The following is a 56,719-nucleotide window of genomic DNA, read 5'->3' as shown; positions in this document are numbered from 1 at the left end:
AAAGCTCCAGCTGTCAGTAAACGGAAACTCAGATCAAGATCATCTGTGACCGTATTTTCATTGAATCCCCCACAAGCCTCCAGCGTGGAGCGTTGAATCAACTGGCCATTTCCACGCAGCTCTACCACGCCTCCCCCCGCTAAGCGTCCTTGTTGAATCAAGGCATCCATAGCCATCTCCATCGCCTGAACCCTGGTGAGCAGATTGTGCTGAGAGTTGATCACCGCCTTACGCAACTGCACAGCAGACCACCCACCCTGTTGGGCAAATAACACAAGACGCTGGAGCAGGTCATCCTGCAACTGGGCATCAGCATCAAGAATCAAGAGCCATTCCCCCTGAAGCTGCTGGAGTGCTGCATTAAGAGCTCCAGACTTTCCGCCGCCTGCTCCAGAAGGACGATGAATCACGTTTAAAGAAGGAAACTGCTGCTGCAACTCATCCAGTAGAGCTGGCGTTCGGTCCTGACTACCATCATCAATAATCCAAGTAGACAGCTTGCCCTTGGGATAGTTCAGACCGGCAAGACGTTCCACCAACCGATCAACCACAGCTTCCTCATCCCTGGCAGCGACCAAAACATCAACGCTGGGCCAGACAAACTCAGCAGAGGGCTCAAGCCCTATTTCATTGGCATTGGCAAACGAGTGCTGCCGATCGCGCAAAACCGTGCGCAGGCCATACCCTCCCAAGACAAAAGCCAGCGTAATTGCAGGCAAAAGACTTCTACTTGCTTCCAACCAAAGGTGGGGTGCGGCACCAGCCCAACCGCAAGCAATCAAAAACAGGGCTGTCTTGCCGCGTCGATGATCCCCAATGACAGCGGCGGCGGCCATGCATAGACCCGAAGTCCAGCGACTCTAAGGGGCATCCTTCATCTCAGGCAAAGGTCCATAGATCGTTCCTGGGTAGTAATGACTAAGAATCTGTTCAGTTGTCCAGCCTCGACGGGCCAGATCAACTGCTCCGGCTTGTGAAAGCCCAGCCCCATGGCCAAAACCACCGCCAGAAAGCTGCCAAACTCCGACACCAACTTCCTCAACCACGAAGAGAGTGCTTGGTAACTGACGCAAATGACGCCGAATACCGTCTAATCGAAGCACCACAGGGGACTGATGGCCTTCATCAAGTATCTCCAAAGACAAGACCCGACCACTTGGACCCCGTTCAAGAACAGTCAATCGCTGAGGCATTGACAAGCTAGGCGCCACCAAAAGCAAAGCTTGTTGCAACTGTTCAGCAGTCAAAGTACGGGTCCAACGAAAACGGGGATGACCCTGGCCATAAGCACCATCGGCATTATCCAGCAATGACTTCACGACAACTCGTTCTGTGAGTGGCAAAAGGAAGCGATCTACCCATCCAACGGATCCATCCAACTGAGCCCTTAGGTATGGAACAGACTCCATGGACCAAGCTTCAGAACCAGCGGCCATCACACCACCATTGCTGGCGTGATACACAGCATTGATCGGTTGCTCCTTCCAGCTCAACACCTTGCCAGCAGTGCTCGCAATCGCCTGGCGGACACCAAAACTGGCCTGCCTTGGATCGCTGTAAACCTGGCACTGAGTGTCACTGCACAGATGGTATCCATCAAGGGCAAACCGATGGCTATTGGCAAGCGCCCATGTCCTAGCCAACACCGTCTGAGCAGCTAAGGCTGCTGATGGAGCGCCCGCTCCAATCTCATGGGGCACCACTCCTTCCAGATACCTCTCCAGGGGAACATGTTCCACCAAAGTCCAGCTTCCGTAGGCATCAACCTGCAGTTGAAACGGCCCCAAATACACCCCACCCTTCCAACTGAGGCCATCCGGAGCATCAATCTGAATCGGACCCACCAAGCTGCGATCACCACTGTCCCCCTGAATCACAGGCTGCACAGCTGTAGAAACGATGCCCTGCCAAAGACGAATGTCCACTCCTGGGAGAGGTTGTACCCCTTGCGGTGCCCACACTTCCCATTCGCTTGGATGAGCCACCACGGCCGCAACGCCCAGCTCTCGCCACTGCGATGCAACCTGCTCCGCCGACTCGAAACTGGCGAATGGACCAGCCACCTGACGTGACAACTGCAGGGGCTCCTCGAGAGCTACCAACCGCCAGGTGATTGTGATGACTGGAGCCCGCTGCACATCACCGCGCGCATCTTTGAGCAATAAGGGCTGATGCCCAGCACTGATCAAACGTAATGATGGAGCTGAGCGACTAGACGTCGTGCCCTGCCCTAAATAAGGCTGCAAAGCCACCCACAACAAAGACCTACCTGAACTAGGAACCGGCGGAGCTTGTACCGCCTGATGAGTAGGCATACCAACAGAACCAACTGGTGGAACCACCTCTTGGGCGTCACAGCCCACCGTGCACACACCAAGCAAGACCAGGGCGCCACTCATGACTTGCTTTGAGCGAATCAGCGAACGATGAAAAGTCTTGGCCAATGCTGCCCCCTCGGCAAACACCCATCATGCGAAATTTGGCTTCTGGCAGGTCTTGATCGTATGGTTATCGTTTGTGCGCAGACCGTCAGAGATGCCTAAGCTCAAGACCCGCAAAGCTGCTGCCAAGCGGTTCAAGGCAACTGTCACTGGCAAATTCATGCGCCGTCGTGCATTCCGCAATCACCTGCTGGACCACAAAAGCCCGAAATTAAAGCGCCATCTCGCCACCAAAGCCGTTGTAGATGAACGCGATGCGGAGAATGTGCGTCTGATGCTCCCTTACGCCTAAAGACCAAGCTCAAGCTCAACTAACAGGTCTTATACAAGCTCTGATCTGATTTCTTTCCCTTCTTGATTTCTTAAACCATGGCCCGCGTCAAAAGAGGCAACGTTGCCCGCAAACGCCGCAACAAAATCCTGCGCCTAGCCCGCGGCTTTCAAGGCAGCAATGGAAGCCTCTTCCGCACAGCCAATCAGCGGGTCATGAAGGCTCTTTGCAATGCCTATCGCGATCGGCGGCGGCGCAAACGTGATTTTCGTCGTCTCTGGATTGCTCGCATTAATGCAGCCGCTCGGATCAACGGAGTCAGCTACAGCCGCCTGATTGGTGGCCTTAAAAAAGCCGACGTACGCATCAATCGGAAAATGTTGGCCCAACTGGCAGTAATGGATCCAAAAAGTTTCACTAGCGTGGTTACCTCCGCCAAGAGCTGATTCACTTTTTGGCTTATCAACACACATAGTCAACAGAAACTCCAATCTGAAGATCTTTCAGGATGCCTAGCCAAAAAACTTTCATCTCTGTTTGATGAACAGAGCATCTTGAACTCTTGATAGGGCTTGTTTTTCTCTAGCGTCTATTGCTTTTGAGAAGAGTCCAATCCATCAAAGCTAAAAAATCAGTTCTGGCTTGATAGCTGAGCAAGCCTTAAACCTGACTCCAAGGCTTGTCGTTGCGCTGACGGTTCCAAGCCAATGTTGGCAGTACACCTGTACGCACGAGAGCGCGGTCTTCGCTGATCGGCTTGCTCCGGCTTTGCCTTCGCAGCCGATGAACCAAAAAATTGACTGATTTCAACAACGGAGACCTTCAACCCACAAGCTCAGGCAAAATCTCAATGGCCTACCCACACTTCAGACATACAGCCACTAAGACTGTCATCACGCTGCTGAACTGAGCAAGCCTGTTCAGAAGCACTGGACTTCCAAAAAGCAGAGAACAACCATGAATGTGCCGGTGATGGAAGGTACTGCAACAGGGGCTAGAAGTCGGCTGATGTTCTGAAGCCAAGGGATTTGCAGCGATGGGTCCACAACAAACAAGCAGGACTAAGACCCTCCGCTACGTCTCTCTCATGCTCGAGAGCAATGAATCTGACGTGCTGATGCGCGCAAAACGTCCTATACCTGATCTGCTATTCCAGCAAAGACTCGTTCTCGTCTGAGAAGATATCAAACCATCAAATGGTGGAAGCTACTTTGAAAAGATGGTTGGAAGCCTCTAACCCCTCAGTGCTGATCTCTAACGAAGCGCAAATTTCCCGCAAGTGCCTGAACTCAATATCGATGAACCTCCAGAGCAAACTCTTTGAGCCATTGAACAAATGGTTTTTCAACGAGAAAAGCAGATGTTAAAAGTTCAAAGTCAATTCGACTACTTCCTCGATTTGACTGCAAATGCCAACTCATCACTAAGAACTGCCCCTAAACCATGAGCGCCTTCCTGCCAGAAACGCAAACCTACCTAATTGGCCTAATCGGTTTGCTCGCAATCGTGGCTGTCATCGTGGGCAGTCAAGTTTTCAAGACTCAACGCGACGAACGGGCACTGATCCGACTTGAAAAAAGTGGAGCGGGCTCTTCCAAAGAGGCATCCAAACTCTATGAACTGGCATCTGTACAGCTGCGTAAAAGGCTCTATCCCCAGGCCATAGCATCCCTGCGCAAAGCCTTGAAGCAACTGACTGGTGAACCAGATGAAGCCAAAGCTCTGATCGAAAATGCCCTTGGGTTTGCACTCGCAGCTCAAGCAGATTATTCATCTGCAGTGAGTCACTACCAGTCAGCCCTAAAAGCCAAGGCTGACTACCCCGTAGCACTCAACAACCTTGCCTTTGCTAAAGAGCGCCTTGAGCAAGATGCTGAGGCCTACGAGCTTTATCAAAAGGTGCTCAGCCTGGATCCCAAGAACAAGACAGCGCGCAAAAACCTCAAGCGATTGGCAAAAACACAACCAACAAACTCACCAGAGCCCGCGGATGGGCAAGGGTTCTGATAAGGGTTCTGATGCCTGTACTGAACAGGAGCTGTTTAAGTCGAGCATGCCTCCCGTATTGGTAAGACGAGGTGCCTGCCAACCCACCATTGTTAACTCCTGAAGGCCGATAAAAAAACCACCTGGCTCCACTCCAGGAATCAACTGATCTGAAAGGGGTAGCAACTCCAGCTGATCTGACTTGGCATTCAAGTTTCCCTGCACAGGAGTTGTAACGCTGCCAAGACGCATCTCTCCACGCAGATCAATGATCTGACCAATCGGTGTGAGCTTGGACAGATCCAAGTTCACATCAACATTGGAGCCATCTCCAAAAGACTTGTAAGTGCCACACCACTGGCGTGGCATTGTCTCAGCAAGATCAACGGCGCGCGCTACCGGATCAAATCTCTGAACAGAGCCCTCCACGACCAGCGGCACAGCCAATTGAGAGGAATCCAAGGGCATAGTGAGCTCGAAGGGAACCTGACTGTCAATCGAGAGATCCATGGCGAGCAGGATGGGCATGGAAAAACATGATGATGGGCACAAGCTAAGGCCAATCGGCTCAACCGGGACACTCCGCGATGACGTTCCAACAACCTCAACAGCGCCAATGGTTCTGACGCACTCCTCACCTGACCTACTCACAATCGGCAAACGCAACTTCCACAGCCGACTTTTTGCAGGCACAGGGAAGTACCCAAGCCTAAAAGTGATGCAAGAGAGTCTGCGCTCTTCAGGATGCGAAATGGTGACGGTTGCAGTCCGCCGTGTACAGACAATGGCATCAGGCCACGCCGGCCTGATAGAAGCCATCGACTGGTCAAAAATATGGATGCTGCCCAACACCGCTGGCTGTGCAACTGCAGAGGAAGCCATTCGTGTAGCCCGACTCGGCCGCGAACTCGCCAAACTGGCAGGCCAGGAGGACAACAAGTTCGTCAAGCTCGAAGTCATCCCCGACAGCCGCCACCTCCTACCTGACCCTTTCGGCACCCTTGAGGCCGCTGAACAATTGGTAAAAGAAGGCTTCGAGGTCTTGCCATACATCAATGCCGATCCCCTCTTGGCTAAGCGCCTTGAAGAGGTGGGCTGTGCGACGGTCATGCCACTGGGCTCACCGATTGGATCAGGTCAAGGTCTGAGGAATGCCGCCAACATCTCCCTAATCATTGAAAACGCCCGAGTGCCAGTCGTTGTGGATGCTGGCATCGGTGTCCCCAGTGAAGCTGCACAGGCCTTGGAAATGGGTGCCGACGCAGTGCTGGTTAACAGCGCAATTGCCTTAGCCGGAGATCCAATCACCATGGCCGAAGCAATGCGTTGGGCGATTCAGGCCGGTAGGCAGGCTTACAGATCAGGTCGCCTACCCGAACGCGCCGCAGCCTCGCCAAGCTCACCGACAACAGGGATTATTACGGAAGCCAAGACTAAATAATTATGAAGGAACGTAACGGAAAAGTTCCTGCAAGCAATCCTGTCCATAGGGTCCGCCGAGTTGTAAGTGTTACATGCAAGTCACCGAGGAAGAGGGTGGTCGACTCAACGCCTTTGCAAGAGAACCCCGTATGGAAGTGATAGCTGAAAAAGGCAGCAGCAACGCCAACACTCGCCTGCTCCTCATCGGTGGAGCCCTGCTTGTGACATCCCTAATCATCGTCAGGATCGTCATCAGCTGAAAAACCTTGTAGTAGCTTGCCCTGACTGAGCGAATTGCTCGTTCCTGCAGGAGTTTGAGTTGAAAGTTTTCGTTCTCGGCGGCGACGGCTTCTGCGGATGGCCTTGTGCAGTGAACCTTGCTGATAGGGGTCACGACGTGTTGATCGTCGACAATCTCAGCCGCCGCAAGATCGATATCGATCTTGAAGTCGAGTCACTGACACCAATCACCAGCATTGGTGACCGCCTTAAGGCCTGGCGAGAAATCGGAGGCAAGCCAATTCGTTTTGAGCACCTAGACATCGCCCATCAGTACGACCGATTGGTGACAATGCTCAAAACTGAACGACCCGATGCGGTGGTTCACTTTGCCGAGCAGCGTGCAGCTCCCTACTCGATGAAGAGCAGCTCCACCAAGCGCTATACCGTCGATAACAACGTCAACGGCACTCACAATCTGCTCGCGGCCATCGTTGAAAGCGGCCTCGACATCCACATCGTGCACCTGGGAACGATGGGGGTGTACGGCTACGGCTCGCACCGCGGAGCCACCATTCCTGAGGGATACCTCAAAGTGGAAGTGCCCCAGCCCGATGGCAGCCGTTTCGAGGAAGAAATTCTTCACCCAGCCAGCCCTGGAAGCGTCTATCACATGACCAAGACGCTCGATCAACTGCTTTTCCTCTACTACAACAAGAATGACCAAATCAGGATCACCGATCTTCACCAAGGCATCGTCTGGGGTACCAACACTGAAGCAACCGCTAGGGATCCACGCCTAACCAACCGCTTTGATTACGACGGTGACTACGGCACAGTTCTCAACCGCTTCCTGATGCAGGCAGCAATCGGTTATCCGCTCACTGTCCATGGAACAGGAGGTCAAACCCGTGCCTTCATCCACATCTGCGATTCTGTGAAGTGCGTACAACTGGCTCTTGAAAACCCACCGGCCAAAGGCGAACGAGTCAAGATTTTCAACCAAATGACCGAGAGCCACCAAGTGGGTGAACTTGCCAAGAAGGTAGCTGCCCTAACCGGCGCCGAACTAAACCATCTTCCAAACCCACGCAACGAAGCAGTGGAGAATGATCTGATTGTGGATAACCGCTGCTTCATCGAACTTGGACTCAAACCAACCACCCTCGACGATGGCCTACTTGCTGAAGTAGTCGATGTGGCAAAACGCTGGGCAGACCGCTGCGACCGCAGTCGTATCCCATGTGTATCGGCCTGGACTTCGACCCAGGCTGAGGCCATCAAGCACCCCTGCTAAACAGCCTGCCCACACCACCCGCTGAACCAGTGAAGATCGCCTTTTTCACAGAGACCTTCCTCCCAAAAGTGGATGGAATCGTGACACGACTCACCAAAACGGTGGAGCACCTGGTTGAAGCCGGTGATGAAGTGATGGTGTTCTGCCCGGAAGGCTGTCCTAGTGAATACATGGGAGCCGAATTGATAGGAGTGCCAGCGATGCCACTGCCGCTCTATCCGGAACTGAAGCTTGCCCTGCCCAGACCAGCCGTTGCCGAAGCCCTAGAAACCTTCGAGCCTGATCTCGTACACGTTGTCAATCCAGCTGTACTAGGCCTTGGGGGAATTTGGCTAGCCAAAACCAACGGAATCCCTCTAATCGCTAGCTACCACACCCACCTCCCGAAATACCTAGAGCATTACGGCATGGGCATGCTGGAGCCCTTGCTCTGGGAACTTCTCAAAGCAGCCCACAATCAAGCAATACTCAATCTCTGCACCTCAACAGCAATGGTGTCTGAATTGAGCGAGAAAGGGATCCAAAACACCGCCCTGTGGCAACGCGGCGTGGATACCGAACTCTTTCGACCGGAACTGCGCAACGAAACCATGCGCTTACGCCTTTTGAACACAAGCGACGATCAAGGTGCCCTGCTTCTCTACGTAGGGCGGCTCTCTGCCGAAAAGCAAATCGAACGCATCAAACCTGTTCTCGATCGCATACCCGAGGCACGATTGGCCCTAGTAGGCGATGGACCTCACCGCCAGCAACTGGAAAAGGCATTTGAAGGCACTGCTACAACATTTGTGGGCTATCTCGAAGGGGAAGAACTAGCCAGTGCATACGCAAGCGGGGATGCCTTTCTATTCCCCTCAAGCACCGAAACCCTTGGGCTCGTTTTACTGGAAGCAATGGCAGCAGGTTGTCCTGTAGTGGGAGCCAATCGTGGCGGAATTCCAGACATCATTACCGACGGAGTCAACGGCTGTCTCTACGAGCCGGATGGAGTGGATGGAGGGTCCACCAGCCTCATCAATGCAACCCGACGACTGCTCGGCAACGATCTCGAGCGTCAAGGTCTGCGCAAAGCAGCCCGTCAAGAAGCCGAACGCTGGGGATGGGCCAGTGCCACGCAACAACTGCGGAGCTACTACAGAACAATCCTCGGCCAACCCCTCAACCTGGCCGCCTGAGACCAAACATCAGTGTTTTCTGAGAGTCAGTGAGTTCAACTAGAGCGTGTGCGATTCCAAGCCTGAAGCACCTGCCGTGCCATAGGCAACGCATGGACCGAACCGCCACCAGGAGTGTTCTGGGCAAAAGCAACAACGACGATTTCTGCTGACTGATATGGCGCAAAACATGCAAACCATGCGTGATCAGAGCCACCGGTACTGTCCTCGGCAGTGCCCGTCTTGCCGGCCACTTGCGGAAAGTTGGGCAAATTGAGACCTGAACCAGTCCCATCCTGCACAACCTTTCGCAAACCACGCCTAATCGTCGCCAATGTGGATGGCTTGATATCGACCTTGATGCGTCGCAGTGATGAAGTCCAGTCGATCGCACCATCTGCCAGATGAGGAGTGACCAAAAACCCCCCATTGGCAAATACTGCATAAGCGCGAGCAAGTTGCAAAGGAGTGATCTGAACTACAGATTGACCAATCGAGGCGCTGGCCATGTCCTCGGGAATCCAAGGAGTCGTTCCAGCTTCAGCCCAACCCCGACCTTTAGCCGCCCAGGCCTGATGGCCCACCAAACCCTTGCTTTCCTCATAGCCAATCTCAATCCCAGTACGGGCATCGAAACCAAGCTTGATGGCGGCCTCATAAAGCGCCTTAGAACCCACACCCACACCCACCTGATAAAAGAAGGTATTGCTGGAGAAGCGCAACGCATCCTCATAACCGATCGTGCCAAATCCGGCACCGTTGTGGTCAGGAAAACAATGCCCCCCATAAGTGATGCATGCCGCCGTCTTTAAACGAACATCAGGCAGAAACTTGCCACTCTCCATGCCCGCCATACTTGTAACAGGTTTCCAAGTACTCCCCGGGTCATAGGCATTCATGGCCCGACTGAGCAATGGCTTGCTCGACGAAGCAAAAAGCTTGTCGTACTCCTTCTGCGTGGTGAAGAGTTTTGAGAAAAAGTTGGGATCAAAGGCAGGGCGACTAGCCATGGCGCGAATAGCACCGTTACGAGGATCGAGTGCTACAACTGCACCGCCAGGCTTATCTTCAAGAGCCTTTTCAGCAGCCAACTGCAAATCAAGGTCAAGTGTGAGGAGGAGATCTTTACCCGCCTGTGAAGGCTTGTCACCAAGACTGCGCTGCACCTCTCCCATAGCGTTGACTTCAAGCATCTGACCACCCCACTTCCCTCGTAAATGAGGCTCATAGGCCGCCTCCACTCCAATTCGGCCAATGCGATCTCTAATCTCATAACCCTGATCAGCGAGAGTCTTAAACTCATTTTCAGTAATTGGCTGGGTATAACCCAAGACATGGGCGGCCAAAGTGCCGTGCGGGTAGTGACGTAGTACATCCACATCGACCTGGGCCGCTTCAAAACTGCGAGCCTGCTCTCGAAAACGCAGCACCTGCTCAGGTTTCAAATCAGTTGCCAAAGTGATGCGATAGCCATCCGTGCCAACCCCCTGTCGCCTGCGTTGATCTAAATCCTGCTTAGGAAGATTGAGCAACTGAGAAAGACTGTCACGAAGCCCAGGCCAATTACCATCACTAAGCAATCGAGGCTGCAAATAAAGGTTGTAGCTGAGCTTGCTTGAGGCAAGTACACGTCCTTGACGATCGAGCAGCCGACCACGAATCGGTGAACGGGGTACCAAGCGAATCCGATTTTCATCTGCCAACTCTCGGTATCGAGCCCCTTCCAACAGCTGTAACCAGGTCAACCGCGCCACCATGGCGCCACAAAACAAAAGCACCAGAGCAAGCAAGACCTTGGGCTGCTGGCCTAAACCACTGTGCCGCTGATTGGCACGTCCCAAAGGCCGCGATCCAATCATCAACGTCAGCTTTGTTCCACGCCTGATGTTGGCGATAAATCGCCAACATCTGTCTGCAGGTGAAGCTGAAGAGCATCAAGCCGTCCCTCAATCCTGGCCAGCACCTCCAGCAAAATCTGCTGATCCTGAGGGTCTGGGGAATTCACAACGACATCATCAACGGCCACATTCACTGCCATCACAGGATTCCCCAACCCTGGACTGACTTGATCTAATCGATCACGTACTGATCGAGCAGCAGCTTCTCCTTCAACACGAAGCTCCTGGAGGGGATCACTTGAGCCCGTAAAAGCTTCCACCATTTTTCTCGCTCCACCACGACGGACCCGATCAACCATCGCCAAACCCACAGGAAGAGCATCCTGCATCAGGGAAAGGCGAAGGCTGTCGAACGAATCGTCGGCCATGCAAGCTTCGAAGGTCTACCTAACAACAGTTTGCTCGGAAGGGATCAAAAGTGTTGGGCAAGACGTTTGAGACATTCCCATCGACCAGCCCCCAAAACCTGCCAAAACCAATAACGCCACCATTGGTCCCACAGCATGATGCGTTGTCTCCAAGCTGAACCATTCCCTCCAAGACCGCCAAAAACGCTCACGAGCAAAGCGCTTCCGCTCACGAGACTCTTGTTTGCAACGCCTGCGAAACGACTTCTCGACCCAGCGCTCAAAAGACTGCTTCTTTGTGACCGCCATCTTGCGCTCGACCTCAAGCAACTGGCCAGCTGTAAGTTCAGGGTGAAAAGTGCCGATCAGCTCCAAACTTTTCAGGAACATCTCAACAGCAGCATCCTTGATATCCCTTTGGCTCTCATCCAACAGAGCCCAATCAAGCTCAGGGTAAAAGCGACCACGATTGAGGCTGATCTGGTCTTCACCCAACTGACCGGGCTCCCTTAACCAACGATCGGTGTTGCTGTCAAACCTTCGCCAGTACAGGAAAGGGTTGATATAAACGGTCTTACCCGCAAACTGAATGCTGTCCTGTTGCAAACGGCGGTCTAGCTGTATGTCCTGCTGTTGGGCGACGGTCAAAAGTCTCTAGGCCAGTGGCCCAGGCTATCGAGTCATTCTGAGCTTCACCAGTCCCTCATCACCTCAACAGAATCGACTTTCACTTCAAGGGTGCGAATCAAAAATGTTGAGTGATTCAGATCGCCACAACAAATATGATAAAGGAATTCACAAAATCCCTGGCAAGGACGACTCAGAAAGAATGGTTGATGAGTTCAGCCTTCAGGCATTAAGATATTACAAATAAGCATCTTTGCCATCAACAATAATCAGAAGATAGTTATTCATAACCTCAAAACTTCTGCAAGCTCATTGAAAGCCAATACATTCAAGTGAAGCACCTAAATCAATAGACCTCTTAAATGTATTGATAAAACGAGCATTGCCCAGCTATAACAAAAACTGTTGTGTAATCCCTATGAATATCATCAGACTTGCCAGGAGCATAATCAAAAGTAGGAACAATAAATTCTATATGTGAATCACCTTCTGAATTAAATGCTGCTGCCATATAGGCATGCACCAAAGTGCCCTGGATCTTAAACAAAACAGATCCATTAATTCCTTGCAAGTATTTATTTTCTACACTAAGGTTTGAAAAATTTATATAGCGCATGCTTGAATATAAAGCCACATGTTCATTTTCTGTGGGCTCCAAATACTCGAACTTTAAAAAAATCTTATTAATCCTCAAACATCTATTTGTACACATTTCATAAACCTCATCAAAAGCCAATATTCGCACTTGTCTTTGTTCACAAAAAGCTTGGGAAGTCCAACCAGTCTTCGAAACTACTGGCAAGAATAGCTTTCTTTCCCCAAAGAATACTCCGTATTCTCTTATGAAATCATGTACTTGTTTATTATTTTGGAGGAAGGTATCTTCCGTAAGTTGTGGGAAATTATAGAATAAGCCTGCATGAGATACGGTCAGCCACTCATATTCAGAAATTACAGCCTGATTTAGGATGTTACAGAAAATTCCTGGATCTCTTTCCTCAAGATAATGAATATTTTCGGACCTGCATTCCTGAGAAAGATAATAGCAATCATCCCCTGAAGTGAGTACAGATTGGATTGATGTTATCCAGCAATTTTGACTATCCAGGCCGTTGACAACATAGCCATCGAGCAAATCAGGTGCCAAGCAAGTCTCATACATGAATCAGTAAAGAGATGTTCATAGCTGATTAATCAAATAAACTACATATCTATTCCCACTCTATCGTTCCAGGAGGCTTGCTGGTGATGTCAAGAACAACACGGTTGACACCTCTCACTTCATTGACAATTCGATTGGAGATACGCTCCAAAAGCTCATCAGGCATGCGTGACCAATCCGCTGTCATGCCGTCCTCACTGGACACGCAACGCAAAACAATCGGCCAAGCGTAAGTGCGCTGATCCCCCATCACCCCGACAGAGCGCACGGGCAGCAACACAGCAAAGGCCTGCCATATGTCGTGATAGAGACCTGCATCACGAATTTCTTCGCGAACAATCAAATCGGCATCACGCAAACAATTCAACTTCTCGTCGGTCACTTCACCAAGAATGCGAATCGCCAAACCTGGGCCAGGGAAGGGATGACGTTGCACAATCTCCTTAGGCAGCCCCAAAGCACGGCCTACTTTTCGCACCTCGTCTTTAAACAATCGCCTCAGCGGCTCCACCAATTTGAACTGCAGATCCTTTGGTAGTCCCCCCACATTGTGATGGCTTTTGATCTTCACAGCCACCCGTTCACCGGTCTTTAGATCAACGTTAGTTCCAGCACTCTCAATCACATCTGGATACAGAGTCCCCTGGGCGAGGTAATCGAATGGACCAAGTCGAGCACTCTCTTCTTCAAACACTCGAATGAATTCGGTACCAATAATTTTACGTTTCTCTTCCGGATCAACAATGCCATTCAACTTAGAAATAAACCGTTGTCTTGCATTGATATATTCAACATTAATATTAAACTTACGGTCAAAGAAATCCATCAAAAACTCAGGCTCGCCTTTACGCATAAACCCCTGATCAATAAACATGCACGTGAGCTGATCTCCAATGGCCTTTTTTAAAAGAAAGGCAAGAGTGGAAGAGTCAACACCACCAGACAAAGCAAGCAACACCCTTTTATCCCCGACTTGAGAACGAACCTGGCTAACGGCTTCTTCAATAAATGCGGTCGTAGTCCAATCCGGTTCACAGCCACAAATGTGATAAACAAAATTTCTAATCAACGACATCCCATCAGTGGAATGAACCACCTCAGGATGAAATTGCACGCCATAAAGAGAACGCGTGTGGTAAGCCACAGCCGCATCTGGTGTATTCGCTGTATGAGCAAGTCGCACAAACCCCTCAGGCAAGGCGCGCACGGAATCACCATGGCTCATCCACATGGTGGACCCATTCTCAACATTGGTGAGCAGATCCGTCGGGTCATCAACTTCAAGAGGAGCCTTGCCGTATTCGGCCTTGCCCGTTGCCATTTCCACCCGACCACCCAGCTGCTGCACCATTAGCTGCATGCCGTAACAGACACCAAGCACAGGAATACCCAAGTCCCAAATGTTCGGATCACAAAGCGGCGCTCTCTCGGCATACACAGAGCTAGGTCCGCCACTCAAAATGATGCCCTTCGGGGCAAGCTGGCGAAGCTCATCGGCTGAGGTGCTATAGCTCATCACCAATGAGTAGACCTCTGTTTCTCGCACCCGACGGGCAATCAGCTCTGAATACTGAGAGCCAAAATCGAGAATGACGATTGCCGGCTGGCGCTGACCTTCAGACTGGGAATTGGACATATCAGCGAAAAAGCTCCTCTGGAGTCAACCAACAGAACGTTCAGGGTAGAGAAAGGCTTATCGGTGAATCCTCAGGGGTCACTCCCAAGACAGCCAACTGTTGAGACCCTTGGGGACCAGCCCAGCGCAACCGTCGCTGACGATCGAAAAGAGCTGCCCCAATAGCTATTGACCATGATCCATAACGGGCAAGGTAGGCAGCGCTGCGATGCTCCACTGTTGCCGCCAGCCGATACCAAAGCTTGCTTACCAGCCCTGGATCTTGAGCTTCCAGCATCTTCAATGCTGCCTCCATGGAATCAGCCTTGCCAAGTTGCCGGATCAGATCCAACGGCAATCCTTCACGCACAGCCATGGCCGTAAGCACCTCCAAACGACCATCTGCCAGATGGTGATGAGTATGAAAAATCCCCCCTGCCAACTTCACCAACTTGCCGTGATACCCCAACAACAACAATTGCTCCACCCCAGCCTCTGCCGCGGCCACGATGACAGGCCCCAACCAATTGCCAATCTTGAGGAGCGGCTGAGCAGCCAACCCCAACTGTCGAGCTAGATCAAGACCATTCTCACCAATCACCAAAGTCATTGCTCCACAAAAATCTGAAGCGGCACTTTGCCGACGTAGTTGCTCAATGGTCTGCTGCAACTGATCAGGAGAGGCGCTGACCTGCACATCCGCCTGGGTACCAATCAAGGCCAAGCCATCCACAACCCCAAAAGCTGCATTACTGGTACGTGCTGCCAAATCTCTACCCCTAGGCAACACAACTTCCAACTGCAGCCCTCTACCCGAAGGCACCAGCGGGTACAAATTACGACTCAAAAGCTCGCGTGCAAATCGAGACACACACGCCTCTCCACCGGACCCCAGCCTGCCAACACCCTTGCCTGCCACGAGATTCAGCCAGGCCTCTGAATGAACATTCAACTCATCATCAACACCAACAACCAACTCCTGCCACTGAACACACACCCAAATCTCCAAACCTCTTGTGAGATCCAGACCTGGACCTGGATCGCAATGGCTGATTGCCAAAGCCTGTTCACCTCCAGCCAAAACCGCTGCAGAGGTGACTGACACAGCAAAAGGTTCGTCGCGATCAGGCAATTCAAGCAACTGAAAACCACTGAAAGGCCTACCAAGCAAAGCTTCGGTAGCAGCTCGGGCCGCAGCCGCAACCCAAACCGGGAGCGTCAACCCCCTTGAATCAGCATCGGCGTGATCGATAAAAAACCCTTGCTTAGGTATTTTTTAGGATGGTTCATTACTAAGCCTTAGGCCGTGCAGGACAAACTCACCCTGATGATCCCGGGTCCTACACCGGTTCCCGAAACAGTACTCAAAGCCATGGGTCGCCACCCCATCGGCCATCGCAGTGGAGAGTTTCAAGCCGTCGTTAGACATACCACCGATCAGCTGCGCTGGCTGCATCAGACCAAATCAGATGTTCTAGTCATCACTGGCAGCGGCACCGCTGCGATGGAAGCAGGAATCATCAATACCCTCAGCTACGGCGACAAGGTTCTCTGCGGCGACAACGGCAAGTTTGGACAGCGCTGGGTAAAGCTGGCTAAGGCTTACGGCCTGGACGTACAAGTGATAAAAGCAGACTGGGGACAACCGTTAGACCCAGAAGCCTTCAAAAGAGCACTGGAAGCAGACAATGGCAAAACAATCAAAGCCGTAATTCTCACCCACTCGGAAACCTCAACTGGGGTCATTAACGACCTTGAAACCATCAGCAAATATGTCCGCACTCACGGCAAAGCACTAACCATCGCTGATTGCGTGACAAGCCTTGGGGCCTGCAATGTACCCATGGATTCTTGGGGTCTAGATGTGGTTGCCTCCGGTTCCCAAAAGGGATACATGATGCCTCCAGGTCTCAGCTTTGTGGCCATGAGTGAACGAGCCTGGCAAGCACATCAACAATCGGATCTACCGAAGTTTTATCTCGATCTGGGGCCTTACCGAAAAACTGCCGCTCAAGACAGCAATCCATTCACCCCTGCTGTGAATCTCTACTTCGCACTGGAATCTGCGCTCGGAATGATGCAGTCAGAAGGACTAGAAGCCATCTTTGAACGTCATGCCCGCCACCGCGCAGCTGCTCAGGCAGGCATGAAGGCCATCTGCCTGCCACTGTATGCAGCTGAAGGACACGGCAGCCCAGCGATCACCGCAGTCGCACCTGAGGGAGTTGATGCAGAGCAACTGCGCAAAACTGTCAAAGAAAAATTCGACATCCTGCTAGCAGGTGGACAGGATCATCTAAAAGGGAAGGTCTTCCGTATCGGCCATCTTGGATTCGTATGTGATAGAGATATCCTCACTGCCATAGCTGCCATCGAATCCACCTTGCAATCTCTTGGCTTGCATAAAGGCAACATGGGAGATGGCCTAGCTGCAGCAGCAGCAATTCTGAGATAACAGTGCTCGCCAACAAAACGAACTAAAGCTGATCTAAACTGATAAAATGCGGGTGTAATTCAGTGGTAGAATGTCAGCTTCCCAAGCTGAACGTCGCCGGTTCGAATCCGGTCACCCGCTTATCAAAGGATTAATCAAAGTTCATAGAATACTCATTGATATTTAACAAACCAAAAACCCTATCTAATGAAAAATAGGATTCAAAACATTATTCAATCCCAATTCAGGATCTGGGCTTGATTAATTGAAGAACTTGTGGACCAACCACTCCTGCACGACGCTCCTGATCTAATGCCTTAAGAATCAAACTGCCAGCAGCCTGAAAATCTCCCGCTTCAGCCTGTGCAGAAGCTCGGTCAAAAAAACCACTCGCGGCTTTCAAGTAAACCTCGCGTTGAATAGAAGCGGAATTCGTGCCCGCTGTTGTTCTCAAAAAAGTAGACGTCAAGACTGCTCAGCTGAACCCCTTGATTGAAAGTTTAACGCGAATTGTCTAGTACAAGCAATATCGAGCATCAAAACAGCAAATGTTGTTGTCCAAATCAGCCAATTGATATGTATAGAAAATATAAGGGGGCTAAATCAGGTTCCTGGCTCCTCAATGTTGCCTCCCATAGTTTCGATCTGAGCTCTTAAGACTGACGCACGAGTCTGGTCACCACGTGTTTCGGCAACAGCCAATGCAAATTCAAGCTTCTCGAGCTGATGCCCCCCCTCATGGAAGGCCTGAAGTCTGATAGAAGATCTCGCTAACGGTGAAAATACTGAGCTGGTAACCCCAGCTTTGCCTGAGGCAGAAATGGTTAAAGCCATGGATGCCTTTCTTTTTATTGTGCACCCGATGCCACCCTCATGCCGCAAGAGTGTCTGGTTCCCCTGACCAAGACTGAGGTTCTTCTCGGGCTTGATCCTCAGCTTGATCAGAACTATCAAGAAGTTCCTGGCACTCTTTTAAGAGCTGCTCAACCCCATCGAGCATCTCCATTTCCTCTGCGGGAATCCTCTGAGATTCGCTCTGCTGTCTCAACTGAAACTCCAAAGCCTCCTGACGCTGCTCCAATTTAACGAGCCTCTGCGATAAAGCAGTGATCGTCTGAACCAGGTCTTCTGCAGTACGAGTAATTCGAAAAGAAACTGACGAGGACATAGCCACAAACAAGTACTTTGTCCCGATGACAACACATGAGGAATAAAGGCTCAAGTCATTAGGCAGATGGTGAGGAGAATCATTTGCGCTCAAAGTATCTGTACTTTTTCAAATCGATCCCATGCCTTCTCTGGCAACGTTGCTGATTTATCTCATGGCAGGAACAGCATTGGGTCTGCTGACATTGCGCACTGGCATTCCAGCAGCACCCCTTGCAGGTGCTCTTTTAGGTGCAGGGCTCGTGAGCATGAGCGGTCGCCTTGATATTGCTGAATGGCCCTCAGGAACACGCACCGCAATTGAAATCGCCATCGGCACGGTGATCGGTACCGGCCTGACCAAAAGCTCCCTAGGGGAGCTGCAAAGCCTCTGGAAACCAGCCCTGCTGATCACTCTGACCCTTGTACTTACTGGGATCGTGATCGGTCTTTGGAGCAGTCGATTACTAGGTATTGACCCTGTGGTTTCACTCCTCGGCGCTGCCCCAGGAGGCATCAGTGGTATGAGTCTGGTAGGTGCGGAATTCGGCGTCGGTGCTGCAGTCGCCACCCTGCATGCTGTGAGATTAATCACCGTACTTTTGGTACTACCCCTTCTGGTGAAGCTATTGGCCCCATTAGGACTCATCGATTCCTGATTAAACCTGGACAGGACTGTTTCAATCGATAAGTTGATCAATACTGTGTTGACTTGCAAGCGATGAATCGAAATCGAAATCGAGTTGCCCTTTCACTCACACTGCTAGGCCTTGTGGGAATCAGTCTTTCTGCCACAGCTGCCCAGTCAGCAACAACTGACGCCGCAAGTAAAGGAGCCCAGATCTACTGCTTCATGCGTAGTAATGGCAATAACCATGAGGTGAGCTGGACTGCCTCTTATGCCCTGATCAAACGCCAGGGAAATAGCCTTTTCAAGACCTCACCAAATCATGCTGCCGTATTAATTACTGAAGCAGTGGTCAACGAACCCAGCAGTTACCCAAACTGCGGTCAATACCTTGGCGATCTATTCGGAAATAGCAAAAACACTTTGTCAGTCGCTGATCAAGAAAGTGGTGATGAGACTGTCATCGACTCCTATAGCTCTGGCAATACCAACACCACCACTCCTTCAAGCACAGATCATGAGCAGCACTACAGCTATTAAATTCCCTCGTTTCCTTGCCAAACTATTTCTGAGCGGGTTGCTTCTTTCCGGTCTGAGCTGCAACAGTCGCTCAGCACCAACCAATCCATCTGCTGACTCGAATATCTCGTCCCAAGCTTGCTTGGAAAATCTTGACCTCAAAGGACTCGACCAAGCCCTACTGCGCTGCAATAGCGTAGTGAGCCAACATCAAAACGACCCTGAACCACTCAACGACCGGTCCCTGATCTACACCCTGCTTGGCCAAACCAATTTGGCTTGTCAAGATGTCTCCAAAGGCTTACAGCTTCTGAATCAACAAGGAGCATCAGCTGATCCGATGGTGCGTCACGAACTAACCGTACGTAAAGACTCCTGCATGCAACATCTCAACATGACTGGCAAAGGCTGACGCTTGAGGCCAACACGACGAGAACCAAGCAATACCTCAATCCGCTCGGCCTTACTAGCTATCAGAGCATCCACCAGCTGATCTGCAAAACCCAGTTGGAACCAGTGACTCGTGAGTCCGCCATCCATCCCCAATCGATGGCAACGATCCTCAGCCTGATCCACATCACCAGGTGTCCAGTGACGTTCAAGCAAAACCACATGCCTGGCGCGATGCAAGGTGTAACCAAGCCCGCCTACTGCATAGGTTGCCAACAAAAGAGAACTCAGCCCTGATTGAAAACGATTCACAGCTTCCTGACGCTGGCCTGAACGCTGACGACCAGTTAACAACTCACCCCCTAAGCGTTGCTGCAAAAGCAACAAAGGACCAACAAAACTGCTGAAAAGGACAACGGCTTGCCCCTCAGCAAGAAGTGCTGCCACAACTGTCTCCACTGCTGGCAGCTTGAACTCCGCTGCGATCTGGCGCAAAGCCGTAAGCACCGCCAGCGATTCCGCATCTGAACGCACCAAACCCTGTTGAACACGATGGCGATAGTTGTCAGTCACAAGAGCTAGACGATGGTCAAAACCACGAGACTCTGGCTCTGTAAGGACAACCCGATGCTCTTGACGACGTTTTGGGGGCAAGCTAAGCAAAGTCTGCTTGCGTCGATGCAGAACCAATGGCCGTGTGAGCTTCCCTAGAGCATCGAGATCACTCGCACCACGTGAATACCAGCGTCGCTGTCCACCTTGATCTCGCCAGTGACCCTGACAAAAACGCTCTTCAAACTTACGTTGATCTCGAGCCAAAGGATGATCAATGGCAGCCAGCAATGGATAAAGCTGATCAGGACGACCATTTTTCATCGGCGTCCCGGTGAGTAACCAAATAGCCCTTAAACGCGGATGCCGCGCAAGCCTTAAAAGAGCCTGAGTTCGTCTTGACTTGATGGACTGGCCGAAATGCGCTTCATCCACCAACAGAAGCGTTCCCGCCGCCGGCAATTCCCTAGGCAGACGAGCCCAGCTATGGATGCATACCGGCAAATCAAGACTTGCAGCTTCGATGCGCCAGTGGTCATGAAGACCCACCGGCGCCACCACCATGACCCGTACATCAGCACATCTCACCATGGCGCGAGCCGCCAAAAGAGAGGTAAGAGTCTTACCAAGACCCATTTCATCAGCCAAGACTGCACCGCGCCGCGCCAACAACCAACGGGCTCCAGAGCACTGATGAGGAAGAGGTCTACGACCATCTTTCAAAACAACCTCAAGGTCTGCATAGCTCACGAGATCGCGATGGGGCGGCATCGGTGGCAAAGGCTGTTCGAACCAACTCAGCCACTGAGCCAAGTCGTCCTGCACCAAAAAACGTGTGCCAAACTGCCTCTGCAAATGTTGAGCCGCAACCAAAGGAAATTCCCAGCCCTGGCGAGTACCACGCCAAATTCCACGAGGCCTCACTTTGCGAAGCTGAGCCTGAGTAACCGCATCGAAAGGGAACACCACCTTGACCAAACCCGCCGCAGTCAGACCCAAATAACAGCTGGAAGACGATTTAGGCGTGAGCTTCACTGCTCAAGGAACACCTAATTTACGCCCCATTGCCTTACTAGCAAGAGCGAAAGCGACCACTGTAAAAAGCAGCGCAAAGCAAGCCAAAATAGATATTTAGACACATTGACTCAAAGAGCATTCGCGGCACACTGCACAAAATCGAGGCACTCGGATGCACAATAGGGACGCGGTTTTCCTCGAAGATCTCTGCCCCAAGTCACGTGTCCGAAGATGGAGAAAATCCCTTCACAACTATACCGCTCAAAGTTGTATCTATTGCGGCAAAACTTCTGAATCAATTGACCATATTTTGCCTCTCAGTCGCGGTGGCTTAAGTATTACTCAAAACTGCGTTCCAGCCTGTCTCTCCTGTAACGGTGACAAATCAGATGCCCATGCCTTCGAGTGGTATAGGCGCCAACGTTTCTATGATCCGCGACGCGCAATGGCCATCCGCGCCTGGATGGATGGCGATCTCAGACTGGCTTTAAGGTTGCTTCAATGGACCCAACCCAACCATAGAGAAGCTCCTGTTATCAGCCAAGATGAAGAATGGATGCCCCAGCTGGCCTAAACCAATCTCACCAGACCTGACAGGCCACCACAGGGTGATGTCTTTGGCAAATAGAAGCCTGCTGCTCAGGTTGCTCCGGAGCGAGAAGCATCGCACCTGTCAACAAAGCCAAAGGCAAGACAAAATGAAAAACCGAACTGATCTGCCGACCTTGAACGATCCTTGGACATGCCCGACGCGGCAGCATGGACACTGAAATCGCGGAAGCACGCAAATAGGAGCTCGCCATGACCAAACCTGGAATATAATACATTTGTACTCATGCTCACAGAACTTGTCAAGCAGAGTCCGCCTCTCCCCACCGGCTCAAAGTTGCTGGTTCTCGGTGGAGGATTCAGTGGCCAGCATGTAGTGGCTCTGGCGAGAGCACTTGGCAGTACTGCTATCTGCAGCCGCAGAGACATCAACAGCCCAGGCGCAGACATGGCATTTGATAGTGCCACCAAGCTGTTGCCAACCACGAAAGTTCTAGAAGGAGTCACTCATTTACTCAGCTGCATACCGCCAGCAGCCGATGGGAAAGATCCAGTACTGACATGCTTGGGCGACCAGCTCAAAGCGTTGCCATTGCAATGGGTTGGCTATCTCTCCACCACAGGGGTTTACGGAGATCGCCAAGGACGCTGGGTCACAGAAATCGATCATCCTCAGCCTCAGCAAGCACGGAGCAAACGAAGATTGGCTTGTGAAGAGGCCTGGCAAGCTTCGGGATTACCCCTGCAGATTCTGCGACTGCCTGGCATCTACGGACCAGGCCGCTCAGTGCTTAAAAGCGTCAACACGGGTCAAAGCAGAATGATCCACAAGCCCAACCAGGTGTTTTCAAGAATTCATGTCGATGACATCGCAGGCGCCATCCTGCACCTAATCCAATGCGCTGCTGATGGACAGCGACCCATCGTGATCAACGTCACCGATGACATGCCAACAGCTTATACAGACGTACTCGGGTTCGCCGCCCAACTACTTGGAAAGTCCCTACCCGAAATTGAGCCGTTTGCAGTTGCCGCTGCACAGATGAATCCCATGGCTCTCTCCTTCTGGCAAGAGAATCGCAGGGTCAGCAATCAGCTCCTATGCCGCGAGCTTGGCTATTCCCTGATGCATCCCAACTATCACTCCGGCCTTAGAGACTGTTATCTGGCAGAAGGTTTCAAGGTCTCACAGACGAATTTTCCTTAGTTGTTGACCGTTCCCGATCCGGACCACCAAGAATGAACTCGTTCCAATTGAAGGGCTTCTCTGGATCGATAAATGTCAACCCGGCATCGCGCAAAAACTGACTCCAATGCACCACCAACCAACCATTCCGCAACCCGGTACCAAAACCAAACAACATCAAACCAAGCAGCAACCAGCGCATCATGGCTATGCCTTCTGAAGGCTTTGACGCTAATCAACTGATCGTTATCGCCATCGGCGATCCCGCTGGCATAGGGATGGAGGTCACCCTAAAGGCCCTCGCTTCACCAAGCTTGCCATCAAAGCTGCATCCCCAGGTGGTTGGCTGTCGAAAAAGCCTGGAACTGACCTATGCCCAATTACAAGCTCAAGGAATCTCTCCCCTAGCCAATCCAAAGAACCTCGATATCAAAGACCTACCCCTGAAGAGCACACTTAAGCCTGGATACCCCACAGCACAGAGTGGAGCCGCAAGCTTTCTATGGTTGACAAAGGCAACAGAACTCCTCTTGACGGGTCGAGCCCGCGCCCTTGTTACCGCTCCCATTGCCAAGCATGCCTGGCATGCAGCAGGCCATCACTATCCCGGTCAAACCGAACGACTTAAAGAACTGGTGGGCGCTGATCAAGCCTCCATGCTCTTCACCGCGATCTCACCTCAAAACGGCTGGCGGTTAAACACTCTGCTAGCAACAACCCATATCCCGCTAGCAGCAGTCCCAAAAGTGCTTACCCCTGAGTTGGTTAGAGCGAAGCTCAACGTACTCAAGGCATTCTGCCAAAGATTCAAAACCGATCCATCCATTGCAGTCGCAGGCCTCAATCCCCACGCTGGCGAGCAAGGCCAACTTGGCCATGAAGAGCTGAAATGGTTGATCCCATTGCTGAACAGATGGAAAACCGAGCACCCTGAGATCCAACTAGACGGTCCTTTACCTCCCGACACATGTTGGCTTTCAGCTGCAAAGGCTTGGCATGGCAACCCATGCGCCCAAACCCCAGACGGCATCCTGGCCTTGTACCACGATCAGGGTCTAATTCCAATGAAGCTGCTGGCTTTCGACTCTGCCGTCAACACCACCCTTGGGCTTCCATTTCTGCGTACCTCACCTGATCACGGCACCGCCTTTGACATTGCCGGAAAGGGATGTGCCAGAGCCGACAGCATGTTGGCCGCCCTCAAAGCAGCCTGGGAACTCACGGAATCTCGCTGATCAGCCAGGCTTAACACGCATCAAAACCTGACCGAACTCAACTGGTGTGCCGTTATCTACAAGGATTTCAACCACCTCGCCACTGACTTCAGATTCCAACTCATTCATCAACTTCATGGCCTCCAAAATACACACGATCTGACCAACACCGATGCGACTGCCGACTTCTACAAAAGAAGATTCCCCAGGGCCAGGAGCCCGATAAAACGTTCCGACCATCGGTGCCGTTACCTCCAGGAAATCAGTTCTGGAACCTGGTACCGCTGGAGGCGGAGTACCAGGTCCGACCATCTCAACTCTCGGTTCTGGAGCCGGTGACGGTATCTCAACGGTCGAAGACAACGGCATCACCGGGGCCACCACTGATGCTGCAGGGATGTTCCGCCTGACCTCAAGACGAAAATCATCGCCCTCAAGGCGAAATTCCTGGATGTCGCTTTCCGCCAAGGCTGCAAGCAACTGGTGCAGTTGATCATGATCGAGCTGCATAGCCATTAGTTCTCGCGACCTAGGTAGCTGTCGTTACGTGTATCAACTTTAATTTTCTCGCCCACAGAAAGAAACAAAGGAACCATCACCTGAGCACCAGTCTCAAGGATGGCGGGCTTAGTACCACCGGTAGCGGTATCACCCTTGACACCAGGATCAGTTTCAGTGATTTCAAGCACCACAGAATTGGGGAGCTCCACCTCAAGAGGATTTCCGTTCCATGAGACCACATTCACCTCCATCCCTTCCTTGAGGTATTTACGACTGTCACCGATCTGCTGCGCTGTAAGCCTGGTTTCCTCATAACTAGACATGTCCATAAAGACATAGTCACCGGACTCCATATACGTGTGTTGAAGGGTCGACTTCTCAAGCAAGGCCTGCGGAAGCATCTCCCCAGCCCTAAAGGTTTTTTCCACCACGCTGCCGCTCTGCACCGCCTTCAACTTGGTACGCACAAATGCTGAACCCTTGCCCGGTTTCACATGCAAAAACTCGACTACACGCCAAACAGAACCGTCTAATTCAATCGAGGTGCCAGTGCGGAAGTCGTTACTTGAGATCATTCCCGCTGAACGGATCAGAGGGATCATACGGCTGTGCCAAAGTCCCAGCACAAGAAGAGTTCCACATGCCAAATACTCCTCTACTGACCAGCCTGGTCACAGTGCTCGCAGTACTTTTACTGAATTGGGGTGATCCTGTTCTCGCTGCTCTGCCAGCTGGAAGTGCAGTGACGGATGGTGCCGCAATCCTGCGAAATGCCCTACCAATCGAACAAAAAGATCTCCGCCAAATGCAAGCCACCCTTGAAGCCACTAGCAAAGTGGTTGGCTCTTCAAAGGGCAATCGCTGGGTTGCCCTAAACGAAGCTGCTGCTTCTAGTCAGTTCCTAGTAATAACCCGCAAAAAGAGCATCCTCGCAGCCATCCCAAAAGCATCTCGAGAACAGGGTGAGGCCCTTTTGGAATCGTTGGGAGAAACGGTCCAGGCCCTGGGGGATGAAGCAAGTAACCAAAACATAGATAGCTTCATCGACCTACGTCGCAAAAGTCTCAAGCAGATCGGTGATCTAGAAGCTCTATTGGTGAATGATTTTCCTTACACCATCCCTGAGGAATTCAACTCACTACCGCGGCTTCTTGGACGAGCAACTGTATCGATCAAAACCACAAAAGGGAATATCACTGCTGTCATTGATGGCTACAACGCCCCGCTAACAGCCGGCGCCTTCGTAGACCTAGCTCTCAAAGGCTTTTATGACGGATTGCCATTCACACGCGCTGAAGACAATTACGTACTACAAAGCGGTGACCCCACAGGACCTGAAAGCGGATACATCGACCCAACAACCAAGAAAGAACGTCAAGTGCCTCTGGAAATCCGTATTCCAGAGGAAGCAACTCCTTTTTATAACCAAACCTTTGAAGACATCGGTCTTTACAAAGCGACACCAGTCCTCCCATTCGCCGCCCTTGGCACACTCGGATGGGCCCATTCCGACCAGGCTATAGACGACGGTTCCTCCCAGTTCTTTCTATTTCTTTATGATGCAGAATTAACTCCAGCGGGTCTCAACTTAGTGGATGGCCGCAATGCAGCCTTTGGCTATGTCGTTGAAGGTACCGAGTTACTTAAAAAACTCGAAGTTGGTGATCAAATCTTATCCATCAAAGTTGTCGATGGAGCCGATCGGCTGAAGCCCCACGCTTGAGGACTTGTGTATGGGCGAAAACCTGGGCCAACTTGGTGAAAACGAACTACTACATCGACTCGCCCGCTTTGCTCCTGCTGGCCAACTTGACGACGACACAGCGCAAGTCCACACCAATGAGGGAGAACTCCTCATTAACACCGATGTCATGGTGGAAGGCATTCACTTCAGCGAAGACACCACGACTCCAAAAGATGTGGGTTGGCGTTGCGTAACCGCCAACCTTTCCGACCTAGCAGCCAGTGGCGTTGATCAGATTCTGGGTATCACTGTCGGACTTGTAGTCCCTCCAGAGACCCCCTGGAACTGGGTAGAAGGCGTTTATTTAGGCATAGAAGCCGCATTGAAACAGTTTGGGGGGACCTTGCTAGGAGGCGACTGCTCCCGAGGGGATCAACGACTACTCGCAATCACCGCCCTGGGCACTCTCGGGCCATTACGGTTGCACCGCTCCCAAGCCCAACCTGGAGATTCTCTTGTCGTCAGCGGTCCCCATGGCCTCAGCCGCCTTGGCCTGGCCCTACTACGCTCAGATCCACTGATAGAAGCAGCCCTGCTGCCAGACAAACTCAAACAAAAAGCGATAGAAGCCCATCAACACCCTCAACCATGTTTGCAGGCGCTCCACGCTCTTCAAACATGTAAGCCTGAACAACTTCCATGGCGAGCTGGGGGCACCGACAGTAGTGACGGACTTCTGGCAGCGGTTCAAGGCCTTTGCAGAAGCAGCGGTTGCCGGGCGATTCTTGATCCAACAGGCCTACCCAAAGACCCTGACTGGCCAATAGGTCAACACTGGGATAGCTGGTGTCTAAACGGCGGAGAAGACTTTGAACTTATTCTCAGCCTGCCACCTCAATGGGCCACCGCTTGGCTGCAAGTTCTTCCATCAAGCCAAGTCATTGGGGTCATGGAAAAAGGCCCACCTCGGGTGGAATGGGCGCATGGCAGAGGAGAAGTAAGCAACTCCTCAAGCTTCAAACATTTCCAATAAAGAAAGACAAAAACCCCTCGCTAATAGGAGGGGTTTGTTACTCAAAAAGAAGCTAGAAGCTCAGAAACAAGTAATCCTCTGAAAGATCACTTCCAATTCTTGGCCACAATCTCAGCGAGATCGACAACCCTCTGGCTATAACCCCACTCGTTGTCATACCAAGCAACCACTTTCACCAAATTGTCGCCAATAGTCATCGTGAGATCCTCATCAACGATGGTGGATTCATTAGTACCGGCGTAGTCACTAGAAACCAAAGGAAGATCACCATATTTAATGATTCCCTTCATGCCACCCTGAGAAGCCGATTTGAGTGCAGCATTCACTTCTTCAGCAGTCGTGGAACGACCGGACTCAAACACCAGATCTACCGCTGAAACGTTTGGGGTTGGAACACGCATGGCAATACCCGTGAGCTTGCCCTTCATCTGTGGATAAACCAAAGCCACAGCCTTGGCAGCGCCAGTTGAGGTCGGAACAATATTCATGGCTGCCGCACGAGCACGGCGAAGATCGCGATGGCTGTTATCGAGGATCCGCTGATCACCGGTGTAGCTATGAATAGTCGTCATCAGGCCCTTATTGATCCCAAAGGTCTGATCAAGCACCTTCACAATTGGTGCCAGGCAATTGGTTGTGCAGCTGGCATTACTGAGAACATTGAAATCACCGTGACGGTACTGATCAGCATTGACGCCCACGACATATGTGCCAACACCATCTCCTTTCCCTGGAGCTGTGAGGATCACTTTCTTCGCACCAGCCTCGATGTGTTTACTAGCCCCGACATCAGTATTGAAAACCCCGGTGGACTCGATCACAAGATCAATACCCCACTCCTTCCAAGGAAGATTCAAGGGGTTGCGATCTGAAAAACACTTAATGGTTTTGCCGTTGATAACAAAAGTGTCATCGGTATAACCGATCTCCGCATCCTTGATCTGTCCAAGAATTGAATCGTACTTAAGCAGATGAGCATTGGTCTTAGGGTCAGAAGTGACGTTGACGCCAACCACTTCAATCCCAGTATTCGCACCACGGCTTAGCCAACAACGCATGAAGTTGCGACCGATTCGGCCGAATCCATTGATCGCAACGCGCAGAGTCATAACAAAAACGGGGAAACCGCAAGGGAAGTGGCCGCCGATCATACAGAAATAGGTTGCACTTTCCGCTGTTCCGGATGAGGAGGCGGCCCATACCTGGCACAAGGTCAACCCCGGCTGGACCTCTCCAAAACATAAGAATCACGGGCTTTCAGCCCAAGACTGGCTTATCTTTTGAGCCTATGGTTTTGCCCATTGACCAGCACGCTCAGCCGCCAGCAACCCATCCACTTCATAGGTGTTGGCGGCATCGGCATGTCTGCCCTAGCTCTCATTCTGGTGAATCGAGGTCATATTGTCTCCGGCTCAGACCCACGCGAAAACACTACCGTTGAGCGCCTGCGAGCTCAAGGAGTAAGAGTCTTCCGCGATCAGAGCGCCGCAAACATCAATGCCATTTGTAGCAACGTAGATCTCCTTCCTTTGGTGGTGATCAGCACAGCCATTCCCAAGAACAATCCTGAGCTCAAGGCAGCCAAGCTGTCTCAATTGAAAATCTTGCATCGCTCAGACCTCCTTGCTGCCTTGATTCAGGCACAACCCTCCATCGCAGTAGCCGGGAGCCATGGCAAAACCACAACCAGCACCCTGCTCACCACACTGCTGGCCACAACCGATCAAGACCCAACAGCTGTGATTGGTGGTGTCGTGCCTTACTACGACAGCAACGGCCATGCGGGCAAAGGGCGACTGCTAGTAGCAGAAGCTGATGAATCTGATGGCTCTCTCGTCAAGTTTCAGGCAACGCTCGGCGTGATCACCAACTTGGAGTTAGATCACACCGATCACTACGCCGATCTTGATGAACTGATCAACACCATGAAGCGGTTCGGCCGAGGTTGCCGACGACTGCTCGCCAACTTCGACTGCCCAATCCTCAAGGAGCATTTCGATGCCACAGCTTGGTGGTCAGTCAAAACCTCAGCGGGTGTTGATTTTGCAGCTTTACCAATTTGCCTCAATGGCGATCAAACAATTGCGGACATTTACGAGCAGGGCAAACGGATGGGTCAAATCACACTGCCGATGCCCGGACTTCACAACCTCAGCAACGCTATGGCCGCCATAGCAGCCTGCAGACTCGAAGGACTGTCCTTTGAGGACGTGCAACAAGGTCTGGCTGACCTGCAGCCTCCTGGGCGCCGTTTCGACTTCCGAGGCACCTGGGAGGGTCGCCAAATCGTTGATGATTACGCCCACCATCCAAGCGAAGTCAGCGCCACACTCTCAATTGCGCGCCTGATAGTAACTAGCGGTCGTAGCCAACTACCGAACCCACCCAAACGCATTTTGGCCGTGTTCCAACCTCATCGATACAGCCGTACAAACGAATTTCTCTACGAGTTCGCAAGGGCACTCGGTGAAGCGGATGCTGTTCTGCTAGCACCCGTTTACAGCGCCGGAGAGAACCCTATTCAGGGAGCCACGAGTGAGAGCCTGGCTAAAGCGATCAGAATCCAGCACCCCAACCTGCCAGTCGCCGTAGCTGAAAACTTTAATCAGCTAACCCTATTGGTGCAAAAACACAGCCTCAAAGGTGACCTAGTCCTCGCCATGGGTGCAGGCAATATCAACAATCTATGGAGACAACTGACACGTCTTGACAACGCAAAGACATGCCCACCCTCCCTGGCCGCCTGACCCTAGTGAAGGGGATCAAGCCCCAACCACTGGTTTCTCTTGCCAACTTCACGAGCTGGCGCGTCGGAGGGCCTGCGGAATGGTTTGCATCGCCCAGCAGCGTGGAGGAACTACAGACACTGATTGCTTGGGCCTATGAACAGAAGATGCCCTGTCGAGTCATCGGAGCAGGATCAAACCTACTGATCAACGACGCTGGCTTGCCGGGCCTGAGCCTTTGCATGCGCAAACTCCAAGGGAGCGACCTAGATCCAAAGACTGGCATTGTCGAAGCCTTGGCCGGTGAACCAATCCCCAACCTTTCCAAACGCGCCGCAAAGGCTGGCCTGCATGGCCTGGAATGGGCCGTTGGGATTCCTGGAACAGTTGGTGGTGCAACCGTCATGAATGCTGGAGCCCAGGGCGGCTGCACAGCCGACTGGCTGGAATCTGTACAAGTCATCGACCTCAATGGCGAGGGCCCTTTTGAACTGAGCCGCCAAGAGCTTGACTACGCCTACCGACAAAGTCTCTTGCAGGAAAAAACACTCGTCGTGCTCTCAGCCAGATTCCGCCTAGACCCCGGCCATGATCACAAAGAGCTCAATCAAATCACACATAAAAACCTCACTCATCGCACGACCACCCAGCCTTATCAATTGCCTAGTTGCGGAAGTGTCTTTCGCAACCCAGAACCCCTCAAAGCTGGTCGTCTAATCGAAGCGCTGGGTCTGAAAGGTCACCGCATTGGAGGAGCTGAAGTCTCACCCATTCACGCAAACTTCATCGTCAATATTGGTGGAGCCACGGCTGCCGACATCAATCAAATGATCAACCTCATTCAGCAACGGGTGCAGATGGCCCATGGAGTGATGCTTCATCCTGAAGTGAAACGACTTGGATTCGAAGCGACCGCTTAATCTGCCCATTCCTCCAGCAACGCAATGGCAGGGTTCGGACTTCCCAATTTCGGCCAACTCACCGAAGCCTTCCGCAAGGCCCAACAAATCCAACAAAACGCCCAAAAACTGCAGGAAGAGCTAGATGCCATGGAAATTGAGGGCAGCAGCCCAGATGGCAGAGCAAGTATCTGGCTATCTGGCAACCAGCAACCACTGCGTGTGCGTCTTGAACCCTCACTGCTTGCCGAAGGACAAGATGCCAGCGAAACCGCGATCTTGGCCGCTCTTCAATCCGCCTATGAGCACTCCACCACAACCATGAAAGAGCAAATGGAAGAACTTACAGGAGGCCTGAACCTGAACCTCCCCGGGATGAGCGACTGAGGCACTCCATCTCCTCCAAAAAATGCTTATAGATTGGATATCGTTCCCAACTTTTGTCGACCCCACAACCGGGCTCATCACGATGGAAACAATCCCTAAATTTGCAGGGATAATCTTCAATTTGTCCATCAAATTCAGGGAACAACACCGCAAGCTTGCGCGGATCAGCAGGAAGTTCCGGTCGATTAAACCCTGGTGTATCTGCAACAAGAGATCCTTCGCACAGTCGAAAGAGTTCAACATGACGAGTCGTATGCCTGCCACGTTGTAACCGTCCAGAAACAGCGCCTACGCGCAGGGATAGCTGGGGTAAGAGATGATTGAGCAAGCTGGTCTTACCCACACCTGAAGGACCACAAAAGACAGCAAGTCGTGTACTGCTGAGTTTGTTTTTTAGGGCACCCAACCCCTCTCCGGTCTGCACAGAGACCGCCATAGGCCGATACCCCCAACCCCTTAGCCGCACTAGCTGCTGCTCGAGCTGATCCGAAGTGATCAGGTCGCGTTTGGTGAGGATGAGGTGAACATCAACACCAGTCTGCTCAGCGGACAGCAGAAAACGACTCGCTTGGTCAGCGTCAAAGCAAGGCTGCTTGACGGCCAAGGCAACAACAACAGCCGTAACGTTGGCGACTGGAGGGCGGTTGATCCAACTCTGCCTAGGTTCCACATCACCAACTACAGCTCGACGCTCCTGCCAATCGATTGCTTCCACCCAAACTCGATCCCCCACATGCACTGCAGCCCCGCGATGGTCAAGACGCGTTCGACGAGTACAAAGCAAGCGCAATGGTTCAGCATCAGTTGATCGTGACCAGCTCACCAATGAAGACGGATTAAAAGTCTCGAGTTCTACCTCGAGAAAATTGGCTTGTAAGGCCACCACCATCCCTGCAAGCCGAGGCGCCTCAGCCGCCGCCACAGGTCACCATCAACCTCAACCAAGTGTTTTCCTGAGCAATAATCTCGACGCGATGGCCTGCCTCTACTAACCCTGGCACCACCATTGCCTCAGGTTCCCCACGATCAAGATCCACCTGAAGACGTTCCTTGGCCTTAAGACCCTCGAGAGCCAAGCGACAGCGAATAAAATTGATCGGGCAGGGAGTGCCACGCAAATCAATCTGCTGATCAGGAACAAGCTGGGCGGTCATCCTTTCTGACCAAACAAACGAGCAAACAAACCACTGTTGTGGTGGTGATGCTGCCTACCTTTAGCGGAATGATGGCCAGCTAGATCTTCAAGCAAGCCCCTCTCCTCATCAGAAAGACGAAGCGGCAACTTCACATTGATAGAAATGCGCTGATTACCTCTTGCTACTGGGTTGCCTAGCTTAGGAATACCCTTGTTTTCAAGGGTGAGTACAGCATTGGGCTGAGTTCCAGCAGGAATCTCAAGACTGGTATTGCCATCAACCGTATCAACCTCAATGATGTCTCCAAGGATTGCTTGGAGATAACTCACGTTGACTTCTGAAAGCACCGTAATCCCATCACGTCGCAATTGGGGATGGGATTTCACCGTCAAAAATACGTAAAGGTCTCCAGAAGGTCCACCCCGCAAACCAGCATTTCCCTCACCGGCAACTCTCAGACGAGTTCCGGTATCAACCCCAGCGGGAATATTGATGCGCAATTTCTTGCGAACCTGACGTACACCCTGTCCAGCACATGCACCACAAGGATCTGAAATCACCTGTCCAGTACCTTCACAACTGGGACATTCCGCCACCTGAGTGAAGCTCCCGAAAGGTGTTCTGGTCGCTCGTCGCACCTGACCAACACCACCACAAGTGGAACAGGTCGTTGGTCCACTACCCACCTTGGCTCCAGTGCCGTTACAGGTGTCGCAAGTTTCAAGATGGGGAATTTTGATTTCTCGTTCCTGTCCGAAAACAGCTTGCTCAAAATCAATCTTCAAGTCGTAGCGAAGATCATCTCCTTGCTGCGGTCCCCGTCGTCGTGGACGACCACCACCAGATCCACCAGCCCCACCAAAACCACTAAAAAAGGTCTCAAAGAGATCGGCAAAGCCACCCATATCTCCCACATCGGGCATGCCCCCTGCACCCCCAAGCCCAGCCTCGCCAAATTGGTCATAGCGGCCACGAGTCTGAGGATCGCTAAGCACCTCATAAGCACGACCGATCTCCTTGAAACGATCCTCTGCCCCAGGATCCTTATTGATATCTGGGTGATACTGACGTGCCAAACGGCGATAAGCCCGCTTCAGGGTATCGCCATCAGCATCTTTGCTGACCCCTAGCAGGTCGTAATAATCAGCCATCAGCTCGTCAACACTCCTTCACCCTAAAGGGCAACAGCATGCAATCAGACCCCTGGCTCGGCAGGATCTGCCTCACCTTGAAAAGTTGCAGTGGAGTCATCATTGGATTGAGCTGAAGAAGGAGAGGCGCCACTCTGCGGGCCTGGTCCCATAGACACCTTCACAAGAGCATGGCGAAGCACCTTGCCATTGAGGTGATATCCACGCTGAAGTTCCTCTGTGACTACATCCTCTGGATGCTCCTCACTGGGCTCTCTTGAAACAGCCTCATGGAGCGTGGGATCAAACGCCTGTCCAACAACCCGCATTGAAGCAACGCCCAATTGCTTGAGCACCTCAACAAGCTGTTTATAAAGACCCTGATAACTGCGATGAAGAGCCTGGGCCTCCTCTCCCTGAGGCTCTAATTGCTGACGAGCTCGCTCAAAATTGTCCACCACCGGCAGAATTTCACTCAAAGTAGTACAGATGAGCTGCAATCGCAGATCGTCCTGATCGCGACTCTGACGTTTGCGGAAATTATCGAAATCTGCAGCAATCCGCATGTACTGACTACGAAGAGTTTCGTGCTCTTCCCGCAGGCTGCTGTGCTCCTGCTCCAACTGCTGTAAGCGAGCCTCATTATCCGCTAATGGTGCAGATTGAGCTGAAGGCTGACCCTCGTCGGAATTCATCGATGCCACTGATTCCAGAGGCACGGAAGCCTCTAAACCCTCAGCAGCAGGATCGTGAGCTGGGGTAGGGGCGTCGCCACTCATGCTGACCGTTTGCAAATTCACGTCTAGACATGTTGATGGGAGTAGCACACCTCCCACAAGCGGCGGAAGCCCGCACCTCCAATTTCATTTCTTCTTCGTGACCCAGGGCCGACCAATCCCCAAAGCAACCAACAGCATCCAGCAGCGACTGGAACTGGAACTGCTCCTACAAGTCAGTGTGCTTAGCCAAGAAGAACTTGTTGTCGGAGTGGAGCTAATGGCCAACCACACCACTCTTGACATCTCAACGTGGCAACAATTCCAGGCCCTGCCAATCAACATGCACAACCAACATTTGGTTGTAGCCATCTCGGACCAATGCAATGAGCAAACCAAAAATCAACTGATCTCAGTGCTGCAGTCGCAAGGCTTCAGCACAGAATTACGTCTCGCGCTGGCATCCGACATCAGCCAGCTGGTTGCACCAATGAGATCTGAGCAGCACGTTGAATCTGCATCCAAGTCAAAAGCAACAAAGCCACTTGCACAAACACCAACCTCCCTGCTGGCAGGATTTAGTGCCGAAGGCGTGCTCGAAGAAGAGCCTGAAGAACAAGCCAGACTTGCTAGTTCCGTAGAGGATTTGGAGTCCAGCTTGATGGACTCAGACAGCTCACCAGTCATCAACCTGGTGGACCGCATACTGCTAGAGGCACTGCAAACAGAAGCCAGCGACGTACACGTTGAGCCGCAACAAGACGGACTACAGATCCGCTTCCGTCAAGACGGTGTTCTGCAGCGCTATATCGAACCCCTCCCGAGCCGGTTGATCCCTGCTGTTACCTCACGCTTCAAGATCATGGCCGACCTAGACATCGCAGAACGGCGCATGGCTCAGGACGGTCGCATTCGTCGCACATATCGCAATCGTATGGTTGATTTCAGGGTTAATAGCCTGCCAAGCCGTTACGGGGAAAAAATCTGTCTGCGACTCCTCGACAGCAGTGCTCCACAACTCGGGCTAGACAAACTGATCAGCAACCCAAGTGCTCTCTCTCTCGTACGCAACTTGGGCTCTAAGCCCTTCGGCATGATCCTTGTGACAGGTCCAACAGGATCAGGAAAGTCAACAACCCTTTACTCCCTACTGGCAGAACGCAACGAGCCTGGTATCAACATTTCCACCGTAGAAGATCCCATCGAATACACCCTCCCTGGGATTACCCAATGTCAAGTGAACAGGGAAAAAGGCTTCGATTTCAGTACTGCACTGAGAGCCTTCATGCGTCAAGACCCAGACGTTCTGCTGGTCGGTGAAACCCGTGACCTAGAAACCGCAAAAACCGCCATCGAAGCCGCACTGACTGGTCATCTGGTGCTAACCACACTGCATTGCAATGACGCATCAAGTGCGATCGCCCGCCTCAACGAGATGGGCGTGGAACCATTCATGGTGAGCGCCTCGTTGATTGGCATCGTCTCTCAACGACTTCTACGAAGAGTGTGCCGTTCTTGTCGTAAGTCCTATCACCCAACTGAAAAAGAACTGGGGCGATTCGGATTGATGGCCCATACAGAAACTGGCGTGACCTTTTTCAAGGCCCACCATCACGGTCAAGAAAAACAGCCATGCCCCAACTGTCAAGGCAGCGGCTACAAGGGCCGAGTTGGTGTCTATGAAGTACTGCGCATGAATGAAGAGCTCGCTACAGCCGTCGCCAAAGGTGCCACTACTGATTTAGTAAGACGTCTGGCGCTCGAGGCTGGTATGAAAACTCTGTTGGGCTACAGCCTTGACCTGGTGCGAGAAGGCCACACCACCCTTGAGGAAGTAGGCCGAATGATCCTCACCGATTCCGGATTGGAATCAGAGCGCCGCGCCAGAGCGCTTAGCACTCTCACCTGCAACGTCTGCGGGGCAGGCCTCCAAGACGGCTGGCTGGAATGTCCCTACTGTCTAACCGCTCGCCAATGAAGGACCCGTCATGGATCTAATGATCGAGGACCTGATGGAACAGCTGGTGCAAGGTGGCGGCAGTGATCTGCACATTGCTACCGGCCAGCCCCCGTATGGACGATTCAGCGGTGAATTAAGGCCAATGACCAATACCCCCCTATCCGAAGAAACATGCAACAAGCTGATTTTCTCAATACTCAACAACAGTCATAGAAAGACTCTTGAACAAATCTGGGAGCTTGACTGTGCCTATGGGCTAAAGGGTGTGGCGCGCTTTCGTGTGAATGTCTATCGACAGAAGGGAAGTTACGCCGCCTGTCTACGTGCTCTTGGCAGCACTATCCCGAGTATTGAAAGTCTCAACCTGCCATCAGTAGTCATAGAAACCAGCAAACGACCAAGGGGATTAGTGCTAGTAACAGGACCAACCGGATCAGGCAAATCAACAACCCTTGCTTCCCTGCTGGACCACATCAATCACACCAGAAGCGAACATATCCTCACGATCGAAGATCCAATCGAATTCATATACAAAAGCGATCTCAGCCTTGTGCACCAGCGACAGCTCAATGAAGACACACGCAGTTTTGGCAATGCCCTGCGTGCGGCACTACGCGAAGATCCAGATGTGATCCTCGTGGGCGAAATGCGCGACCTCGAAACCATTCAACTGGCCATCAGCGCCGCCGAAACCGGTCACCTCGTATTCGGCACCCTGCACACCAGCTCAGCGGCACAAACGGTCGATCGCATGGTTGATGTTTTCCCCCCAAATCAGCAAACCCAAATCAGAGTTCAACTCTCAGGAAGCCTGCTAGCCATTTTTTCGCAAACCCTCTGCCGTCGCCTCAATCCACAACCAGAACAATTTGGGCGGGTCATGGCTCAAGAAATCTTGATCAACACCCCAGCCACAGCAAACCTGATCAGAGAAGGCAAAACCGCACAGCTCTACTCCCAAATTCAAACCGGAGGAGAACTAGGGATGCAAACACTAGAAAAAGCCCTTGCGAATCTGACTAAACAGGGTGAAATTAGCCGTTCAGAAGCCATCGCCAAAGCCAGTAAACCCAGCGAACTGGAGCAACTCCTCAACGATGGCTAAGAGACAGGCCTAAGCGATGACGTCCTTCGTCGCCACCTACGAATCCGCAAGTGGTCAAACACGCACAATGACCATCAAAGCGGCCGACCTAACAACCGCAAAAAAGTTACTACGTCGTCGTGGAATACGAGCAACTGACCTAAAAGCAGCTCTCAACAATAAAAGACAAGAAAGTAGCAAAAAAATTGACCGCCAAAAGAACACAAAATCATCAAACCTTGGACTATTTTCCATCGATCTAACTGCCGCTTTCGAAAAGTCCCCAGGTGTAAAAGACAAAGCAGTTTTCGCAAGCAAATTGGCAACTCTGGTGGATGCAGGCGTTCCGATCGTGCGCAGTCTCGACCTAATGGCTAGTCAGCAGCGCTTGCCTATGTTCAAACGTGCACTGATGAAGGTGAGTCTTGATGTAAATGAAGGCAGTGCCATGGCCACTGCTATGAGCAAGTGGCCAAAGGTATTCGACCAACTCAGTATCGCGATGGTGGAAGCCGGAGAGGCTGGTGGTGTTTTGGATGAATCTCTCAAGAGACTCGCCAAGCTATTAGAAGACAATGCCCGACTCAAGAACCAAATCAAAGGGGCCCTTGGTTACCCAATCACCGTGCTGGTAATAGCCATCCTCGTCTTCCTAGGCATGACACTCTTCTTGATCCCGACCTTTGCAGAAATCTTTGAAGATTTAGGCGCCGAGCTGCCCCTGTTCACCCAGTTCATGGTCGACCTAAGCAAATTATTGCGTTCCTCCTTTTCCTTGCTATTAACAGGTGTCCTACTGGTGTGCGCTTGGATTTTTAACCGCTACTACTCCACTCACCAAGGACGCCGTCAGATCGATCGACTGAAGCTGAGGATCCCCCTATTCGGCAATCTGATCATCAAAACTGCCACCGCTCAATTCTGCAGAATCTTCAGCTCATTGATCAGAGCAGGCGTACCAATCCTGATGTCACTAGAAATTGCCAGCGAAACCGCTGGCAATGCGATCATTTCCGACGCCATTCTTGAATCACGCACCCTTGTCCAGGAAGGGGTGCTCCTTAGTGCTGCCTTGATTCGCCAAAAAGTACTTCCAGACATGGCCTTAAACATGCTGGCCATTGGCGAGGAAACCGGAGAGATGGATCAAATGCTCAGCAAGGTGGCTGATTTTTACGAGGATGAGGTCTCTACCTCGGTGAAGGCTCTTACCTCAATGCTTGAACCCGCGATGATCGTTGTAGTGGGTTTCATCGTGGGCTCCATCCTGCTAGCGATGTATCTCCCCATGTTCACCGTGTTTGATCAGATCCAGTAGCGAGCTGCAAACCCTTTGCAATGGCCTGACCAGCAAGCCAACCACTGGTCCAACAATGCTGGAAGTTGAACCCCCCCGTCAGCCCATCCACATCGAGAAGTTCCCCAGCAAAATAAAGACCTGGACAAACCCGACTCTCCATCGTCGCGAGATTCACCTCGCCCAACTGCACTCCCCCAGCCGTAACGAACTCTTCTCCAAATGGCCCCTTGCCACCGATTGAGTAACAGCTGGCAACCAAAGCTTCAAACAAAAGACGTTCCAAGCGGGCAGGACAATCCGCCCAACGCAAATCCGGAGTAGCACCCACTTGAGCCAACAAGGACAACCAAAGACGACGGGGCAAGTTGGACACAGGACGAGCTGATCCCAGAGTGCGTCGACCTTGGTGATGACGTAGGTCACGCAGTGACTGCTTCACCAGATTGTGACTACTCATGCCAAGCCAATTGACAAAAAGTTTTCCCCGATAGTGATCGCCTTGCAAAGCCCTTGCAGCAAAAGCAGTAAGCCGCAAAATGGCGGGCCCACTTAATCCCCAATGAGTAATCAACACCCTGCCGGCCTGCTGAAAGTTTTGACCTCCAGCCTTAAGACTGAGATGAACGCCATCGAGAGCCAAACCAGAACAGGCGATTAACGCAGGTGCCTCCAGAGCAAGACTGAACAGAGAAGGAACTGACGGCACAAGCTGATGACCCATCGCTGCCGCCAAGCGACGACCACTGGGATGACCACCCGTAGCCAATAAAACCCTTTGAGCCTGAAAAGAAGACCCATCCCGACATTGAACTAAGAACCCTGCAGCACCCCTACGCTCCAAGCTCTGTACAACCTTCTGACTGCGCAAGCTGACTCCAGCCAACACTGCTGCCTGCTTCAGACACGCCACCACTGCAGAGGAGCAATTAGCCACAGGGAACATTCGCCCATCCGGCTCTGCCACAAGCTCCAGGCCCCGATCGGCAAACCAAGCCACCGCATCACCGGTAGCAAAACGGCTAAAGAGGCCCCGCAATGGGCGGCCACCTCGGGGGTAATTGGTCACCAAATCACCTGGCTCCCAGCAGGCATGGGTCACGTTGCAACGGCCGCCACCACTGATCTTCACCTTCGTCAATGGCTCAGAGGTGGCCTCCAACACATGCACAAAAGCCAAACCCTCCTCAGCCGCGGTGATTGCCCCAAAAAAACCTGAGGCACCACCACCAACAACGATCAAATCAACTGGCGGGTCGGAAAGTAAGGGCAACTCCGTTATTGCAATAGCGCTTGCCGGTTGGCCTGGGACCATCATTGAAGACATGTCCCTGATGACCACCACAGCGCCGGCAATGATATTCGCTGCGAGGAATAATCAATTTGAAATCTACTTTCGTTTGAATAGCCCCAGCAAGGGGCTCCCAGAAACTTGGCCAGCCAGTACCACTATCGAATTTCGCCGCAGAAGAAAACAACGGCAGATCGCAACCTGCACAGTGATAGATGCCCACACGCTTCTCCTTGTCTAGAGAACTCGTAAAAGGGCGCTCGGTTCCCTCCTCTCGAAGCACCCGATAAGCCTCAGGGGAAAGACGCTGTGCCCACTGCTCATTACTAAGCGACCAAGCAAGATCCTCAGCCCTCGTAGCAGCAAAGGCTGCTGCAGGTCTCCTATAAACACCAAAGACTCCTGCAATAGTGGCTATCAGCAGAGAACGACGACTCAATAGCAAAGCAGTAATGGGCATAAGCGCAGCCAAAATCAATGACCTTCTTTCTAGGAAAGCGCAACACAGCTATGAAGGCAGCATGAATCAATGATTGCTCCTTTCACGCCACAGGTTGATGGTGCTTATCGGTTCAGCGTGGCTCCAATGCTCGACTGCACAGATCGACACTTCAGGGTCCTAATGCGACAAATCAGTCGCCGGGCGTTGCTTTACACGGAAATGTTGGTGGCCCAAGCTCTGCATCACAGCAACCGTCTTGATCATCTGCTCGATTTCGACATCATCGAGCATCCCCTGTCTCTACAAGTAGGGGGCGATGATCCAAAAATGCTTGCAGAAGCAGCGCGCCTGGCCGATGCCTGGGGCTACGACGAAATCAACCTCAACGTGGGATGTCCCAGCTCAAGAGCAAAAGCAGGCAACTTCGGTGCCTGCCTAATGGCTAAACCTGATCAAGTCGCACGTTGTGTTGAAGCGATGGCGATGGCGAGCCCTCTTCCAGTCACCGTGAAACACCGTCTAGGAATTGATGATTTCGATAGCGACGCTCTACTCATGAGCTTTGTCGACCGAGTGTCCCTCGCAGGAGCCACTCGCTTTACTGTGCATGCACGAAAAGCCTGGCTAGAAGGGCTTGACCCCAAACAAAACCGCACGATTCCACCACTTCAACATCAACGAGTCACCCATCTCAAGCAACAACGCCCGCAGCTCACTATTGAAATCAATGGAGGACTAGAACACCCTGCCGACTGCCTAACAGCGCTGCAAACCTGTGATGGGGCAATGGTGGGGCGAGCAGCGTATGCGCATCCGCTCCGCTGGCAGAGCATGGATGAGCTGGTCTATGGAGAAGAACCACGCTCAATCAATGCTTCTCAAGTCATAGGAGGATTACTCCCTCATGCCGAAACCCACCTGAGCCGAGGTGGCCGGCTATGGGATCTTTGCCGACATCTTTTACAACTCGTTGAAGGGGTACCGGGCGCCAAATCCTGGAGGCGAGACCTTGGCATCAAGGCTCAAAAAGCCGATGCCGATCTAACAGTGCTGCAAAAAGCAGCCCAGCAACTTGAAGATGCCGGGCTATAAGGACTTCACTCAGCCCTCCGCTCCCCCATATCCGCTGTAGCTGTCACCACCTTCACCCTCAGGTGCAGCTCCTCCCCTACGACGACGAGTGCGACCCTCGTCATAGGAACTTGTTTCAGGAGAAGCTCCGCCATAACTGCGATCTTCCCAACCACGAGCTCCGGAACCACGATCTCCGCCACCGCCGCCGCCGCCGCCATATCCGCCGCCACCGCCGCCGCCATATCCGCCGCCACCGCCGCCGCCATATCCGCCGCCACCGCCGCCGCCATATCCGCCGCCGCCACCACCGCCGCCATATCCGCCGCCACCACCACCGCCGCCATATCCGCCGCCGCCATATCCACCGCCGCCGCGACGGGGCGCACTGCCACGTGGCTCTGCCTTATTAATCCTCAAAGGGCGACCCATCATTTCCGCCCCTTGAAGAGCCTCGATAGCCGCGGGCTCAGCTGACTCATCAGCCATCTCAACAAAAGCAAAGCCCCTTTTGCGTCCTGTGTCGCGTTCCAAGGGCAAAGCACAATTCGCAACCTCACCAAAAGGTGCAAACAATTCAATAACGTCTTCCTGCTCAGCGCGGAAGGGAAGATTGCCGACGAAAATACTCACTTTCCTTGTGGACCGTAAAAAAAGTAGTGGACCAATTGGCCAGGTATAGCCATTAGTTCATGATTCGGGAATGAATCAATCCACCTTTGGCGCTATCAGCGTAGACCCGCCGAGGCATTTCGATCATGACAGTCCGGAATCAAGGCGGCTACGCCAGTGACGCAGTTGCTCCTCAACTCGATCAAAACCAGTGCCACCTTCACTAATCCGCACAGCCACAACCCGCTTTGGAGCCAATGCTTCATGCAAATCCTCAGCAATAGCGGAGTGAAATTCCTGCCATTGTTCAAGGCTTAGATCACAAAGCAAAATCCCTTCGTCTAAACAACGCTTCACAACCGCACCCACCAATTGGTAGGCCTCCCGAAAGGGCACTCCTTTAGCAACCAGGTAGTCAGCCACATCAGTGGCATTGGAAAAATCGGATTCAACGGCAGCTGCCAAGCGTTCCGAACAAAACTCCAACCCTTGCTCCATCAAAATCGACATGGCTTCCACACAATCTTTAGTAGTGCAAACGGTGTCAAAGAGAGCTTCCTTATCCTCCTGAAAATCCTTGTTGTAAGCCAATGGCAATCCCTTAATCATGGTCAGGAGACCCTGAAGGTGACCAAACACACGACCACATTTGCCTCGTACCAATTCAGGCACATCAGGATTCTTCTTCTGAGGCATCAAGCTGCTGCCAGTTGCACAACGGTCGCTGAGACGCACAAATGCAAATTCCTCAGACGCCCAGAAAATCACCTCCTCCGCCAGGCGACTGAGATGGACCATGACCAACGAAGCCGCCGCTGTGTACTCAACAGCAAAATCGCGATCACTTACCGCATCCAGACTATTCGCGTAAATACACTCAAAGCCAAGCGCTGCTGCTGTATTTTTGCGATCAATAGGCACTGATGTTCCTGCAAGGGCAGCCGCGCCAAGCGGCGAAATATTGACTCGTCCGCGAACATCTTTAAGCCGATCTCTATCCCTTTGGATCATCTCGATATAAGCCAAAAGATGATGGGCCAAGCAAAGCGGCTGGGCACGCTGTAAGTGGGTGTAGCCGGGAATCAAAGTTTGACGATGGGATTCTGCCTGTGTCAAAAGAGCATGCTGAAACCGTTCCAGTTCACAATCCAAATCATCCAAGCGACGCCGTAACCACAAGCGCAGATCCGTGCCTACCTGATCATTGCGACTTCGGCCGGTATGAAGTTTCTTACCGACAGGCCCCAATAAAGCGATCAGGCGCCGTTCAACAGCGAAATGAACATCTTCATCAACAAGTCCTGGCTGAAACTCTCCTGCCGCTGCCTCTGAGCGGATTTTCTCAAGGCCGCCCTCAAGCTGAGCCGCCTCTTCAAGACTGATCACTCCACATTCTCCAAGCATGCGTGCATGAGCGATAGACCCATCTAAATCTTCTTGGAGCAGAGTGATGTCAAAGCTGATGGAAGCATTGAACCGCTCAATAACCGGATGCAATCCCTCTTCAAACCTTTTGCTCCAGCCTTCTGCAGAACCACCGGTTACTCCACCTGCCATCCCTTCATGAGTAGCGAGTCAACAGCTTGTCAGGCCAGGGACACAGAAGGCAGCGTTACCTCCTCTGGCACTTTCAAAACCACCATTGAGGCATCATCTTCCAGTTGATGGTCCACACCAACAAACCGATCCAAACGGGCAAATAACTGATCAAGAATCCCCTGTGCGCCTAAACCACTTCGACAAGATCCCTCCATTGTGCGAATCAAGCGAGCTTCATCAAAACGATCTCCGGTGATGCCAGAAGCTTCGGTAACACCGTCTGTGTAGTAAATAATCACGTCACCAGGCTTGAGCAAAATTTCACCACAGCTGTAATCCGCCTCTGGCTGAAGTCCAATCAACAAACCAGGCACATCAAGCCGACTCACACTGCGTTGCTCAGCTCGCCAGATCAGAGGAGGATTATGAGCAGCATTTGCATAGCGAAGACGACGCGTGCGCGGATCGTAGTCAGAATAAAAAAGAGTCACAAACCTATGGGACTGAGCCAAGTCCTCTTGAGCTAGCTGATTGAGATCATGGAGAATCCGATTGGGCGGCAGACCACTTAACACCTCTGCACGCAACATGCCCCTGAGCATGGTCATTAATAAACCAGCAGGTACACCCTTACCCATCACATCTCCCATCACAAGACCCCAACGACCTCGTTCCTTGCGTCGACCGATCAGTTCTGGACGGGTAGGGATAAAATCGTAATAATCGCCGCCGACCTGAAAGGCGGGACGGCAACGAGCCGCAAGCTCGACACCTTCAATCACAGGACAACGATCCGGCAAGAGCTGAGCCTGAATCTCTGCCCCGATACTGAGTTGACGGTCCACCCGCTCGTGAAGACGAGCCTCCTGAAGCATCAGATCGTTCTCAATAGCCACCCCAGTAAGGTCAGCCACCAACTGCACATGGCGACGGTGAACATCACTCCAAATCAGAGCTGCTTGAGGATCAAAAACATAAAGCCTGCCACGCTGCTGCCCGCGAGCAACTAATGAGGTGGCAAACATCCCGGCCCTAGCCAAATGGCGCTGAACCAACTGATCCATAGCAAGAACCTGTGCCTCATCAGTGCCGAAACCTGTGGCAAAACCTGCTTCAAATGAAGCCAACTGCCTCACTAATTCCTGACTCTGATCAAATGGCACTGCCTGAAGCTGCTCTCTCCACAAACGACCATCAACCTGAAAAGGCACAAGCAATGCTCCTTGTACGCCGACCAGGCGGGAGGCCACCACAGGGACCAATTCGAGAAAACGATGCAGATTGGTGAAACTGCGCAGGGCAAAACCCAACGAAACCAACAAGTCCTGATTTCGGCGCTGCTCCCTCGACAAGCTATCAAGCAATTGCCGCAACGACGTAGAGGCTGACACCTGCTGAGAAGCGCTACGAAAAGAAGGAGTCTGATGTCGCCGTGGCGGCTTACTGCTCACAGCAACGGCACAGCAGGGTTAGAAAGTTAGCAAGATCAACTGCTTCAGGCAGCCGCCAGAACATCAATAGTTAGCCAAGAGTGCCTCAACAAATTCAAAACTATTGAACGGTCGTAAATCACGGATCCCTTCACCAGCGCCGATAAAACGAATCGGCAACCTCGCTTCTGAAGCCACCGCTAAGGCCACTCCACCACGAGATGTGCCATCCAACTTGGTAATCACTACCCCTGTAAGAGCGGCCGCCTGGGCAAAAGCCATGGCTTGTCGCAATCCGTTCTGACCTTGACTGGCATCAAGTATCAAAAGAGATTCAACCCTGGCTTCAGGTGCTAAACGATCAATAATTCGTCGAACCTTCTGTAGCTCCTCCATCAAATTGTGCTTTGTTTGCAAACGACCAGCTGTGTCAACAAGCACAAGGTCTGTTGATTTAGATCGGGCCGCACCAATTGCATCAAACACAACAGCAGCAGGATCAGCATTGGCAGTGGAATTGGCTATGACCGGAACACCACTGCGAGCACCCCACACCTTTACCTGTTCAACAGCAGCGGCCCGAAAGGTGTCAGCAGCAGCAATCAAAGCGCTGTAACCACTGCGTACTGCCAAGTTTGCCAACTTGCCAAGAGTGGTGGTCTTGCCAACACCATTCACTCCCACAAATAACCAGATATTGAGACGACCCCGTTCTGGCGCCAAAAGATCAGTGCCAGTGTCCTGAATCGGAGCCTCCAAAAGATTGCAAAGTTGTTGTTTAAGAAAGCGAAGTCCTTCAGCAGGATCCACAACTTCTTCGTTCATTCGGCGACGAAGCGCATCGAGAACTTGATCCGTAGCTTCAACTCCCGCATCAGCTCTCAAAAGTAATGTTTCAAGGTCATCAAGCACCTCAGGAGTAAGGGGGTCATCCCCGAGGTTTTCCAAAAGGCCTTTGACAAAACCTTGACGGGTCTTTTCAAGACCACGCCTGAGTCGACCCAACCAATCAATCTCCTCTAAAGAAATTTTTTCCGGCTTACGCCCCTGTGCGGCAAGCACTTCTGCAGACCACGCAAAGGTTTCGTCAAACTCACCAAGCTTGGGTTCAGGCGACGTTTCCGAAAATTGAGATTGCTGAGCTAGTTGAGGCGAAACCTCCTCAACCCTTGCTTCAAGCTCTTGTTGACGAGACTGCCTCTGGAGCGCAGCTTGCTCCAATAAAGAACCCCCAGCCTCAAGACTTGAAGACTGAGCACTCAATTCAGGTTGAACATTCGCAGTAAGGGCTGTTTCGCTAGCAGAGTCAATCTCAACTGAAGCCTGTGACGTTTTCTGCTGCTCTTGCTGTGCTTTTAAGCGGGCATAAGCACTGCGAGCCCACTCCAAAGAGGATTCCTCCTGGTTCATTGGAGAAGATTCCTCTTGATTATTAGACGAATCGGAGCTGAGCTCCTCAGAGCCTTCTGCCTTCTCCTCTAAAACTTTCTCAGTAGAAACATCGTCACTGGCTTGACGATTAAACCAGTCGTAAACCATTAGGCCAACGTCACAGTGGAGGCATCATGCAAGCGTCTCAAGACACCATTAATCATGCGACGACCTTGATCATCGCTGTAGCGATGGGCCAATTCAACAGCTTCATTGCAAGCCACAGCAGATGGAGTCTGAAGAGCAGTCAAGTCCACCACGGCCAACCTCAAGATATCCCGATCAATACGAGGCAAACGACTCAAGCGCCAGCCCTCCATAACAGCATCAATACTTGCATCAATGCTGTTGCGTTTTTCTATCACCAGCCTCACACGCTCTAGAGCCCCAAGCCGAATCTGCTCCTGGTTTCCTAACGCCAGCAAACGTGGGATTTCCAAACTTGTTGAAACACCATTAATAACCTGTTCTGCACCAATAAGACAAGCCTGTAAATGCTCACGAGCCTGACTCGTAGAGCTCGCATCACGATCTTGAAACTCACTATCGAGTAAATGCTGTTGAGCAGTCTCAAGCTCAACAGCACAAGTATCAAGACCCTCTCTCCAATGCTGACTCAAGGTATCAAAAGCCTTCTGAAGAAGACTCTCCAAAGATATTGTTTTCAACCTCGAAATTTCACGTTCGGGAATCTGACCAAGCACCAAAAGAGCCAGTTCTCGAGAAAGTGATCTGGACTGCATGATCGACACAAGAACGGGAGGAGACGAACTCAAACCTGGGTCGTAGTCGTAGAAGACGGGGCAGTATTAGAACGCAATTGAGTCATCAAACTTGAGAAACTGCGATTCATAGGAGGCTCTTGTTCATCAGGGTTCACAATTCCTGCTGAAATAATTGTGCGGAAAGCATCCTCCACGGAAATATTTAAATTGCGAACCGAAGATTCCGGCACCAAGGTATACCAACCCGTGGTGGGATTAGGGGCAGTGGGAATAAACACACTCAGCAAGGGCTGATCAAGCTCAGCTTGTAGTGAGGGACCTACCAAACCGGTCACAAACCCAACACTAAACAAGCCCTCACGGGGATATTCCACCAACACCACTCGACGAAAACGCTTCGAATTATCTCTTAGGAAAGTTTCCAAAAGCTGCTTAAGGGTCTTATAAACCGAACCAGCAAGAGGTATCCGAGAAAGAGTTCCCTCACCAAACTCAAGCAGCCAACGTCCAACAATATTGCGAGCCATCAAGCCAATCAAAAGGATGCCAAGTAAAGGCACCGTAAGGCCCAGGCTCAAATTAATCAGATCCTGAAGAAGTGGATTAAGGGTGATGAACGGATTGACCTGTTTGGGGATCGACGTAAGAAATGCCAGTACAAATCTGCTGACAGTGGTAGCCAACCAGATCGTTGTCGCCAAAGGTATGACTACCAACAACCCTGCAATGAGATCGTTCTTGAGATCCTGCTGAAGCCTTGAGGTCAGCGGAAGATCTGTTCTGGGATTGGACTGCACCAAGGAAAGTCTGAGGCCAAAAGCGGACTTGATTGAACCAACCTAACCAGCTGTCTGACTTCTGCCGAGTTTTAAAGCACGGCTGTGAGCGCAAGCAACACAAAAGCCACTGCAAGCACAACCGCACTAAGGGTGCCACCAAAACGACGCTGATTCACTGCAAGATTGCGCTGCCGCTCCATTTGCTGGATCTGCTGATCCATCTGAGTCAATTGACCAGCGACGAAATCATTGGCTGCCTTTTGCTGATCTTCATCTGTTGCAGTAGCAGGCAGCTGACCAGCTTGTGCAAGCTGAGCACCAAGGACCTTGAGAGCTTCAGGGTTCTGAGCCTGTCTACGGGCTTCCTCAAGCTGATCTCGCCTTTGCTTCAAAGTTTGATTTGCCTGTCCAGCGAGGGTCTGATTACCGGAGATCGCCATTGGAATCACTGCGATCATGGCAATAGCAAAAAGACTAGAAAAAGCACAAATCAGCCAGCGAATCGGCAGTTTTGCTTTGCCTGGATGATCCAGCCTGGAACTGATCAACATCAGCAACAGACCTATAAATCCCATCGGAGAAAGCGTAACCAAACGCTGAACCATCACTTGCTGAAACTCCGCCGAAGCCCAATCGCTTGCACCAAGCAAGACAACCATCTGCAACAGCAGCAAAATCACCAGGGTGAGTCCAAGCCAGCGCATCAACGGAGTTAAACGACCGGCTGAACTTGATCCCAACTCAGAAGCAGGCAAGGCACGATGCCAAAAGGTAATCAAGTGTACGGTTGATGGTTGTGAAAATCTGCGCCAACCAAGATCAACTCAGCTATGAGCTCAAAGAGCAAGCAAAAAAACAAGGTTTTGATCCTGTAGGAATTGCCAGGTTCCCGGGTAGTGACCGACTCCAACTTCGCTCCGCTGCTCTACAGCGCTGGCTAAAAGCTGGTCATCAGGCCGACATGGCATGGATGGCCTCATCGCAAAGGCAACAGGCGGACCAACTACTCGAAGGGATGACAAGCCTGCTGGCGGTAGGTCTGAACTACTTCGTCAATGTACAAAGAGCTCCAGGCAAATTATTAGTTGCTCGCTATGCATGGGGACGGGACTATCACCGAGTGATCAAGCAAAGGCTCCGAAGAGTAGGTCGCTGGCTTGAACAACAGCGACCTAACTGCCGCTGGAAAATCTGCGTAGATACCGCTCCATTACTCGACAAAGCCTGGGCAGAAGAGGCCGGTCTCGGTTGGATCGGCAAGCACAGCAACCTGATCAATACCCAGCGAGGTTCATGGATGGTGCTGGGTCATCTTCTTTGCACCGAACCACTCACCCCAGACCAACCCGCACAGTCCCTGTGCGGCAAATGCCAATCCTGTCTGGAGATGTGTCCCACCGAAGCCATCACCGAACCCTTTGTGATCGATTCACGTCGATGCCTGGCATACCACACAATCGAAAACCGCAACCCTGACTTACCAGAAAACATTGTGAGGTCCTTGGGGGATTGGGTCGCCGGATGTGACATCTGTCAAGACGTCTGCCCATGGAATCAACAATCTCTTCCCCATAGCAATGATCCTGATGTACAGCCTCGTGATTGGTTACTCAAGCTGACGCGCAATCAGGCCCTCTCATGGAGCGATACAACTTGGAGTGAACAGTTACGCGGATCTGCTCTGAAAAGAATCAAACCATGGATGTGGCGTCGAAATGCAGCCTCAACGCAAACCAACAAACCTCCTACGCTGCAAAAGAACTAAATCCATGGAATGAAACTGAACCAGCTGCGATATAAACCGCTTAACGGCTGGCTCAGAGGAGCTGTTCTAGGGCTCATCACCACAATTGTGGCAACACCTCCTACTCATGCCCTCATTCCCTACGTCTACGAGCCAAGTCCTCTTGAATTAAAAGGAGCCAGCCTCGGCATTGGACGCACAGCCGCCCAATTGCTGCAACTGGGTCAACCAAAAGAGGCCGCGCTATTGGCAGCACTTGCTGTCCGACTGCAACCAGAAGATGAGCGTCTCTGGTCAATTTTTGCAGAAGCCCAACTACGCAGCGATCAACTTGATGCTGCAAGCCATTCTCTAGCGCGAGCAAAACAACTCAACCCCAAGAAAGCAGGCCTTTGGTTCGCTGAAGCTTCCCTTGCCCTGCGCGATAACCGGCCTGCAGACGCCGTGAGCCTCCTCATCCAAGGTCTAGAACTCGACCCAGACAATGCTGGTGCTTACTTTGATCTAGGCAACGCAAGAGTGATGCAAGCCAATCTTCAGATCGCTCTCGAGGCTTTTGAAAAAGCCTCCGGCTTGCAGCCAACATTCTGGGAAGCCGTTAATAACCAAGGAATCGTGTTGTTTGAAATGGGCAAAATCAAACCTGCCATCAACCGCTGGCGGCGTGTACTACAAATCAAACGCAATGCTGAACCAATGCTTGCCCTTGCGGCTGCATTGAATCAAATCAACCCTGGCAACACAGAAGCACTCGCACTTGCCAACCAAGCCCTCGCAGAAAATCCAAATTACGTCTTACCAAGACACCAGAAAGAGCAGCTCTGGGGAGAACGCCTTCGCCAAGCCACCAGTCATTTACTGACAAACCCAAATCTACGATCAGCCGTGGAACGAGCTGAAGCCAACGCTGATACAAACCAATAGGCACTGATCAACAGTGCTGGTATCCGCTAAGTAGATCTGTAGGCTGAGCGCTTTAAGCCCTCTAATCCCAAATCTGGATGGCCGAGGAGCGCCTTCAACCAATCGCGTTGCATCAAGAGATGCAACGCTCCTATCTCGAATACGCGATGAGCGTAATCGTAGGAAGAGCATTGCCCGATGCCCGGGATGGCCTCAAGCCAGTTCAGAGGCGCATCCTATTTGCAATGCACGAGCTAGGCCTGACGCCAGATCGTCCCTATAGAAAATGCGCCCGTGTTGTTGGAGATGTCCTAGGGAAATATCACCCTCATGGCGATCAAGCCGTTTACGACGCACTCGTTCGACTCGTTCAGAACTTTTCAAGCCGTTTCCCAGTGTTGGATGGACACGGCAACTTCGGCTCCGTTGATGACGATCCGCCTGCGGCCATGCGTTACACAGAAACGCGTCTGGCTTCAATCGCCCATATGGCGTTGTTGGATGAAATCGGCGAGGAAACAGTTGATTTTACTGCGAATTTTGATGGCTCCCAACAGGAACCCTCAGTACTGCCAGCCCAACTTCCCTTCCTACTACTAAATGGTTGTTCGGGAATCGCCGTGGGTATGGCGACCAGCATTCCACCCCACAACCTTGGCGAAGTGGTCGATGGATTGATTGCCCTGATACGCAAGCCCGATCTCAGTGACGACAAATTACTTGGTCTAATTCCTGGCCCAGACTTTCCAACTGGTGGAGAGATCCTGCTGGGCACTGGCATCCATGAGACCTACCTCAAAGGACGCGGCAGCATCCCAATGCGTGGCGTGGCCCATGTCGAAGAAATACAACCTGGAAAGGGTCGGCACCGCCGAAGTGCTGTTGTCGTCACTGAATTGCCCTATCAACTCAGCAAAGCTGGCTGGATCGAAAAACTGGCAGATCTTGTTAACAATGGAAAAATCGGTGGCATTGCCGATATTCGCGACGAAAGCGACCGAGAAGGAATGAGGATAGTGGTGGAACTGCGCCGAGATGCCAACCCAGAGAATGTTCTCGGCGATCTGCATCGACGCACCTCCCTACAAAGCAATTTCGGCGCAATTCTTCTGGCTCTTGTTAACGGCCAACCACAACAACTTTCGCTGAGAAAATTGCTACAAACCTTTCTCGAGTACCGAGAACTCACAGTTATCCGAAGAACCAACCATGCCCTAGGAAAAACAAAAACTCGCCTGGAAGTGGTGGAAGGATTGATCACAGCATTGAACGCACTACAAGCTGTCATTGCAATGATCCAAGAGGCTGCCGATGCTGCTGCTGCAAGAGCCCGTCTGATGGTGCAATTAGATCTAAATGAAAAGCAAGCCGACGCTGTTTTGGCAATGCCACTACGACGACTTACGAGTCTGGAACAAAGCAGTTTGAGGCAAGAAGCCAAAGAACTACAAGGCAAACAAGAACAACTTCAATTCCTTCTCGAAAATCGAGAAAGCATGCTGGAAGTACTCATTCAAGAACTTCGACAGCTCAAAAAGCGCTTTAACAACCCCCGCCGAACTCGCCTTGTGGAGGGTGGCGATGATCTGGTCGCTGAGCGAGCGGCAAACCAAAGACCGAATGCTGAAGTTCAACGACAACAAGCACTATCAGCCCTGCCAAGTGATGGACGAATACTCATCCAACAAGACAGCCAGGTCAAGGTAATGAGCCCACAAATCCTCGGTCGACTTCACCTCAACGAAGCCTGCAAACTCGGCGATGGACCTTCGCCAGCCAGATTGATCTTGCCAATTGAACCAGCCCCACGTCTACTTGCGGTGACAAACAATGGTCGAGTAGCTCTAGTCCGCTGGGAATTTGCAGGGCAACAACCCGGGTCGCTGGAACGCTTCCTACCAGGAGGATTAGAAAAAGAAACATTGATCAACATATTCCCCTTGCCCGTAGATCAAAACCTAAGCCTAGGTCTACTGAGCAGCGATGGACGCTTCAAACGATTACCCTTAGAAGAAGTGATGGAACTTTCCGGAAGAGCAGCAAGCATTGTTAAACTAAAAGATGGTGTTGTATTAAAATCAGCATTCATTTGCAAAGCAAATGATGATGTCATTTTAGCAAGTAACATAGGAAGAGTAATCAGAATTAATGTTAATAACGACAGCATGCCATTGATGGGAAAATTAGCTCAGGGGCCTATGACAATGCGACTATTACCAGAAGAAATGGTCGTTGGAGCAATTTCTTGTCCACCAAACTGTGAAAGCACTGTATTACTTGTCACACGCCTAGGTAAATTCGCCAAGCTATTGGTCTCTTCGATAAGAGTCTGCCAGAGAGGAGATTTAGGCGAAATTGGGTTAACAATAAAAGATTCAAGCCGAGATCAAGATCGAGTCGTTGACATCTGTAATGGCAATAGGTTGGTCGGCCTAGTAAGTAGCCAAGGTCGCCATGGCCGTATCGAAGCTGGAGAACTGGAACTGACCATGCCTATCAAACCAAATCTAAACATTATGGAATTAAAAGACAACGAAGAAATTCAAAAACTCGTGCCACTAATCACGACTAATAATATTATAGATTAAGCATTTAACACTTAAGGCCTTGATAATCACCTTTATTAAGACAATTGTGTGCGTTCTATCCAATCGAGATATTCAGAAGTAACTGTCCCTGTAATATACTCTCCGGTAAAACAAGAAAGCTCAAGTTCAGAAACACCTGAACCTTCAACAATTGCTGCTTCTAGATCAGCAACCTCTTGATAGACCATGTGATCAGTGGAAAGTTCAGAAGAGATTTCAGGAATAGTGCGATTATAAGCAATCAGCTCATGCCGATTTGGCATATTTATGCCATAAACATGTGAATATCGCACTGGTGGTGCTGCAGAAGTAAACGTGACTTTATTCGCACCGGCAACTCGAGCCATTTGTACTATCTCCTTCGAAGTCGTGCCACGTACAATTGAATCATCCACAATTAAAACATTCTTACCTTTAAATTCTGTTCCCATAGCATTTAACTTTTGTCTAACAGATTTCTTACGTTGAGCTTGTCCAGGCATAATAAATGTACGGCCTACATAACGATTTTTAAAAAAGCCCTCACGATATTCAATCCCAAGCTGTCTAGCCACTTGCATAGCAGCAGGCCGTGAAGAGTCAGGAATTGGCATCACAACATCTATATCGCCAGATGGCGTGTACTTTGCAATAGTTTCTGCAAGTCGATCCCCCATCCTTAATCGAGCCTCGTAAACCGAGATTCCACTCATCACTGAATCAGGTCGAGCAAGATAAACATACTCAAATGAACATGGCACAAGACGCGGATTCTTCGCACACTGACGTGAATAAAGCTCGCCATTTTGAGTAATAAAAATAGCCTCTCCAGGATCAACATCCCTAACAATCTCATAATCACCATTCTCTAATACCAATGACTCACTAGCCACAATCCACTCATCAGCGCCTTCTAAAGACTTACGTTTACCAAGGACCAATGGCCTAATCCCAAACGGATCGCGAAAAGCAAGAAGACCGTGCCCTGCAATCAAAGCAATAGATGTATAAGAACCTTCTACTCGTTGATGTACAGACGTTACAGCATCAAATACCTGATCTGGAGTAAGATCACTACCATAAATTTTCAATTGCAATTCAGTAGCTAAAACATTAAGCAACATCTCCGTATCACTCTTTGAATTTGTATGGCGACGATCAATATTGAACAAGTCGCGATCAAGCTCTCGAGTATTGGTAAGGTTACCGTTATGAATAAGAATAATTCCGTAAGGAGCATTCACATAAAATGGTTGTGCTTCTTCTTCCCGCTCAGCTGCACCCTTAGTTGCATATCTGACATGACCAAGACCAATATTACCGATTAAGGAACGCATATCACGTGTGCGATAGGCCTCCCGCACTTGCCCCCTTGCCTTATGCAAGTGAAAAACACTGCCATCCATGGTGGCTATGCCAGTAGAGTCCTGACCCCGGTGCTGTAGAAGCAGCAAGCTGTCATAAATCTGCTGATTGACCAGCGCAGTAGAAACAATGCCAACAATGCCGCACATGTGAAGCTCAACTCCTCAAATGCATAAGCCAAGGAAGACATTTTGCACCAAAGCTCAACTCAGACGCTTGAAGAGAGATCCAAGCCCATACGACGAGGGATTGCCTGCTCAAAGCACTCCCTCAGCTGATTCAAAGGAAGCTGAACCAAGCGATTGCCAGCCTGAGTGATCAGCAACTCCTCATCAGCCGTAACAACACCAAGGTACTGATCAAACACTGCGCCAGGGGATGCGGTCTTTGCCTGATTTAAAACCTTTTGCCAGGCAACAGCCTGCGTCGACGGAACACTCACCAAGATGCGTGAACCACCTTCCGCAAATAACAACCGATCCAATCGAGCATCGCTGGATGGTAACTCAAGATGTGCACCCAAGTTTCCAGCGATACAGCACTCAGCAACTGCAACTGCAAGACCTCCATCACTTAGATCATGAGCAGAGCGAACAAATCCCTCGGTAATAGAATTGCGTAGGAAAGATTGAACTAAACACTCAAGTTTCAGATCAATCTCCGGAGGCCTACCAGTAACTAAACCATGAATACATTCAAGATAACTACTACCCGCAAGGCTAACGCGAGGATCAACCGCAACTGTTGTATCGATAGGCACGCCTAAAAGCCAAATCAAATCACCAGGCTCAAGCCAAGCCTGACCACAAACATTTGCAAGATCATGAACTAACCCAACCATTCCAACAACTGGTGTTGGGTGAATAGGTTGTATTTCTCCATCAGCTAAGCGAGTCTCATTATATAGAGAAACATTTCCTCCAGTTACTGGTGTTGACAAGCTCTTACAAGCCTTAGAAAGACCACGACAAGCTAAAGCCAATTGCCAATAACCAGTAGGCGTTTCCGGAGAAGGAAAATTGAGATTATCCGTGACAGCCAAAGGCTCCGCACCTACACAACTAAGATTACGGGCCGCTTCTGCGACAGCGGCGATAGCACCACGTTCTGGATCAAGAAAAACCCATCGATTAGGACAATCAACAACTGCCGCAACTCCCCGATTCACCACATCTACAGAGCCTTCACCTTGCTGTGGACGTAATCTCACAACAGCAGCATCAGAAACTCCTGGAGCTGAAACTGTATTGGCTTGAACCTGATGATCATATTGACGAAAAACCCAACGTTTTGAAGCAATCGTAGGGTCATCAAGTAACTTTAAAAGAATTTCATCCCATGATAAATTACTACCAAAATGAGATTGTGAATTTAAATTGATCCCTTTTAAACCAACAACTGGTAATAGATCCTCCTGCCAATCCCATTTAGCCTGAATCTCTAGCGGAGGATCACTAACTAATTCATGTCGATCAATTGGAGTATCATCAGCTAACGCATTAGCAGGCACCTCAGCAACAACTTTACCTTTTTGCAAAACACGAACCACCTTCTTTTCAAGAACGCAACCAACAATTGCTGCTTGCAACCCCCAACGGATAAATCTCTCCATCAAAGATTGCTCTTGTCCAGGCTTCACCACAAAAAGCATTCTCTCTTGAGATTCCGAGAGTAAAAACTCATATGGAGTCATGCCAAGCTCACGAGCAGGAACTCGATCAAGATCAAGTTCAATACCAAGACCACCCTTAGCAGCCATCTCCGAGCAGCTGCAGGTAAGACCAGCGGCACCCATGTCCTGAGCAGCAACAACATCGCCACTCTTAAAAGCTTCAAGACAAGCTTCAATTAAACCTTTTTCCAAAAATGGATCACCAACCTGAACCGCAGGACGATCATCCAGAGAAGCTTTTGTGAGCTCTGCACTAGCAAAACTGGCACCACCCATACCATCACGACCAGTTGTACTACCGACATAAACCACCGGATAACCAACACCATGAGCCCCAGAACAGACAATCTCGTCTGTTTCCATCAGCCCAAGAGCCATTGCATTAACTAACGGATTGCCGGAATAACTGGAATCAAACGCCACCTCACCACCAACGGTAGGAACTCCCACGCAATTGCCGTAATGAGCAATACCTTCAACGACCCCCTCCATAAGACCAACATTACGTTCATCTTCAAGAG

General features: G+C 51.3%; 61 protein-coding genes and 1 tRNA gene (2 of these 62 only partly in view). 27 read left to right on the top strand and 35 right to left on the bottom strand.

Going from position 1 to position 56,719, the window contains the following annotated elements; all coding sequences use genetic code 11:
• Positions 1–836, bottom strand: the 5' portion of a protein-coding gene (locus SIB74_RS11690) for a glycosyltransferase (RefSeq protein ID WP_063396512.1). The gene continues 496 nt to the left of window position 1, outside the view; only the first 836 of its 1,332 coding nucleotides appear in the window; the start codon lies at positions 834–836; its stop codon lies off the left edge, out of view.
• A 24-nt stretch (positions 837–860) separates the two neighbouring features.
• Positions 861–2,399, bottom strand: a complete 1,539-nt coding sequence (locus SIB74_RS11685; protein ID WP_063396941.1) for a SpoIID/LytB domain-containing protein — start codon at positions 2,397–2,399, stop codon at positions 861–863.
• Between the two features lie 136 nt (positions 2,400–2,535).
• On the opposite strand from SIB74_RS11685, the gene rpmI reads away from it, so the two are divergent.
• Both rpmI and rplT read left to right on the top strand, forming a co-directional pair.
• On the top strand, positions 2,536–2,733 hold the full coding sequence (rpmI, locus tag SIB74_RS11680) for a 50S ribosomal protein L35 (protein WP_011129435.1): 198 nt from the start codon (positions 2,536–2,538) through the stop codon (positions 2,731–2,733).
• Positions 2,734–2,810: 77 nt separating this feature from the next.
• The gene (gene rplT, locus SIB74_RS11675; protein ID WP_011129434.1) at positions 2,811–3,158 is read left to right on the top strand and encodes a 50S ribosomal protein L20; all 348 of its coding nucleotides are present in this window, start codon (positions 2,811–2,813) and stop codon (positions 3,156–3,158) included.
• 214 nt (positions 3,159–3,372) lie between these two features.
• Here the strand turns inward: rplT and SIB74_RS11670 are convergent, their stop codons facing one another.
• Positions 3,373–3,522, bottom strand: coding sequence for a hypothetical protein (locus SIB74_RS11670; protein ID WP_156486155.1), 150 nt, complete (start codon positions 3,520–3,522; stop codon positions 3,373–3,375).
• A 110-nt stretch (positions 3,523–3,632) separates the two neighbouring features.
• Positions 3,633–3,758, bottom strand: coding sequence for a hypothetical protein (locus SIB74_RS11665; RefSeq protein WP_413681726.1), 126 nt, complete (start codon positions 3,756–3,758; stop codon positions 3,633–3,635).
• A 397-nt stretch (positions 3,759–4,155) separates the two neighbouring features.
• Between SIB74_RS11665 and SIB74_RS11660 the strand changes: the two genes are divergently transcribed.
• Positions 4,156–4,719, top strand: a complete 564-nt coding sequence (locus SIB74_RS11660; RefSeq protein ID WP_063396513.1) for a tetratricopeptide repeat protein — start codon at positions 4,156–4,158, stop codon at positions 4,717–4,719.
• On the opposite strand, the gene SIB74_RS11655 is transcribed toward SIB74_RS11660, so the two are convergent.
• Complete coding sequence (locus tag SIB74_RS11655; protein ID WP_063396514.1) at positions 4,687–5,226, bottom strand: hypothetical protein; 540 nt, start codon at positions 5,224–5,226, stop codon at positions 4,687–4,689. The two genes, SIB74_RS11660 and SIB74_RS11655, sit on opposite strands and share 33 nt — an antisense overlap.
• Before the next feature lie 88 nt (positions 5,227–5,314).
• Here SIB74_RS11655 and SIB74_RS11650 point away from each other — a divergent pair, with 88 nt between their 5' ends.
• From SIB74_RS11650 to SIB74_RS11635, 4 genes are all read left to right on the top strand, one after another.
• Positions 5,315–6,139, top strand: coding sequence for a thiazole synthase (locus SIB74_RS11650; protein WP_063396942.1), 825 nt, complete (start codon positions 5,315–5,317; stop codon positions 6,137–6,139).
• A 73-nt stretch (positions 6,140–6,212) separates the two neighbouring features.
• Positions 6,213–6,380, top strand: a complete 168-nt coding sequence (gene psb34 / locus SIB74_RS11645; protein ID WP_063396515.1) for a photosystem II assembly protein Psb34 — start codon at positions 6,213–6,215, stop codon at positions 6,378–6,380.
• A gap of 59 nt (positions 6,381–6,439) precedes the next feature.
• Positions 6,440–7,636, top strand: a complete 1,197-nt coding sequence (locus SIB74_RS11640; RefSeq protein ID WP_063396516.1) for an NAD-dependent epimerase/dehydratase family protein — start codon at positions 6,440–6,442, stop codon at positions 7,634–7,636.
• Between the two features lie 29 nt (positions 7,637–7,665).
• Complete coding sequence (locus tag SIB74_RS11635; RefSeq protein WP_063396517.1) at positions 7,666–8,811, top strand: glycosyltransferase family 4 protein; 1,146 nt, start codon at positions 7,666–7,668, stop codon at positions 8,809–8,811.
• Positions 8,812–8,846: 35 nt separating this feature from the next.
• Here the strand turns inward: SIB74_RS11635 and mrdA are convergent, their stop codons facing one another.
• From mrdA to cbiD, 6 genes are all read right to left on the bottom strand, one after another.
• On the bottom strand, positions 8,847–10,649 hold the full coding sequence (mrdA, locus tag SIB74_RS11630; RefSeq protein ID WP_063396943.1) for a penicillin-binding protein 2: 1,803 nt from the start codon (positions 10,647–10,649) through the stop codon (positions 8,847–8,849).
• Between the two features lie 5 nt (positions 10,650–10,654).
• On the bottom strand, positions 10,655–11,056 hold the full coding sequence (locus SIB74_RS11625) for a hypothetical protein (RefSeq protein ID WP_063396518.1): 402 nt from the start codon (positions 11,054–11,056) through the stop codon (positions 10,655–10,657).
• Between the two features lie 15 nt (positions 11,057–11,071).
• On the bottom strand, positions 11,072–11,683 hold the full coding sequence (locus tag SIB74_RS11620; protein ID WP_063396519.1) for a hypothetical protein: 612 nt from the start codon (positions 11,681–11,683) through the stop codon (positions 11,072–11,074).
• Positions 11,684–12,020: 337 nt separating this feature from the next.
• Positions 12,021–12,809: a hypothetical protein gene (locus SIB74_RS11615; RefSeq protein ID WP_156486156.1), complete on the bottom strand. Its 789-nt coding sequence runs from the start codon at positions 12,807–12,809 to the stop codon at positions 12,021–12,023.
• Between the two features lie 64 nt (positions 12,810–12,873).
• Positions 12,874–14,460: a glutamine-hydrolyzing GMP synthase gene (gene guaA / locus SIB74_RS11610; protein WP_063396521.1), complete on the bottom strand. Its 1,587-nt coding sequence runs from the start codon at positions 14,458–14,460 to the stop codon at positions 12,874–12,876.
• A 40-nt stretch (positions 14,461–14,500) separates the two neighbouring features.
• The gene (gene cbiD / locus SIB74_RS11605; RefSeq protein ID WP_063396522.1) at positions 14,501–15,661 is read right to left on the bottom strand and encodes a cobalt-precorrin-5B (C(1))-methyltransferase CbiD; all 1,161 of its coding nucleotides are present in this window, start codon (positions 15,659–15,661) and stop codon (positions 14,501–14,503) included.
• Positions 15,662–15,745: 84 nt separating this feature from the next.
• On the opposite strand from cbiD, the gene SIB74_RS11600 reads away from it, so the two are divergent.
• A complete protein-coding gene (locus SIB74_RS11600) occupies positions 15,746–16,894 on the top strand; it encodes a pyridoxal-phosphate-dependent aminotransferase family protein (protein WP_063396523.1) in 1,149 nt (382 codons plus the stop codon).
• A gap of 48 nt (positions 16,895–16,942) precedes the next feature.
• A tRNA-Gly gene (locus SIB74_RS11595) sits at positions 16,943–17,014 on the top strand.
• Positions 17,015–17,117: 103 nt separating this feature from the next.
• Here the strand turns inward: SIB74_RS11595 and SIB74_RS11590 are convergent.
• The 3 genes from SIB74_RS11590 to SIB74_RS11580 all read right to left on the bottom strand — a co-directional run bounded on the left by SIB74_RS11590 (position 17,118) and on the right by SIB74_RS11580 (position 18,041).
• Positions 17,118–17,342, bottom strand: a complete 225-nt coding sequence (locus tag SIB74_RS11590) for a hypothetical protein (protein ID WP_011129421.1) — start codon at positions 17,340–17,342, stop codon at positions 17,118–17,120.
• Between the two features lie 134 nt (positions 17,343–17,476).
• The gene (locus SIB74_RS11585; protein ID WP_041374638.1) at positions 17,477–17,707 is read right to left on the bottom strand and encodes a hypothetical protein; all 231 of its coding nucleotides are present in this window, start codon (positions 17,705–17,707) and stop codon (positions 17,477–17,479) included.
• A gap of 37 nt (positions 17,708–17,744) precedes the next feature.
• Positions 17,745–18,041 carry a hypothetical protein gene (locus tag SIB74_RS11580; protein WP_041374637.1) on the bottom strand — a complete coding sequence of 99 codons (297 nt, stop codon included), beginning with the start codon at positions 18,039–18,041 and terminating at the stop codon, positions 17,745–17,747.
• Between the two features lie 121 nt (positions 18,042–18,162).
• Here SIB74_RS11580 and SIB74_RS11575 point away from each other — a divergent pair, with 121 nt between their 5' ends.
• The 3 genes from SIB74_RS11575 to SIB74_RS11565 all read left to right on the top strand — a co-directional run bounded on the left by SIB74_RS11575 (position 18,163) and on the right by SIB74_RS11565 (position 19,578).
• Entirely contained in the window at positions 18,163–18,678 is a 516-nt protein-coding gene (locus tag SIB74_RS11575) for an AbrB family transcriptional regulator (protein ID WP_063396524.1), read from the top strand.
• Between the two features lie 62 nt (positions 18,679–18,740).
• Entirely contained in the window at positions 18,741–19,187 is a 447-nt protein-coding gene (locus SIB74_RS11570; protein WP_063396525.1) for a DUF6554 family protein, read from the top strand.
• A complete protein-coding gene (locus tag SIB74_RS11565; protein WP_063396526.1) occupies positions 19,165–19,578 on the top strand; it encodes a hypothetical protein in 414 nt (137 codons plus the stop codon). The genes SIB74_RS11570 and SIB74_RS11565 overlap by 23 nt, the downstream gene beginning before the upstream one ends.
• Here the strand turns inward: SIB74_RS11565 and SIB74_RS11560 are convergent.
• Complete coding sequence (locus SIB74_RS11560) at positions 19,515–21,143, bottom strand: DEAD/DEAH box helicase (RefSeq protein WP_197463316.1); 1,629 nt, start codon at positions 21,141–21,143, stop codon at positions 19,515–19,517. The two genes, SIB74_RS11565 and SIB74_RS11560, sit on opposite strands and share 64 nt — an antisense overlap.
• 154 nt (positions 21,144–21,297) lie before the next feature.
• Between SIB74_RS11560 and SIB74_RS11555 the strand changes: the two genes are divergently transcribed.
• Positions 21,298–21,699 (top strand): HNH endonuclease, encoded by a 402-nt coding sequence (locus tag SIB74_RS11555; protein ID WP_063396527.1) that lies wholly within the window; start codon positions 21,298–21,300, stop codon positions 21,697–21,699.
• Positions 21,700–21,706: 7 nt separating this feature from the next.
• Here the strand turns inward: SIB74_RS11555 and SIB74_RS11550 are convergent, their stop codons facing one another.
• A complete protein-coding gene (locus SIB74_RS11550) occupies positions 21,707–21,928 on the bottom strand; it encodes a serine protease inhibitor (RefSeq protein ID WP_231906119.1) in 222 nt (73 codons plus the stop codon).
• 32 nt (positions 21,929–21,960) lie between these two features.
• Here SIB74_RS11550 and SIB74_RS11545 point away from each other — a divergent pair, with 32 nt between their 5' ends.
• Positions 21,961–22,881, top strand: coding sequence for an SDR family oxidoreductase (locus tag SIB74_RS11545; RefSeq protein ID WP_011824724.1), 921 nt, complete (start codon positions 21,961–21,963; stop codon positions 22,879–22,881).
• Here the strand turns inward: SIB74_RS11545 and SIB74_RS11540 are convergent.
• Positions 22,853–23,065, bottom strand: a complete 213-nt coding sequence (locus tag SIB74_RS11540) for a hypothetical protein (RefSeq protein WP_063396529.1) — start codon at positions 23,063–23,065, stop codon at positions 22,853–22,855. The genes SIB74_RS11545 and SIB74_RS11540 overlap by 29 nt on opposite strands.
• Between SIB74_RS11540 and pdxA the strand changes: the two genes are divergently transcribed.
• Entirely contained in the window at positions 23,064–24,095 is a 1,032-nt protein-coding gene (gene pdxA, locus SIB74_RS11535) for a 4-hydroxythreonine-4-phosphate dehydrogenase PdxA (RefSeq protein ID WP_063396530.1), read from the top strand. The genes SIB74_RS11540 and pdxA overlap by 2 nt on opposite strands.
• On the opposite strand, the gene accB is transcribed toward pdxA, so the two are convergent.
• Both accB and efp read right to left on the bottom strand, forming a co-directional pair.
• A complete protein-coding gene (gene accB / locus SIB74_RS11530) occupies positions 24,096–24,590 on the bottom strand; it encodes an acetyl-CoA carboxylase biotin carboxyl carrier protein (RefSeq protein ID WP_074159152.1) in 495 nt (164 codons plus the stop codon). It abuts the gene before it with no gap.
• The gene (efp, locus tag SIB74_RS11525) at positions 24,590–25,150 is read right to left on the bottom strand and encodes an elongation factor P (RefSeq protein ID WP_011824720.1); all 561 of its coding nucleotides are present in this window, start codon (positions 25,148–25,150) and stop codon (positions 24,590–24,592) included. Before efp ends, accB begins: the two co-directional genes overlap by 1 nt.
• Before the next feature lie 65 nt (positions 25,151–25,215).
• Here efp and SIB74_RS11520 point away from each other — a divergent pair, with 65 nt between their 5' ends.
• A complete protein-coding gene (locus SIB74_RS11520; protein ID WP_063396531.1) occupies positions 25,216–26,298 on the top strand; it encodes a peptidylprolyl isomerase in 1,083 nt (360 codons plus the stop codon).
• A gap of 10 nt (positions 26,299–26,308) precedes the next feature.
• The gene (gene thiL, locus SIB74_RS11515; protein WP_063396532.1) at positions 26,309–27,292 is read left to right on the top strand and encodes a thiamine-phosphate kinase; all 984 of its coding nucleotides are present in this window, start codon (positions 26,309–26,311) and stop codon (positions 27,290–27,292) included.
• A gap of 86 nt (positions 27,293–27,378) precedes the next feature.
• Here thiL and gap read toward each other — a convergent pair whose 3' ends face one another.
• On the bottom strand, positions 27,379–28,401 hold the full coding sequence (gene gap / locus SIB74_RS11510; protein ID WP_063396946.1) for a type I glyceraldehyde-3-phosphate dehydrogenase: 1,023 nt from the start codon (positions 28,399–28,401) through the stop codon (positions 27,379–27,381).
• Between the two features lie 171 nt (positions 28,402–28,572).
• On the opposite strand from gap, the gene murC reads away from it, so the two are divergent.
• From murC to SIB74_RS11495, 3 genes are read left to right on the top strand one after another with little or no spacing between them, the layout of a single operon-like run.
• The gene (murC, locus tag SIB74_RS11505; RefSeq protein WP_063396533.1) at positions 28,573–30,039 is read left to right on the top strand and encodes a UDP-N-acetylmuramate--L-alanine ligase; all 1,467 of its coding nucleotides are present in this window, start codon (positions 28,573–28,575) and stop codon (positions 30,037–30,039) included.
• Positions 30,015–30,938 carry a UDP-N-acetylmuramate dehydrogenase gene (murB, locus tag SIB74_RS11500; protein WP_063396534.1) on the top strand — a complete coding sequence of 308 codons (924 nt, stop codon included), beginning with the start codon at positions 30,015–30,017 and terminating at the stop codon, positions 30,936–30,938. The genes murC and murB overlap by 25 nt, the downstream gene beginning before the upstream one ends.
• Positions 30,939–30,962: 24 nt before the next feature.
• Positions 30,963–31,304, top strand: coding sequence for a YbaB/EbfC family nucleoid-associated protein (locus SIB74_RS11495; protein ID WP_011824714.1), 342 nt, complete (start codon positions 30,963–30,965; stop codon positions 31,302–31,304).
• On the opposite strand, the gene rsgA is transcribed toward SIB74_RS11495, so the two are convergent.
• Genes rsgA through grpE form a run of 4 tightly spaced genes read right to left on the bottom strand, consistent with a single transcriptional unit; the run spans position 31,261 to position 34,349 of the window.
• Positions 31,261–32,226: a ribosome small subunit-dependent GTPase A gene (gene rsgA, locus SIB74_RS11490; protein WP_063396535.1), complete on the bottom strand. Its 966-nt coding sequence runs from the start codon at positions 32,224–32,226 to the stop codon at positions 31,261–31,263. The genes SIB74_RS11495 and rsgA overlap by 44 nt on opposite strands.
• Positions 32,213–32,458 (bottom strand): sulfurtransferase TusA family protein, encoded by a 246-nt coding sequence (locus tag SIB74_RS11485; RefSeq protein ID WP_011824712.1) that lies wholly within the window; start codon positions 32,456–32,458, stop codon positions 32,213–32,215. Before SIB74_RS11485 ends, rsgA begins: the two co-directional genes overlap by 14 nt.
• Entirely contained in the window at positions 32,455–33,591 is a 1,137-nt protein-coding gene (gene dnaJ / locus SIB74_RS11480; RefSeq protein WP_011824711.1) for a molecular chaperone DnaJ, read from the bottom strand. The genes SIB74_RS11485 and dnaJ overlap by 4 nt, the downstream gene beginning before the upstream one ends.
• Before the next feature lie 44 nt (positions 33,592–33,635).
• Positions 33,636–34,349 carry a nucleotide exchange factor GrpE gene (grpE, locus tag SIB74_RS11475; protein ID WP_063396536.1) on the bottom strand — a complete coding sequence of 238 codons (714 nt, stop codon included), beginning with the start codon at positions 34,347–34,349 and terminating at the stop codon, positions 33,636–33,638.
• On the opposite strand from grpE, the gene SIB74_RS11470 reads away from it, so the two are divergent.
• Genes SIB74_RS11470 through SIB74_RS11460 form a run of 3 tightly spaced genes read left to right on the top strand, consistent with a single transcriptional unit; the run spans position 34,348 to position 38,648 of the window.
• Complete coding sequence (locus SIB74_RS11470) at positions 34,348–36,264, top strand: GspE/PulE family protein (protein WP_063396537.1); 1,917 nt, start codon at positions 34,348–34,350, stop codon at positions 36,262–36,264. The two genes, grpE and SIB74_RS11470, sit on opposite strands and share 2 nt — an antisense overlap.
• Positions 36,265–36,274: 10 nt before the next feature.
• Positions 36,275–37,351, top strand: coding sequence for a type IV pilus twitching motility protein PilT (locus SIB74_RS11465; RefSeq protein WP_063396538.1), 1,077 nt, complete (start codon positions 36,275–36,277; stop codon positions 37,349–37,351).
• Between the two features lie 16 nt (positions 37,352–37,367).
• A complete protein-coding gene (locus SIB74_RS11460; protein WP_063396539.1) occupies positions 37,368–38,648 on the top strand; it encodes a type II secretion system F family protein in 1,281 nt (426 codons plus the stop codon).
• Here SIB74_RS11460 and SIB74_RS11455 read toward each other — a convergent pair.
• Both SIB74_RS11455 and msrB read right to left on the bottom strand, forming a co-directional pair.
• A complete protein-coding gene (locus SIB74_RS11455; protein ID WP_063396540.1) occupies positions 38,623–39,945 on the bottom strand; it encodes an NAD(P)/FAD-dependent oxidoreductase in 1,323 nt (440 codons plus the stop codon). The two genes, SIB74_RS11460 and SIB74_RS11455, sit on opposite strands and share 26 nt — an antisense overlap.
• The gene (msrB, locus tag SIB74_RS11450) at positions 39,872–40,378 is read right to left on the bottom strand and encodes a peptide-methionine (R)-S-oxide reductase MsrB (RefSeq protein ID WP_011824706.1); all 507 of its coding nucleotides are present in this window, start codon (positions 40,376–40,378) and stop codon (positions 39,872–39,874) included. The genes SIB74_RS11455 and msrB overlap by 74 nt, the downstream gene beginning before the upstream one ends.
• A gap of 69 nt (positions 40,379–40,447) precedes the next feature.
• Here msrB and dusA point away from each other — a divergent pair, with 69 nt between their 5' ends.
• A complete protein-coding gene (gene dusA, locus SIB74_RS11445) occupies positions 40,448–41,452 on the top strand; it encodes a tRNA dihydrouridine(20/20a) synthase DusA (RefSeq protein WP_063396541.1) in 1,005 nt (334 codons plus the stop codon).
• 9 nt (positions 41,453–41,461) lie between these two features.
• On the opposite strand, the gene SIB74_RS11440 is transcribed toward dusA, so the two are convergent.
• The 7 genes from SIB74_RS11440 to SIB74_RS11410 all read right to left on the bottom strand — a co-directional run bounded on the left by SIB74_RS11440 (position 41,462) and on the right by SIB74_RS11410 (position 48,726).
• A complete protein-coding gene (locus tag SIB74_RS11440; protein ID WP_074159153.1) occupies positions 41,462–42,064 on the bottom strand; it encodes an RNA recognition motif domain-containing protein in 603 nt (200 codons plus the stop codon).
• Between the two features lie 123 nt (positions 42,065–42,187).
• A complete protein-coding gene (gene argH / locus SIB74_RS11435; protein ID WP_063396543.1) occupies positions 42,188–43,600 on the bottom strand; it encodes an argininosuccinate lyase in 1,413 nt (470 codons plus the stop codon).
• A gap of 29 nt (positions 43,601–43,629) precedes the next feature.
• Positions 43,630–45,033 carry a PP2C family protein-serine/threonine phosphatase gene (locus SIB74_RS11430; protein WP_011824702.1) on the bottom strand — a complete coding sequence of 468 codons (1,404 nt, stop codon included), beginning with the start codon at positions 45,031–45,033 and terminating at the stop codon, positions 43,630–43,632.
• 63 nt (positions 45,034–45,096) lie between these two features.
• Positions 45,097–46,551 (bottom strand): signal recognition particle-docking protein FtsY, encoded by a 1,455-nt coding sequence (gene ftsY / locus SIB74_RS11425; RefSeq protein ID WP_063396544.1) that lies wholly within the window; start codon positions 46,549–46,551, stop codon positions 45,097–45,099.
• The gene (gene nusB / locus SIB74_RS11420; protein ID WP_063396545.1) at positions 46,551–47,186 is read right to left on the bottom strand and encodes a transcription antitermination factor NusB; all 636 of its coding nucleotides are present in this window, start codon (positions 47,184–47,186) and stop codon (positions 46,551–46,553) included. Before nusB ends, ftsY begins: the two co-directional genes overlap by 1 nt.
• Before the next feature lie 29 nt (positions 47,187–47,215).
• Positions 47,216–47,968: a DUF502 domain-containing protein gene (locus tag SIB74_RS11415; RefSeq protein WP_041374634.1), complete on the bottom strand. Its 753-nt coding sequence runs from the start codon at positions 47,966–47,968 to the stop codon at positions 47,216–47,218.
• A 68-nt stretch (positions 47,969–48,036) separates the two neighbouring features.
• Entirely contained in the window at positions 48,037–48,726 is a 690-nt protein-coding gene (locus tag SIB74_RS11410; protein ID WP_011824698.1) for an HpsJ family protein, read from the bottom strand.
• An 11-nt stretch (positions 48,727–48,737) separates the two neighbouring features.
• On the opposite strand from SIB74_RS11410, the gene queG reads away from it, so the two are divergent.
• The 3 genes from queG (at position 48,738) to SIB74_RS11395 (ending at position 53,182) form a co-directional block, all read left to right on the top strand.
• Positions 48,738–49,712, top strand: coding sequence for a tRNA epoxyqueuosine(34) reductase QueG (gene queG / locus SIB74_RS11405; protein WP_063396546.1), 975 nt, complete (start codon positions 48,738–48,740; stop codon positions 49,710–49,712).
• 9 nt (positions 49,713–49,721) lie between these two features.
• On the top strand, positions 49,722–50,615 hold the full coding sequence (locus tag SIB74_RS11400; protein ID WP_063396547.1) for a tetratricopeptide repeat protein: 894 nt from the start codon (positions 49,722–49,724) through the stop codon (positions 50,613–50,615).
• Between the two features lie 77 nt (positions 50,616–50,692).
• Positions 50,693–53,182, top strand: coding sequence for a DNA topoisomerase (ATP-hydrolyzing) subunit A (locus tag SIB74_RS11395; protein ID WP_063396548.1), 2,490 nt, complete (start codon positions 50,693–50,695; stop codon positions 53,180–53,182).
• Positions 53,183–53,217: 35 nt separating this feature from the next.
• Here SIB74_RS11395 and purF read toward each other — a convergent pair whose 3' ends face one another.
• Positions 53,218–54,675 carry an amidophosphoribosyltransferase gene (gene purF, locus SIB74_RS11390; RefSeq protein ID WP_011824694.1) on the bottom strand — a complete coding sequence of 486 codons (1,458 nt, stop codon included), beginning with the start codon at positions 54,673–54,675 and terminating at the stop codon, positions 53,218–53,220.
• Positions 54,676–54,734: 59 nt separating this feature from the next.
• Positions 54,735–56,719, bottom strand: partial view of a phosphoribosylformylglycinamidine synthase subunit PurL gene (gene purL, locus SIB74_RS11385; protein ID WP_063396947.1) — the 3' portion only. 400 nt of this gene lie beyond the right edge of the window; 1,985 of the gene's 2,385 nt are visible here — the last part of the coding sequence; its start codon lies beyond the right edge, outside the window — the gene reads right to left on this strand; its stop codon occupies positions 54,735–54,737.

This window comes from Prochlorococcus sp. MIT 1306, assembly GCF_047304515.1.
Taxonomy (GTDB): Bacteria; Cyanobacteriota; Cyanobacteriia; order PCC-6307; family Cyanobiaceae; genus Prochlorococcus; species Prochlorococcus marinus_D.
The sequence above is the reverse complement of the archived record's forward strand: the minus strand, read 5'-3'. Positions and strand labels throughout refer to the sequence as shown.

Coding starts and splice junctions, on each gene's coding strand:
- SIB74_RS11565 (WP_063396526.1), top strand. CDS start 19,165: ATGAGCAGCACTACAGCTATTAAATTCCCTCGTTTCCTTGCCAAACTA.
- SIB74_RS11400 (WP_063396547.1), top strand. CDS start 49,722: ATGAAACTGAACCAGCTGCGATATAAACCGCTTAACGGCTGGCTCAGA.
- SIB74_RS11650 (WP_063396942.1), top strand. CDS start 5,315: ATGGTTCTGACGCACTCCTCACCTGACCTACTCACAATCGGCAAACGC.
- dusA (WP_063396541.1), top strand. CDS start 40,448: ATGATTGCTCCTTTCACGCCACAGGTTGATGGTGCTTATCGGTTCAGC.
- nusB (WP_063396545.1), bottom strand. CDS start 47,186: ATGCAGTCCAGATCACTTTCTCGAGAACTGGCTCTTTTGGTGCTTGGT.
- SIB74_RS11660 (WP_063396513.1), top strand. CDS start 4,156: ATGAGCGCCTTCCTGCCAGAAACGCAAACCTACCTAATTGGCCTAATC.
- grpE (WP_063396536.1), bottom strand. CDS start 34,349: ATGAGTGGCGACGCCCCTACCCCAGCTCACGATCCTGCTGCTGAGGGT.
- SIB74_RS11455 (WP_063396540.1), bottom strand. CDS start 39,945: ATGATGGTCCCAGGCCAACCGGCAAGCGCTATTGCAATAACGGAGTTG.
- SIB74_RS11495 (WP_011824714.1), top strand. CDS start 30,963: ATGGCAGGGTTCGGACTTCCCAATTTCGGCCAACTCACCGAAGCCTTC.
- gap (WP_063396946.1), bottom strand. CDS start 28,401: ATGACTCTGCGCGTTGCGATCAATGGATTCGGCCGAATCGGTCGCAAC.
- ftsY (WP_063396544.1), bottom strand. CDS start 46,551: ATGGTTTACGACTGGTTTAATCGTCAAGCCAGTGACGATGTTTCTACT.
- mrdA (WP_063396943.1), bottom strand. CDS start 10,649: ATGATTGGATCGCGGCCTTTGGGACGTGCCAATCAGCGGCACAGTGGT.
- SIB74_RS11545 (WP_011824724.1), top strand. CDS start 21,961: ATGCTCACAGAACTTGTCAAGCAGAGTCCGCCTCTCCCCACCGGCTCA.
- SIB74_RS11580 (WP_041374637.1), bottom strand. CDS start 18,041: ATGTCCTCGTCAGTTTCTTTTCGAATTACTCGTACTGCAGAAGACCTG.
- SIB74_RS11470 (WP_063396537.1), top strand. CDS start 34,348: ATGCTGACCGTTTGCAAATTCACGTCTAGACATGTTGATGGGAGTAGC.
- SIB74_RS11575 (WP_063396524.1), top strand. CDS start 18,163: ATGCCTTCTCTGGCAACGTTGCTGATTTATCTCATGGCAGGAACAGCA.
- efp (WP_011824720.1), bottom strand. CDS start 25,150: ATGATCTCAAGTAACGACTTCCGCACTGGCACCTCGATTGAATTAGAC.
- guaA (WP_063396521.1), bottom strand. CDS start 14,460: ATGTCCAATTCCCAGTCTGAAGGTCAGCGCCAGCCGGCAATCGTCATT.
- SIB74_RS11625 (WP_063396518.1), bottom strand. CDS start 11,056: ATGGCCGACGATTCGTTCGACAGCCTTCGCCTTTCCCTGATGCAGGAT.
- SIB74_RS11465 (WP_063396538.1), top strand. CDS start 36,275: ATGGATCTAATGATCGAGGACCTGATGGAACAGCTGGTGCAAGGTGGC.
- psb34 (WP_063396515.1), top strand. CDS start 6,213: ATGCAAGTCACCGAGGAAGAGGGTGGTCGACTCAACGCCTTTGCAAGA.
- SIB74_RS11550 (WP_231906119.1), bottom strand. CDS start 21,928: ATGGCGAGCTCCTATTTGCGTGCTTCCGCGATTTCAGTGTCCATGCTG.
- SIB74_RS11655 (WP_063396514.1), bottom strand. CDS start 5,226: ATGCCCATCCTGCTCGCCATGGATCTCTCGATTGACAGTCAGGTTCCC.
- SIB74_RS11585 (WP_041374638.1), bottom strand. CDS start 17,707: ATGGCTTTAACCATTTCTGCCTCAGGCAAAGCTGGGGTTACCAGCTCA.
- SIB74_RS11555 (WP_063396527.1), top strand. CDS start 21,298: ATGCACAATAGGGACGCGGTTTTCCTCGAAGATCTCTGCCCCAAGTCA.
- msrB (WP_011824706.1), bottom strand. CDS start 40,378: ATGCCCATTACTGCTTTGCTATTGAGTCGTCGTTCTCTGCTGATAGCC.
- rpmI (WP_011129435.1), top strand. CDS start 2,536: ATGCCTAAGCTCAAGACCCGCAAAGCTGCTGCCAAGCGGTTCAAGGCA.
- purF (WP_011824694.1), bottom strand. CDS start 54,675: ATGTGCGGCATTGTTGGCATTGTTTCTACTGCGCTGGTCAATCAGCAG.
- SIB74_RS11570 (WP_063396525.1), top strand. CDS start 18,741: ATGAATCGAAATCGAAATCGAGTTGCCCTTTCACTCACACTGCTAGGC.
- rplT (WP_011129434.1), top strand. CDS start 2,811: ATGGCCCGCGTCAAAAGAGGCAACGTTGCCCGCAAACGCCGCAACAAA.
- dnaJ (WP_011824711.1), bottom strand. CDS start 33,591: ATGGCTGATTATTACGACCTGCTAGGGGTCAGCAAAGATGCTGATGGC.
- queG (WP_063396546.1), top strand. CDS start 48,738: ATGGTTGTGAAAATCTGCGCCAACCAAGATCAACTCAGCTATGAGCTC.
- SIB74_RS11540 (WP_063396529.1), bottom strand. CDS start 23,065: ATGATGCGCTGGTTGCTGCTTGGTTTGATGTTGTTTGGTTTTGGTACC.
- SIB74_RS11460 (WP_063396539.1), top strand. CDS start 37,368: ATGACGTCCTTCGTCGCCACCTACGAATCCGCAAGTGGTCAAACACGC.
- SIB74_RS11395 (WP_063396548.1), top strand. CDS start 50,693: ATGGCCGAGGAGCGCCTTCAACCAATCGCGTTGCATCAAGAGATGCAA.
- accB (WP_074159152.1), bottom strand. CDS start 24,590: ATGGCTATGCAGCTCGATCATGATCAACTGCACCAGTTGCTTGCAGCC.
- argH (WP_063396543.1), bottom strand. CDS start 43,600: ATGGCAGGTGGAGTAACCGGTGGTTCTGCAGAAGGCTGGAGCAAAAGG.
- SIB74_RS11520 (WP_063396531.1), top strand. CDS start 25,216: ATGCCAAATACTCCTCTACTGACCAGCCTGGTCACAGTGCTCGCAGTA.
- murB (WP_063396534.1), top strand. CDS start 30,015: ATGCCCACCCTCCCTGGCCGCCTGACCCTAGTGAAGGGGATCAAGCCC.
- thiL (WP_063396532.1), top strand. CDS start 26,309: ATGGGCGAAAACCTGGGCCAACTTGGTGAAAACGAACTACTACATCGA.
- SIB74_RS11485 (WP_011824712.1), bottom strand. CDS start 32,458: ATGACCGCCCAGCTTGTTCCTGATCAGCAGATTGATTTGCGTGGCACT.
- SIB74_RS11685 (WP_063396941.1), bottom strand. CDS start 2,399: ATGAGTGGCGCCCTGGTCTTGCTTGGTGTGTGCACGGTGGGCTGTGAC.
- pdxA (WP_063396530.1), top strand. CDS start 23,064: ATGGCTATGCCTTCTGAAGGCTTTGACGCTAATCAACTGATCGTTATC.